This window comes from Paenibacillus sp. GCM10023252 (assembly GCF_042653305.1).
Classification (GTDB): domain Bacteria; phylum Bacillota; class Bacilli; order Paenibacillales; family Paenibacillaceae; genus Pristimantibacillus.
The window spans coordinates 1-41,548 of sequence record NZ_JBHSHW010000019.1; the positions used below are offsets into that span (position 1 = coordinate 1).

Genomic DNA, 41,548 nt, shown 5'->3' on the forward strand with positions numbered 1-41,548 from the left:
ATGAAATCCTGCGAATGAGTGAGCATTCGTGAGAAAGCCCCTTAAATACGAGGGACGGAACTGAGCGCTGCTATATACCAATTATGAAGTCATATCCTCTGGGAAAAGGCACAATAACGGCGCTGAGTTCCGCAAGACTTCATGATTGGCGTATTATCATTAACATAACGGCTTACAGTTCCGTCCCTGCTCTAGTTGGGCAAGGGATGAGCTGGTACGTGCTGCGCCGCCGATTGTCTCACTTGCTTCCACTCGCCTAGCTCTCTCTCGAGTAGGGTGATGAGCTGGTCTACTTGCTCTGAGATTGCATCGTAATTCGTTAAAGATAAATTAGATTGGGATGCCGCCGGCCCTTCATCCTGCAGAACAGATAGCAGATCGTAAAGCTTCTTCTCCAGCGGAGGCAGAGGGGAGCCCGATGGCTGGTATTGAATGTGTGCGACCTCTGTCATCACTGGAGCAGCTTCGGACGAAGGAGCTCTCTTCACAGGCGCTGCCTTCGGCTCTGCAGGCTTCGCTCTCTCCGCCTTGTTCATCTCGCGTGTCGACCAGGTCTCAATGAGCTGAGGCCCCGTCTTGTACAGCAGCTTGTCCTTCAGGCTGGCGGACATGTCCTTGTCCTTAAACAGCTTCGCAATCTTCTTCACATCGCTGACAGGAAGCTCATCCCGGGCGATGATGAGCGCGAGCGGATCGCGATGCTCGATAGGCAGATCCTTAATGGGCAAGAGCTGCTCCTCAGTCAATCTGTCCTTGCGAATCTCCGTTCCGCTGACGATCAGCTTCTTGACCGCTTGGCCGAACTTCAGCAGCTCGCACTTGTTCTTAATGTAAGATTCCGGCTTGCCGAGCTTGCTTGCGAGGAACTTCGTGGAGCTGGAGAACCTCGTATCATGAAGCAGCTTGTGGAACGCTTCGCCCTCTTCAATAGGGGAGAAGCCTTCCCTGGTCAGATTCTCCGCAATCTGCTCGAGGTAGATCTCTACTTCATCGGTAACGGTCGATACAATGCAAGGGATGGTAGCTAACTCCAGCATCGTACACGCCTTATACCGCCGGTTGCCGTAGATGATGCGGTACCGACCGTCCTCCATCTTACGGACCTTAATGGGAGAGAGCAGGCCAAGCTCGCCAATGCTTCGCATGAGCTCCTCGAGCGCTTCCTCGTTGAACTGGTATCTGGGCTGATCCTTGTCTTCGTCAATGAGATGTGTCTCAATGAGGGTGATGTCCATATGTATTAATCTCCTATCTTTTTGCCTGAATTACGTCCGTGCTCACCGCCGATAGGCATGTCCCTATTATAACGTACTCGCTCCGTTGTGGGAATTAGTAGGGGAAGTTCGCAACTATTCCAGTCTAGCTGCGTTACAGATATTGGGAGAGTGATGGATAATGAACAGCAAGGAACGATTCACGAATCGCGTGGACAGCTATGCCAAGTATCGGCCCAGCTATCCGGCTGACATGATTCAATACTTATATCGTACGGTAGGCCTTTGTGCAGCCAGCCTCATCGCAGATATTGGGGCAGGTACGGGGATATTCACCAAGCTGTTGCTTACGGAAGGCAGTCAGGTCATCGCGATCGAACCGAACGAAGCGATGAGGGAGGCGTCCATGCAGGAGCTTGTTGAATTCGACGGCTATCAGTCAATGGCAGGCTCGGCTGAGAACACGAATCTCCCTGACCAGTCCGTTGACTTCATCGTCTGTGCGCAAGCCTTCCATTGGTTCGATCGCCCTGCAGCGAAGGTAGAGTTTGCTCGAGTATTGAAGCCGGAAGGGAAGGCGGCTCTCATCTGGAACTCCCGAAGAACGAGCGGAACGCCATTTCTGGAGGAGTATGACCAGCTGCTGCGGACGTATGGAACAGACTATGCGAAGGTGAATCACCAAAATATTTCAGCGAATTCTCTTGCTCTTTTTTTCAAGGAGGGGTCTATGCGTGTGGCTGAATTCCATAATGAACAGAAGTTCGACTACGATGGTCTGTTAGGCCGAATGCTCTCGTCCTCATACGTTCCTCTGCCCGGCCATCCGAGCTACGAGCCGATGACGGAGGCGGCTATGGAACTGTTCGTTCGCTGCCAGCAGAATGGTCAGGTCACGATAGAGTACTTAACAGAAGTCTACTGGGGAGAGGTGTAGGAAGGCGCATGGCTCGATTAAGGAAGCTTGTGGTGCCGATAGGCCTTGTCCTGCTGGCTGCAGCCGTGTGGCTGGTGTACCAACTGGTGATTGTGCCAACTCAGTCTCAGCCGATTGTGAAGGCAGACAGCTGGGATGAAGTGAAGCAGTATCAGTACGAGATGACTCCTGGACTGGAGCGGGCAGAGAAGCTTAAGCTGACGCGGAATTATGACCATGTTATGCAGATTCCGGGGACGGATGACACGCTGGTGTTGCATGAGGTGTGGTATAGTTCTGAGCTTGTATACATCCTCTACTCAGTGGATGCGGAGTCTAGCTGGAGTGGCGGTGTGAAGCCTCTCCTTAGCAATGTTTCATTCCGAATTGCGAATGAACAAGCAGATAGCAGTCCCGGTATGTATACTCTGAACTGGCATCCTGGCGAAGGAATCTACTACAAGGGTAGATTATATGGCAGGTTAGCAACGAACCCCTTAATGGACAAGGATAATAAGATCTTATCTGAGGTCCCCAGCATAACGATTGAGAGGCTAATCATTCAACAAGGGAACGAGCAGCAGTCGTTGAAGGATGTTACATTCCGTCTTAACTATAGCGCTGCAGATGAACGAGTGGAGACATTTCCTGTAGATCAGTCCTATGAAGCTCTTGATCATACTATCCGCTTCGATAGATTAGAGATGGGTCCTAACCATCTCAAGCTATACCTGGATGCAGACTCACGCTTGGCCGGAGAGAAGTATTATGGAGCAACGGTGTCGTTGAGAACGAATGAGGGAGAGGTAAGAGAAGGTAACATGAACACGAATATCGACGATGGGGAGAAGTATATTCAATTCCAGCCGCTTAATAAGAGGCCGACTGAGATGAGCTTAGAAGTAAAGTCTCTGAGGTATGTTAATCCTGCTCATCTATTAAAATTTGCCGTTGAAGGCCAATACCAATATAACCAAGTTGTCAAAAAATCAGGAGAAAATTACAATATAAACACGGATAAAAAGCTTGCAACAGTTGGTCAAACGGATGCCTACCTTGAAGAGCTCTACTATGATGATAGAGGTGTGAGCTTCACGATTGAATACAAAACGAAGAAAATGAAAAGGCCATACATAAAACTGTATGCAGATAGTCCTAGTATCAAGCTTCGTGGGATGGAGGAGCAGAATGAACAGACTCTTCAACCACCAAATCTCGTGCAAGTAATAAACGATAAAGGAGAACAGGCTGAGTACGGTCAGGCTGGATCAGGACCGGGAGACCGATTCAGTGTGTTCATAGACATAGAATCAGTCAAAACCTCAAAAAGCCTAGATGTTACCGTCTCCAACCTCATTACCGAGTTGGTAACGGATTGGAAGACAGACATTGCTATACCACCGGGGGACTAAAAAACCATACCAAATGAGAGGAGAACGATTACGATGAAGAAGAGGAAAGCAATACGGTATGTACAAGCCTTAAGTCTGGCTGCCATTCTATCAACAACAGCGATTGTTCCAGGCACGACGACACCAGAGGCGGGGGCTGCCGCGAGTGTAGTGCCGAGCAGCAAGGAAATTAAAATAACTTACAATGGCTATGCGTTCATTCCCGAAACGGCACCATTCAATGTGAACGGTACCGTATACTTGCCGGTGCGAGATGTGTCCGTGCTGTTAGGAGCAAGGGTTACTTGGAATAATCAGCTTAGAAGGGTGACTATCCAATATCCTGAGAAGCTCATCACGCTCGTTCCTGGAGCGACAGAAGCGACCATGAACGGCAAGAAGTCGAAGCTAACTGCTCCTGTCCTGATTAAGCAAGGCAGGACCTACATACCGCTTCGCTTCCTATCGGAAGCGTTAGGTGCCAACATCGCGTGGAACGGCACGACAAGAACAGTGAGCATTACACAGACGAATCTATATGCAACAAGCGAGAGTGCTGCCTATCCAACCCTGTGGTTAAGCCGAACATCTGGAGCGTTGTATACGGTGAATGACGCAGTTCAGATTCCAGTTAAATTCGGTAATCTGACGGCGAAGCAGCAAGGGAATATTGAACTGAAGGCTGATCAACTGGATTCTGGTGGAATGGTTGTAACGATTACGGACAACTATGGTGAACCGAGTATTCACAACACGGTGTATACTCTTTTCGTTAGCAATAGCAGAATCGTTAAGCAGGCGAAGGCGCAATATTTTCAGAGGTACGAACAGGGTCTCACTTCCTACCTCGGGCAGCCGCTGCTGAATGATGGCAAGACGCTGCTCCTGCTGGACGACAAGGGTATGACTCAGAAGGAATACGACTTAACTAAGCTTGGCGGTTACGATGAGAATTATGCCGTGCTCGGAATGGGTGAATGGTATATGGTTATCCGGCCTAACCAGACAGGGCTGCTGACACTCATTGATCTGGAGAGCAACGAGGCGATTCCGCTTCACAAGGAGTTCCTATCGGAGCTGGAGCAGGACTATTCCGAGACGAATGAGGTGCCGTACAAGGGCGACAACTTCACCTTCCGAGGAGAGACGCCGGACGGCAAGCTGAAGTTCGAATATCGCAGCATGCTGAATAGCAAGACCTATGACTACCTGTACACCCGTTGATGAAAAAAAATAATGTCAACCCCGCGATGTGGTACAATGGTTAACATTAACTCAATCCATGATAGGGAGCAAGAGTCGTAATGAGTACTGCCATTCGATTACGGGGACATCATCTGCTATGTCTGCTAGGCTTCAGAGGAATGGGCTATTCCGAGGCATTCTGCAACAATATGTCCGTTATCTATGAGAGATTAAGAGAGTCACCAGAGACGCTGATAGAGATTGTCGTCGGTCCCGATGATCTATGCCGCTTCTATCCCGCAGATAAGCCCAACCACTGTGAAGGTGGGGTCATGGAGCAAGATCAAGAGGTGCTTGCTAAGCTTGGCCTACAGCCAGGGTATATCGGGGCGTGGTCCAATGTGACAAGCCAGGTTGCAATGCAAGTGTTGCCAAGTGATATTAGTCACTTATGTGCAGGCTGCCCGTGGGAGTCCTATGGGGTATGTCAAGAGGGAGTGGGGCTGGTTGCGGAGGGCAAGCCGCTGCCGCCGCTGAAGCCCGCGAAGAAATAAGACACTTAGTAGAGGGGTTGCTGTATGCTGAGAGATTATGAGAGTGTGGAGGATGTGCTAGCTCAGCCTTCCTTCATAACCAATGAGGTGCCGTATAATCTGCTTCATCTAATCGCCCGTTCGGACGAAGCTGTCAGAGTCAGCTCCCCTCGCAGTGAACTGCTGTTAGCGCAGACAGCGGGCAATCATGCTTGGCTATGGATGTCGGATGAGATTAGTCAAGATGAACGTGCTGTACGGCTGCAACAGCTTGCAGATCATATCAAGTATATGGATCTGCCTGGAGTGACTGGAGCGCCGTCCGTTGCAGAGCCGTTCGCTGCTGCTTATGCGAGGATGAAGGGACTAGATTATAAGGTGCATATGCGCATGGAAGCCTATCATTGTCCTCGGGTTATGAAGCTGGAAGAAGCCGCAGATGGGGAGCTTAAGGAAGCTGAACCGAGTGATATCCCGCTCATTGCAGAGTTTCTATCGGGATTCGCTCGGGACGCACTAGGGCTGGAATCCGAGCCGTCTGCCGAGCTGCAGCATGCTGAGCAAGCCGTAGCCAGGGGCGGACTCAATCTGTGGATGTCTGGTGGCAATGTCGTCTCTATGGCGAACTTGGCACACCGTTCTCCGAGACATGGACGAATCAACATGGTCTACACACCGCCGGCTCTTCGCAAGCAGGGGCATGCCAGCGCCTTAGTCGCTTCATTGTGCGAAGAACTGCTCAGCGAAGGATTGACTCCGATGTTATATGCGGATTCCAGCAATCCGGTATCGAATAAGGTGTATCAGGAGATTGGATTCATCGCTGCGGGGAATATTGTGAATCTGAAGTTCCAACCTTAACGACACCCAAGTAATAGCTGCCTGAACTATCAGGAGAGGATAGAAGCACGACAAGTTCATCCGTGGACGGGCTCCACTGATAATCGATAATGGGAAGATAATCTGATGTGGCTAGCTTAGCTTCACCTCCGTCCTGATGGCTAACGACAAGGCGGGTACCCGTGACAGCAGTATCCGAACTGAAGCCGAACACGCCGAGCAGGTAGGCGAGACGGTCCCCTGTCGGTGAGAAGCTGGGGTGATTGACAGAGTATGCTCCTCCCGGTGAGCCCTCCTCATAATAAGGTGCAGAAGAGGATGTGCCATATTCAGGATTCATCGAGGAGTGTGCATCAAGGTCAACCGGCCACGGCTGTGTGGTGAGCAGATCCCCCTTCGTATCATACGACCGGAAGCTGCCATTCTCTGTAATAAGCAGCCTCTGAGCAGCTCCATTATAAGTCGCATAAGCAGCAGATGTACCATACGTTGTATCCAGCAGCTGTATCTCCTTCGGTTCTTCCAAGTGAACAAGCTTGTAACCCACCGCGTCATCGAAGCCGTTCCTGGCTAGCAGGGACTGGCCAGGCACAAGCCATTCGATCCGTCCCCAGAACCCCCTGTGCAAGGGGAGAACCTTCATCTGTCGACTGCCAAGATCGTACCTCGCGAGCTCATATTCCGGACCGGCTCCGTCTCCAAGCTGCTTGCCTGTCGCATGGAGGAAGAGGAAGCCGGAGCTGTCAGGCATCCATAGAACTTGAGTATCCTCAGGGCCTTCTGTCCACGAGAACTCTTCCCCTTCCTTATTCACTCCTCTAATTCCTTGTCTTGAATCATCCCAGTAAGCCACCCAATTCCCATCCGGACTGCTCGCCCGAGCAGTCTGTTCAGCTTGTTGCTGCAATTGCCGGGAAGCCTTCTTCATCTTGAGATTGTAGCTAACCTGTTGATCGTGAGCGCTGCCCGCATTTCTTACGACATACACTAATTCATCATCTGATACCATGCGGAAGGTGTTCACATGACCCCCTTCATCAATAGGGAGCTGAACATACTGGTGCAAATTAACCTCAAGCAAACGCTCAAAGTTCGTTTGCCCTTGACCAAGCTCTATCGCTGCATGTCCTTTGTCTACAGCTTGCGGAGCAGTCACGGGTTCATTAGTCGCTTCGGAGCATGCCGAGATCATTGCTGTCAACATTGCACATACGATTATCTTCCCCATGTATCTCTTCATAGCTAATCATCGCCTCTCGCCGTCTAATTAACATATTTATACAGATTAGACGCAAGGGCAAATGCATAAGTTGCGCACTTACAAATGAATAGTACAAGAGTTATACTAAGTGAGAATGTCATCGATGGTGGCTATTCACAATAGGAACACCGATAGATAATCCTTGAGCAGGTTATTCTATAGGTATCAATCTTACGGAGAGAAGGAGAACAGAGTTATGGACTCATTCAAGCAATTCATTAAGGCATCCAGATTCTATGTCATTCCCGTTATGCTCATCCCTGTCGCATTAGGCGCATTAGCCGTCTGGGTATGGGACGACACCTTGCACCCGTGGCTGTTCATCATCTCACTGGTCGGTGCGGGGCTTGCTCACTTATTCTCCAATATGATTAACGACTTGTGGGATTATTATAACGGAACGGATACAGCCGCTCAGCATACGGAAGGAGCCATCTCAACGAACTCAGGCTTCTTAACCGAAGGGACATGGAGCATACGTTCGTTCGCCATCATCACATGGGTGCTGTTCGGTCTTGCGATGCTATGCGGCATTATACTTGCTGTGTACAGCGGATGGCTAGTGCTCGCCTTCGGGGCGCTCGGTGCTCTGATTGCTTACTTCTATGTGGCACCGCCCATTCAATTCGGTTACCGCGGCAAGGGCTACAGCGAAGTCGCCATCTTGCTGTCATTCGGAATCCTTCCCGTAACAGGCGCCTACTACGTGCAGACATCGCAGTATGATACGCGTGCCTTGCTGCTGTCGCTGCCGATTGGACTGTTGACGACTCTGATCCTGTTCAATCATCACTTCCTACACTGGAGAGCCGACGAGCAGGCTGGCAAAAAAACGCTCGTCGTCGTCTGGGGCGAAGGCCGAGCGCTTAAGTTCTCTAAGGTGCTGCTGCTGCTCGCTGTTCTGTCCCTAGGCCTGTGTGTCATCTTGGATGCTCTTCCGGTCTATTCCTTGTTCGCTCTACTCGCCCTAATTCCATTGTTCAACGTATACAACAAGTTAGATAAGGTGAATCCGGCTCCTGCCTATATCCCTCTAATGGGTGCATCTGTTGGAGCGACTACACGGTTCGGCTTGATTCTGATCCTATGCTTGATTCTTCAAGGAATCCTCTAGAGAGCAGTAACTCGGGAATGGTCGCAAATCAAGATTGAAATCAACGAATAATGGCATAGGTTACAAGCCCTTAATAGGTTGAAGCCACCCTCATTATAATCTACAATAATAAAGGTTGTTCAAAGATCGGTATGACAATAGTCCTAATACAACACAATTAGAAGTAGAGAGTGGAGGGTTTGCAGCGATGAGCAGCGATGATAATAGGCAGTTATCGCCATGGCAAAGCTATTATGGTCCTAACCTCGGTTATGTTCAGGAGCAATATGAACGGTATGTGAACGATGCGCATTCCGTCGATGCGACGTTCCGGGAGCTGTTCTCCCGATACGGAGAGCCTCCGGCCTCTGAACAAGCGGATATTCAGAATCAATCAGCTGAGAGAGCAGCAGGGTCGGTACCTCAGTCTAATGATCCTTCTATGTTCCGCAAAGTAGTTGCAGCACATAAGCTTATGCTTAATATAAGACGTTACGGCCATCTAGCGGCCAACATTGATCCGCTCGGCATTAGCCGCTCAGCGGATACTCGTCTGCTTGAACCAGAGACGTTCAATCTGACGAAGGAAGACTTATCGGCCATGCCAGCTTCTCTCATCTGGGATTATGCACCGGATGATGTAGCGACAGGCTGGGACGCCATTCAACGTCTGCGTGAGATCTATACAAGATCGGCTGCTTATGAATTCGCTCATATTCACGAAGAGAGCGAGCGGGACTGGCTGAACCAGCAGGCAGAGTCAGGCTCCTTCCCTGCACCGCTATCCGCACGGGAGCGGGCTGCCCTGCTTGACCGACTGATTCAAGTTGAGAACTTCGAGACGTTCCTGCACCGCACATTCGTTGGACAGAAGCGATTCTCCATTGAAGGCGTAGACATGCTCGTGCCTGTCGTGGACGAGATCGTACGCGCGGTGGCGCATGACGGCGCCAGCCACATTCTGATGGGTATGGCACACAGGGGACGTCTTAACGTGCTGACTCACGTACTTGGCAAGCCGTATGAGAAGATCTTCTCCGAATTCCATCACTCTCCGAACAAGGAGCTCGTTCCATCTGAAGGCTCCGTTGGGATTAACTATGGCTACACTGGTGATGTGAAGTATCACCTTGGTGCAGATCGTGCTGTGAAGAATGGTGAGACCGTTCAAGCCCGCTTGATGCTCGCCAACAATCCGAGTCACTTGGAATATGTGAATCCCGTTGTCGAAGGCTTCGCAAGAGCGGCTCAAGAAGACCGCAGCAAGCCGGGTGCTCCTGAGCAGGACCCGAGCAAGGCTGTAGCGATTATCGTTCACGGTGATGCTGCCTTCCCAGGTGAAGGCATTGTGGCAGAGACACTCAACCTCGGCAAGCTGAGAGGCTACAATAACGGCGGGACCATCCATATTATTGCGAATAACCGTCTAGGCTTCACGACGGATAGCATAGACTCACGCTCAACACACTACGCAAGTGATCTTGCGAAGGGTTTCGAGATTCCTATCATTCACGTCAATGCCGACGATCCTGAAGCCTGCCTGGCTGCCGTGCGTCTAGCTTGCGAATACCGCAATCGGTACAAGAAGGACTTCGTCATCGACTTGATCGGGTATCGCAGATTCGGCCACAACGAGATGGATGACCCGGATGCGACACAGCCGCTCGTCTACAGCAAGGTTCGTACTCACCCTACGGTGAGCAATATCTATGCTGATCAGCTGCTTAGTGAAGGCGCAGTGACTGCTGAGATTGTAGATCGATTGAAGCAAGAGTCATTGAACCGTCTGCAAGAAGCTTATGACAAGATGAAGAGCAATGACAATCACAGCTCGGTTGACCGTTCGGTTAAGACTGGCGTCATCCGTCGCTATCAGGATATTGAGACCTCTGTGCCAATGGATAAGCTTCGTGAGATGAATCAGCATCTGCTGGCTAGACCTGACACCTTCACTGCCTACTCGAAGCTGAATCGCATTCTGCAGCGCAGAGCGACAGGCCTTGACGAAGGGGAGAAGGTCGATTGGGCCATGGCCGAATCACTTGCCTTCGCAAGCATTCTGGCAGACGGCACGCCGATCCGCTTGAGCGGTCAGGATTCAGAGCGCGGAACGTTCGCCCATCGCCACGTCGTATTGAATGACTTCAAGACTGGCGAGAAGTTCTCTCCGATGCATACGCTGCCGCACGCGAAGGCTTCATTTGCCGTACACAACAGTCCGCTCTCAGAGAGCGCGGTACTTGGCTTCGAATACGGGTATAACGTATTCGCCCCTGAGACGCTAGTCATTTGGGAAGCCCAGTATGGCGACTTCGCTAACGTGGCTCAGGTTATTTTCGACCAGTTCATCTCTGCCGGACGTGCGAAGTGGTCTCAGAAGTCAAGCCTCGTCATGATGCTTCCGCACGGTTATGAAGGGCAAGGACCAGAGCATTCCAGTGCTCGCCTAGAGCGCTTCCTGCAGCTTGCGGCCGAGGAGAACTGGACCGTGGCGAATCTGTCATCCTCCAGTCAATACTTCCACCTGCTGAGAAGACAGGCAGCCGTAACCGGTAAGGATGATGCCCGACCGCTGGTGCTCATGGCGCCGAAGAGCTTGATTCGGAATGCTCGTGCTGCTTCCCCTGGCATAGAGCTGACGCAAGGGAACTTCCGTCCGCTGCTGGATTATGCCCGTACAGGAGAGCGTCCTGAGCAGATTAAGCGTCTTATTCTGTGCAGCGGCAAGGTGTCCGTTGACCTGGAGGAAGCACTTGAGGCTGAAGGGGCAAGGGATACGTCTTGGCTGCACGTTGCGAAGGTAGAACAGCTCTACCCGCTCCCTCAAGAGGAGATACAGGCGGTGCTGAGCCGTTACAAGAACCTGGAAGAGATTGTATGGGTGCAAGAAGAGCCGCAGAACATGGGTGCATGGACTTATATGGATTCAAGACTGCGTGCCATTGCTCCGAAGAAGGTAGAAGTTCGTTACATTGGCCGTCCTGAACGTTCCTCCACAGCGAGCGGACATCAAGAGGTACACAGCTTCGAGCAGCAGCGGATTATCTCGCTTGCGACAGACCCGCAATCCCTGAAGGCAGTCAAAGTTAAGGAGGTCGAGACGAATGTCAGACATTAAAGTACCCGATCTGGGTGAATCTATAACAGAAGCTACCATTACGACTTGGCATGTGAAGGTAGGAGATACCGTCTCTCAAGGCGATGTCCTGCTGGAGCTGGAGACGGATAAGGTTAACGTAGAGATTAGCGCGGAAGAGAGCGGCGTCATTGGCAGCATTGCCAAGGGAGACGGCGACACCGTGAATGTAGGCGAAGTCATTGGTTCCATCGGTGCTGCTTCCGCAGCACCGGCTGCTCCTGCTCCTGCTGCACAAGCAGGTGCCACTGCTCCGGCAGCGGTGGAAGCTGCTGCACCTGCAGCAGTTGCCGTAGCTGCACCGCCAGCAGCGGTTGCTGCATCCGCATCGGCGGAGCAGTCTTCCGTCATTGCGACACCAGCGGCACGTAAGCTGGCTCGTGAGCAAGGGATAGATCTTGCGCAGGTTCAGAAGGACAGCATCGGCCGCGTGAACAAGCAAGGCATTGAAGCTCATGCTGGACAAGCTGTTCCTGCACCAGCTCCGGCGGCTCAAGCTGCGACACCGGCTGCACCTCCTGCCAAGCCGGCAGCGGTGTTCACGAAGCCTGTCGATCGGAAGAAGATGTCTCGCCGCCGTGCGACGATTGCTAATCGCTTGGTGGAAGCACAGAGAACAGCTGCGATGCTGACGACGTTCAACGAAGTCGACATGACCGCTATCCTGGATGTCCGCAAGCGCCGCAAGGATGCCTTCAAGGACAAGCATGAGGTAGGCCTTGGATTCATGTCCTTCTTCACGAAGGCAGTCATTGGCGCGCTGAAGGCATTCCCGCTCCTTAACGCTGAGATTGACGGAGAAGATATTGTCGTGAAGAAGTTCTACGACATCGGTATCGCTGTATCAGCTAAGGAAGGTCTAGTCGTTCCAGTCGTGCGTGATGCGGATCGCCTGAGCTTCGCTGAGATTGAGAAGCAGATTGTCGATCTAGCAGGCAAGGCGCGTGCGAACACGCTTGCCATCTCTGATCTGCAAGGCGGCAGCTTCACAATAACGAATGGCGGCGTGTTCGGCTCCTTGCTGTCCACTCCGATCATTAATGCACCGCAAGTCGGTATTCTCGGCATGCACAAGATTCAGTGGCGTCCGATTGCCATCGATCAAGAGAAGATGGAGAATCGTCCGATGATGTACATCGCCCTGTCTTATGATCACCGAATCGTAGACGGCTCTGAGGCCGTTCGCTTCCTTGTGACGGTGAAGGAGCTTCTCGAAGATCCGGAATCCCTGTTGCTTGAAGGCTAACCTTCATTGTTAATCCTACCTATATTAAGAGGCGGTTCCTTATCACAGCTGTGATGGGAACCACCTCTTTATGCTCATATGAACAGGCTAGCTTGAGGACTTCATCCGGCGATAATCTGAAGGGGACATTCCCTGAGTGTCGCGGAATATTCGGGCGAATGTCTTGTAGGAGCCGTATCCGACCTCCATCGCGATCTCCGTGACACTCATCTCGGTAGATACTAAGAGAGAGCAGGCATGCCTCGTTCGAAGATCATGCAGGAAGTGAACGAAGGTCTGTCCGGTCGTCTGCTTAATGAGCTCGCTTAATCGGGATTGACTAAGGTTGAAGCGGCCGGCTAAGGAAGTAAGTGTAATATCCTCTTGATAGTTGCGATGGATATGGTAGATAATCGGCCAATTGGAGCCGGCCTTATCCGTCGTAGTATGGTCTATGGCGAGGGGCGTGTTGTCGGGATTGTCGCTTCTCTCTCTGCGCCTATACCGATCGAAGCGGATAATGACCTCCTTAAGCTTAGCCTGCAGCAGGGTCTGTCTCCAAGGAGAATCCTCTACATACTCGGTATAGAGCTCGTCCATCAGGCGGCGCATCATCTTCTGGTCCTCCTGCTTGAACTCGGTATGAGCAGTCAACTGGTCCAGATCCGTGAGCAGCCCGCGCAAGCCGCCGCCTAGTCCCGTCTCCGCAAGCAGTTGAATGGCGAACATGCAGTTATACAGAACGAGCTTGTCGCTGGGGTCACTGATCAGTTCATGCACCTGGTAAGGAAGCACGAAGGTGAAGGTGCCGGTCACCATCTTGTGCCTAACCCCATTAATCACTTCCCAGCCGTTGCCTGCAATCACATAGGACAGCTCCAGGAAGTCATGCCGATGGGCCGGGTAGCCTCGTTCGATCGTGTTTTTACTTATATGGAAGGGGAAGGAGGATTGCATATTCGGGTAGGACTTCAAGTATAGAGGGATCTGTGTCATGCAGGTTGATTCCTTCCGAAGAACTGAGATATTTTCCGAAGAAGCGGGCAAGCTTTTGTCTTCCTCTCATTTTATCATATAGGAGGAAGATTCGGTTGGGGAAAGCGAGAGGATAATAGATGGGACTACAAGATAAGATTAGAATTGGTGTAATTGGCGCAGGTAATATTGGTAACGTTCACATTGAGCAATTCAAGCAGCTGTCGGCCTTGTGCGAGATTACGACGGTGACAGATACATTCCTGCCGCTGGCCCAGCTCCGAGCAGAAGAGCACGGTATCCCTCATGTGGCGGCGAGTGCTGAAGAGCTAATTGCCTCAGACGAGGTAGATGCGGTCATCATTGGGGTTCCTAACCAGTTCCACGCACCTCTCTCCATCCTTGCGCTGCAATCCGGCAAGCATGTACTGCTGGAGAAGCCGATGGCCATCCATTCTGATGCTGCTAGAGAGATTGTACTAGCTAGCCAGCAGTCTGACCGAATATTAATGGTATCGCACCAGATGCGATTCGAAGCGATTCCGATGGAGATTAAGCAGCAGGTGGAGCAAGGGGAGCTAGGACGCATCTACACAGCGAAGACTGGCTGGTTCCGCCGTAAGGGCATTCCAGGCTGGGGCACTTGGTTCACACAGATGAATCAATCCGGCGGGGGGCCGCTAATTGATATCGGTGTGCATATGCTGGATCTAGCCTTATACCTCATGGGCAATCCGAAGCCGGTATCCGTGTACGGTTCCACCTATTCGGAGTTCGGTCCAAGGCGCAAGGGAATTGGCAACTGGGGCCGCCCGGATTGGAGCGGTGTCTATGATGTCGAGGATCTGGCAACAGCACTGATCAAGATGGAAGACGGAAGCACGCTGTCGCTTGAAGTGAGCTGGGCGGTTCATATGGATACCGATAACACGCCATTCATCCATCTGATGGGTACGGAAGGCGGAGCGAGCTACCGAGGCGCGGAAGGCAAGCTGCTGACGGAGAAGTTCAATCGTCCATTCGAGACGAATCTGCACAAGCCGGAAGGGGATGAGGGAGAGCGTCAGCGTCTCAGCCGTCACTTCCTGGCATGCATCCGCGAAGGCAAGCAGCCAATCTCGGATGCACTCAGCGGGTTCACGAACAATCTGGTGCTGGATGCCATCTATGAATCGTCCAGAACCGGTAATGAAGTGAAGCTGAATTGGAATCTGGAAGAGCAGGCTTCGGACAATAAGGGGGCTGAGCAATATGCTTAGAGGCTTATCAAGAGCAGGTCTTGGCGATGTCGGAACGGATGAGCGGTTCATCGAGCTGGCAGGGCAATATGGCTTCGAGTCGGTTGATCTGGATGTGTTAGCCTTCGTTCGGGACTATGGAGCAGAGCGGGCGAACGCTATTCTGAAGGACAACCTAATTACCGTGGGTGCCTTCGGCTTGCCTGTTGAATGGCGATCGACCGAGGAGAAGTTCCAGGAAGGGCTTGCTGTACTCGTGGAGAGCGCTGCGGCTGCGGCTGCTGTCGGCTGCCAAGCATGCTGTACGTATATCCTGCCTTCAACAGATGAGAGCTCCGCACACTTCATGGCAGTAGCAACGAAGCGGATGCGCGTCATTGCTAGAATTCTGGGCGCATACGGCATCAAGCTCGGGCTGGAGTTCGTAGGTCCGCATCACCTTCGCACGGCATGGAACAATCCGTTCATCTGGACCGTTCAGGAGACGCTGGACTGGATCGACGCGATTGGCGAGCCGAACGTAGGGCTGCTGTATGATGCTTATCATTGGTACACGAATGAGCTGACGGTGGAAGATATTCTGTCGCTGCGTGCGGAGCAGATCGTTCATGTCCATCTCAATGATGCGAAGGATGTGCCCGTTCAGGATGTGCTCGATAATGATCGCCTCTACCCGGGTGAAGGAGTAATCGACCTGGCAGGATTCCTTGAAGCGCTGCGTACGATTGGCTACGCGGGCCCTGTCTCGCAAGAGATTCTAAGCAAGTCGGCTCCGGAGCAATCGGCGGAAGAGCTGTTCGAGCGTTCTAAGGCTGGCTATGACAAGGTTTTCGGAGCGGCAGAGACTGTTAGTGTGAGGTAGTATTATAAAACGAAACGAGACCAGCAGTGTAATCTGCGGTCTCGTTTTTGTTATATAAATAGAAAATATTAGGATGACTTCGCTGCTGCTCTGGACCTTGAACCAGTCGGAGTCGAGAAGAAGCTCACCTTGTTCTTGCCGGTTGTCTTCGACATATACATCGCTTGATCCGCCTGCTTAATCATCTCCTGCACGTCCGAGCTGTCCTTCGATGTACTGACACCAACGCTGATGGTAACCATCGTCTCGTCCTCTACACGCTTGCGAATGGATTCTGCTACCCGATCTGGCTTGACGCGGTCTGTTGCGATGCAGGCAAGCAGCTCTTCTCCTCCATAGCGGCCGGCAGCGCCGATCCCGGTTGACTCTTCCTTAATAATCTCCGATACCTGCTTCAGCACGCCGTCTGCCTTGTGGTGGCCATGCGTATCGTTCAGCTTCTTGAAGTTGTCAATGTCGCAGAAGATGACGGCCATCCCCTTGCCCCGGCTCATCAGCTGGTCCGCCTTCACACTGAAGTGCCTGCGATTATACAATCCGGTCAACCCATCTGTAATGGACGATTGGTGGGTGCTGACGAGCCGCTCGATCACCCAGTCAAACAACAATAGGAAGAGAAGCGTATAATAGACGATAGGGAGCAAGTGGCTGAGCAGCAGCAGCCAGGCAACTGAACCGTGGAACACATAGCCGTCTGCGAGTCTTGCAAGCTCATAGATGAAGTAGACGATTAGACTTCCGTAATACTTGCTGTTCATCTCTGCGCCCTTCGTATCGAGCAGCACCAGGAATGTAACGACTAGCGCATAGAAGTCGAGGGCAAGGAAGTTAAGCGAGCCCCCTTCAACCATCCTGTCCATCCTGGCGGGATCGGCAATGACCTGACCCGCAGCAATGAGCAGGGCAAGCGAGATCATGATGACGAATGGAATGACTCTAAGCTGGGCGGAACGATAAGTGTACAATTTCATAAATACAAAGTTTATAATAATGAATGAGACAATCTGCAGCATCGTCGCGCTTAGATGCAGCCAAGGCGACAATGACCAGCCGGGATAGGTAAGTACGACCAGCAGGGAGTATTCCACGATCATGAATGGAATAGCAGCGATGAGCAGATGATAGGGGGCTCTCTTGCGATAGCCCTTATGCAGCCGAACCGACATGAACATCATAAGCACGAGGATAATGATGACGCAGGCCGAAGAGAACAGCTGGCCGGAAGTGCCGGACAGCCACTGAATAATTGTCATGGAATTACCACCGTTATCTAATAGAGTTAGTAAGGATAGGTTAGTTGTTACAAAAGCTTTGCAGAAACATATGTTCTACTATATCATGATAAAAGCCAGACGAAAAGAAGCAGGTTACACGAAGGGGGCAGCTCGAATGAATATTTTACAAGCATTGTTTTTCCCGCCGGAGCAGCCAGGCGGGGTGTCCTCCATGATTCCATACATCCAGGACCGATTCAAGAAGGTCGGCTGGCAGATGGAGCTATTCTCCTTACCGAAGCGAGTTCGGGGCAAAGGCCAAGAAGAGGTCGTATTCGATACATTTGATATCACCCCTTATATAGGCAATCCAATTGTTGATAAATACCTGCAAACGTACCGCGATTATGTGTGGTGGACCCGAATGAGGCTTAAGAATCCGTCGTACGACCTGATTCATGCTCATCATCCGATAGCGGCGCTGGTGATGAAGCAGCTATACCCGGACACTCCGCTCGCCGTTACGATTCACTCCAGCTATGAGAGGGAGCTCATGCTGAACGGCCGAATTACAGAGGGAAGTATAGAGCACAAGTTCCTTACTTCTATATACGGAGAGTTGGAGCAAAAAGCTGATAGATTGCTAACGGTATCTGAATCCTTCCGTCAATATATGGCGCCATATCTAAAGCACCCTGATGAGGTGAAGGTTATTCCGAACGGCTTCGATGAGAAGCGGTTCAAGCCAAGCGCCCACGAGAATGCGGTACCTCAGCTCATAACCGTATGCCGGCTCGTACCTGCTAAGGGGCTAGATATTCTGCTGCACGCCTGTGCGGAGCTGAAGCGGCGAGGCCATCCATTCGTGCTTCATATTATCGGGGACGGGCCGATTCGCAAGGAACTCGAAGAGCTGGCTGTCGAATTGAACTTATATGATGATATTATTTTTTACGGCTATATGCTTCATCCTGAGGAATTCATGCCCTTCTTCGATATCTTCGTCCTTCCGTCGAGAGCGGAGGCGTTCGGCTCCGTATTCGCTGAGGCAGCGCTGTGCTGGCTCGCCCTCGTCGGGACGAATGTCGGCGGGATTGCGGAGCAGATTCAGGATGGGGTGAACGGACTGCTCGTTCCTCCTGAGGATCCGATTGCCCTCTCTGACGCGCTGGAGAAGGTCGTTACCGACCCGACATACCGCTACCAGCTGGCTCGATCAGGGTGGGACAAGGCGAAGAAGGTGTACTCACTTACCCGCGTCATCTCTGAGCTTAAGAAGGTCTATCAGTCGCTGAAGGAAGTGGAAGGCTGATGGCGGTCCCCTTCCGGTTCATTCATGCGGCAGACCTGCATCTGCACAGTCCCTTCAGAGGGCTGTCTCAGATGCCTGAAGGGATTCAAGACCGTCTGAGGCAGTCTACCTTCGGGGCGCTTCGGAGTCTGACCGACACCGCGATCCGGGAGAAGGTTGACTTCATGGTCATCGCCGGCGATCTGTTCGATGAGGCGGACCGTTCGCTTAAGGCGCAGCTGGCGCTCGTCCGAGAGTGGGAGAAGCTGAGTGAGCATGGCATACAAGTGTTCGTTATTCACGGTAACCATGATCCTCTGAGCGGTGCAAGAGCGAGTCTGAGACTGCCGAGCAATGTCACGATATTCGGGTCGGATCGAATGACCTATGAGCCGGCTTACCGCAGAGACGGTGAGCTGGCTGCTTTTGTATATGGGATGTCCTACGGGACTCGTCATGTGACTGATAATCTAGCGGCAGGGTATGTGAAGGCGGCAGGAGCTCCATTCCACATCGCTATGCTGCACGGCAATGTGAACGGTGATGCAGAGCATGATCCTTATGCGCCTTGCTCCTTGACTGAACTCATCTCCAAGGGATATGACTACTGGGCACTGGGTCATATCCACAAGAGAGCGGTTCTACATACATATCCTCATGTTGTGTACCCAGGCAATACACAAGGCCGGCATTCCCGCGAGCAAGGTGCGAAGGGATGCTATGTGAATGAGGTTCGTGAGACGGGTGAGCTCGTCATGACGTTCTGTGAGCTGCATGAGGTGTTATGGTCGGATATCGAAGTCCCGATTGGGGGATTGCATACCGAGCATGAACTGGCCAATCGTCTGCAGGAGGTGCTGCTGCAGGAGCTGGACAAGGCGGGCGAGTCAACGGTCATGCTAAGGTTCGTGCTCACTGGCACGGGCAGGCTGCATCATGAGCTAATGAGCGCGGTGACCGTGAGTGTGCTGCTCGAGCAGCTGCAGGAGTTGTGCTTGGAACAGCCTGAAGCCGGATGGGTGTATCACTTGGAAGCTGCGACTGCACCTGAGTACTCTCGGCAACTGCTGGAGGAGGAAGACAGCTTCATCGGTGAGATGCTTCGCTTGGCAGCACGTATGGAAGCGGATGAAGGACGGCTCCGTGCGCTGACAGACGAAGCTGTCGCGCCTCTGACTGGACATGCGAGGCTTGGCCGTCTGCTGCGCAGCAAGTGGGATAAGCATCCGCAGGAGCGGCTAAGGAAGGCAAGCGAGCTCGCCATTCACCTGCTTGCAGTAGAAGCGAATGCAGGTAAGATTGAGACTTAGAGATGGAGAGAGATAGCTGGAGTGGCAGAAGCAAGTAGAGGCAATCAAAGGCAGGCAGAGGTAAGCAGAGGCAAGTCGAGGTAAGCAAGGCAGGCAGAGGTAAGCAGAGGCAAGTCGAGACGAGGTAAGCAAGCAAAGCAAGGTAAGCAAGCAAGTAAGCAAGCAAAGCTTCTTCTGCTTGCAGAGGAAGCTTGGAAGGAAGAAGAGGCCTTCGGGCTGGAGAGCGATACGTGAGAATTGGGCGGTGAAGGCAGATGAGGCTCATAGAGGCCCAAGTGGATGGATTCGGTAAGCTGAACAAGATGCGTTGTAACCTGGATGCGCCGCTTGTCGTGCTGTATGGTCCGAATGAAGCAGGGAAGAGCACGATGTTCTCCTTCGTGCGAACGATGCTGTTCGGGTTCGCCAGGAGGAATCAGCTCGCAGAGCGACAGGAGCCTATACATGGCGGCAATCATGGCGGAGTGCTCTTATTCCGTGGACAGGACGGGAGCCGTTACCGGCTGGAGCGTTATGCTGCTGCCAGCGGGAAGCTGCTCATTCGGACGCTGGACAGCGTAGAAGATACAGGATTCACGCTTAGTCAGACGGATTGGGAGCGAAGATTCCTCGGCGGCATATCAGAGAGAGTGTACCGCCAGCTGTTCGCCATAACACTGACGGAACTGCAGGAGATTGGAGCGATTACAGGAGAGGAGCTCGGCAAGCAGCTGTATAACGCCGGATGGGAAGGCGGACAAGCGATTGCGGAGGCTCAGAAGAAGCTTAGTCAAGAGATGGATGTGCTGTTCAAGCCACGTGGCAGCAATCAATCGATGAATCAGCTGCTGAAGCAGCTGGAGGAGACGGATCAAGCACTGCGCAGGCAGATTAGTGGAATTGACGTGTATAACCAGCTTCAGTCACAGCTGCAAGCGCTGGATGCCCGAATAGGCGAGCTTGAGATTGAGGTGCCGCGTCTGCAGCAACAGTCGGCTGAGCTCGTCAAGGCAGGACGTATACGTGACTTGTGGCTTAAGCAGCTGGAGCTGGCGCAGAGGAGAGAGACTCTCGCATACTCGGATGGGGTGTCGATGGAAGGACGAAGCTCTTGGTCGACACTGTTCGAGGAGCGTCAGCGCAGACGCGAGAGGCTGGAGGAGCTGGGTCGAGAGCTTCAGCTGCTTCAGCAGAAGCGGTCCGGAATGATGCTGAATGATGCCTTGCTGGAGAGTGCCGATGAAGTGGAGAGCTTGATGCTGTCCGCGGAGAGTATGAGACAGCTGGAGCAGGACAGCCGAGATATGAACAGCGACCGGATTCGGGAGATTGAGGCGGTCGGACGATTGCTTCAGCTAATCTCGGATGATTGGAGCGAGGACCAGCTTCGGGCGTTCCGCGCAGGAGTTGCGGATCGTGAGTATGTCCGCGAGGCGAGGCAAGCGGCCATGGAAGCTGCGAAGGCAGAGGAGCGAATAGCGGCAGAGCTGCGTGCCCTCTCTGCGCAGGAGCAGGAAGCGGTCTATGCCCTGCAGGGCTTGACTGCGCATGGCGAACATGCGTCTGTTCGCCAGATGGGGTTCGTGCCTCAGACTCGTGAGGCACTGAAGAGCGCGTGGAACGCGTTCGACGCGGCGCTCCGCGAGTGGGAGCTCGAGCGGGTGCGAGCGGAGCCTGAAGCGGGGGGGAGCCGCGGAAGGGTCGCGCGCGGCGGAGCGGCGCCGCTGTGGGCGGCAGCCGCAGCGGCGGGCGGAGCCGCGCTCGCGCTGGGCGCGGCCTCGCGCGGCGGAGCTGGCGGGGGGAGCCCGGTCTTGGGCGCCGGCGCAGCGGTCATTACCGCGGCTGCGCTGGCGCTGGGGGTGCTGGCCGCTGCGAGAGCGAGGGCGAAGCCGCATGGCAGCGATCGCTCTCGCAGAGCTGGCGGTGGAGGCGGGTTGACCGCTGCCGCAGGCACGCTGTCCGCTGCTGCTGGCGGCAGTGCCAGGCTGCGCGAGAGGGGGCAGCGTGTAGAGCGAGCGCTGCATGCTCTCGTTCGAGAGCCTGGAGAAGCAGCAGCAGCTCTGCTTAGCATGCCGAGTGGAGCTGCTGAGCTTGATGAGCACTCACGAGCTGCAGCCCAAGTTCGCAGCGAGCTGCAAGCTGCCGTCGAAGGGCAGCTGGAGGAGCTGCTGCGCAGGGAGAATGACAGCGCGTCTCGCGAGCAGCTATCCCGCAGCCTTGCCCGCATTCGGGAGCAGCTGGCTGAACGCAGGGAGTTCTATGCAGCCGCCCAGCACAGCCGTGAAGCAGCCGCGCAGCAATGGCGGAGCTGGCTTGCTGCAAGAGAGCTGCCGGAGCAGCTGTCTCCGGATGCTGCCCTCGAGGTGTTCGACCTCGCGGAGCAGGCGCTCCAGCATCTCCAGCGCGCCGACCGGCTTGCCGCGAGGAAGCGCGCCGCCGACATACAGCTTACTGCGTTCCGCGAGCAAGCTGCAGCCCTATGCACAGCCAGCGCCGAGGCCGGCCGCCAGCTGGCTGCAGACCCCGCGCTTGCGCTTCGCCTGCTGCAAGCGGAGACGAGGAGCCAGGCCGCGCTGCAGGCCGAGGCTCACCGAATCGATGAACGGCTTGCCGAGCTGCGGCTGGCCGTTCAAGATCAAGATCTCCGCCTGACAGCCGTTCAGGCGGAGATGGCGGAGCTCATCCGCGAGGCGGGACTCGCTTCCGAGCCCGAGTTCATCGCCGCGCTGGCAGATCGCGCGGCTCTCCACGAGCTTGATCAACACTATGCGAAGCTGTCGCTTGAGATGTTCGCGGGAATGCCGGAGGAGCGAAGAGGCCGACTGCTCGAACTGCTTGAAGCGCATGACGGGGAAGAGCTGGAGCGGCTCAGCCGTGACACGATGCAGGAGCTGCAAGTGTACGAAGGAGAGCTGATAAGTCAGCTGGATAAGCGGGGACGGACCCGCCAATCATTGGATCACTTGCTCCAGGAGGAGGAGCAGCGAAGACTTCAGGAGCAGCGTGAGATGCTAATGACGAAGCTGGACAAGCAAGCGGATCGCTATGCCCTGCTCTCTACGACGGCTGCGCTCCTTGCTGCGACCAAGCGAATCTACGAGGAGGAACGCCAGCCTGCGGTTCTTCGCGAGGCTTCCCGCTACATTCAGATTTTCACACAAGGGAACTATGTGCGTGTAGCTGCTACACCGGGTGAATCCACGATTCAGCTCGAGAATGCCCAAGGTCGAATGGTAGACCACTTCATGCTTAGCAGGGGGACAGCCGAGCAAGTGTACCTAGCCATGCGGCTTGCACTAGCTCATGAAGCTTCTCCGGATGTATCGCTGCCAATGCTGATGGACGATCTCTTCGTCAACTTCGATCAGGATCGATTGGATGCCGCTTCGTCAGTGTTAGCCGAGCTGTCCGCTCATCGCCAAGTGATTGTGCTGACTTGCCATACTCATGTCCGGGATACGATCTTAGCACGGAATCCGAACGCCATCACACACACGTTGAGTTAACCCATATACCATAGCACCACAATGTGATGCTGCAGCAACAATAGGGAGATGGCTCCAGACACCTCCAACTACTTAAATCGCATCTGTAAGGGTCCTGAGGACCCTTGCAGACTCCAGCAACTACCTAACCCCCTCCTGCAAGGGTCCTCACAACCCTTACACACACCTCCAACTAGCTAAATCCCTTCTGCAAGGCTCCTCAAGACCCTTACAGACACCTCCAACCACCTAACTTCACTCTATAAGGGTCCATCACGACCCTTACACACACCTCCAACTAGCTAAATCCCGTCTACAAGGGTCTCACGCCCCTTACAGACGGAGTTGGTTGATAGCCGTAGCACCACAATGCGATGCTGCAGTAGCAAGATGTGGTTAGTTGAGAGCTATAGCATCACAATGCGATGCTGCAGCAGCAAGATGGGGTTAGTTGATAGCTATAGCATCACAATGCGATGCTGCAGCAGCAAGATGGGGTTAGTGGAGAGCTATAGCATCACAATGCGATGCTGCAGCAGCAAGATGGGGTTAGTTCAGAGCTATAGCATCACAATGCGATGCTGCAGCAGCAAGATGGGGTTAGTTGAGAGCTATAGCATCACAATGTGATGCTGCAGCAGCAAGACGGGGTTAGTTGAGAGCTATAGCATCACAATGCGATGCTCCAGCAGCAAGATGGGGTTAGTGGAGAGCTATAGCATCACAATGCGATGCTGCAGTAGCAAGATGGGGTTAGTTGAGAGCTATAGCATCACAATGTGATGCTGCAGGAACTAGATGCTGCAGCAACTAGATGGGGTTGGTTAGTGAGCTAACTGTATAATGCTGCCTTCCTAAGCCATCTTATAAGGATGAACTTTATAAGGATGAACTTAGATTGAAGGAGGCATTGTGTATGGAGGAGAGACACTGGGTGGTGGAAGCAAGGCAAGGGGTCGCACTGCGACTTAATAAGGGTGAGGTTGTGAGGATTACAGATCTAGATGGGCAGCAGGTGGCAGACTTCGTCGCCTACATGGCACATGATCTGTTCGAGCGTCTTGACCCTGCGGTCACGATGGATGTCATCCGCAAGACCCAGCCTGAGCCTGATGACTTGCTCTACTCTACGGCTTATAGGCCGATGCTTCGGCTGATTAAGGATCAAGTAGGCAGGCATGACTTCACGAATGCGGCTTGCCGCTCTGAGATGTACGAGCTGCTCTATGGCCGGAGCAACCATCCAAGCTGCTATGAGACGCTGAACCGTGAGCTGAAGGCGTTCGGGATCGAGCCTCCGAATCAGCATTATCCGCTGGGAATATTCATGAATGTGAAGGCAGATGAAGCTGGCAAGATAACAGTGGAAGTGCCGTTGTCGAAGGCTGGCGATTACGTCGAGCTGCGGGCCGAACAGGATCTCATCATCGGCATATCTGCTTGTCCGTGCGAGGAGAGTGCATGCAATGGATACTGCTGTACCCGCATCGGAGTGGACATTGTGAGCGTATAGCACCCCTCTCAAGCTATTCCCTCCAACTCCGCGCTCCCAGCTCTACCCTCGCATGACCCGCTTACGGGCCATCAGGATGAACCAGCCGAAGCTGATGAGGCTGAACAGCGGGTAGGGGTGGAGAGCGCCCTCCCAACCCTACCCTTGCATGACCCGCTTGCAGGCCATCAGGATGAACCAGCCTAGGCTGATGAGGCCGAACAGCGGGTAGAGGGTGGAGAGCAGCCTCCCAACCCTACCCTCGCATGACCCGCTTGCGGGCCATTAGGATGAACCATCCGAGGCTGATGAGGCCGAACATTGGGTAGAGAGTGGAGAGCAGCGTGCCGAAGCCGATCTGACTCGCCATATAGCAGATAGCCAGGATGACGAATGTAATGAGGCTTCTCGACCACTTCAGCCGCTCCTCCAGCTGGAGGGTGAGGCCATAGATGTCAGCGATGAGAGTCGTGAAGATCTCTGCGAAGATGAGAATAATATAGATCCACTGCACACTGTTGCCTAGCTGCCTCGCAATCCCGCCCATCGGAATCGCATATTGCTGTACGCCGGGCATATGAACCGATAGCGCAATATGTCCGACGAGCAGCATGAATCCGATTCCGATGCCGCCAATCCATGCCCCAATCTTAATAGCCTTGCGGTCCCGAATCGAAGCACCCAGCGGCACGAGGACAGCTTGGGCCATAGACAGATTGAACGCGGCGTACAGGAAGGGTGCGGTCCATGCTTCCCAAGGGGAGTAGTCGGTCGGCATAGTGAGGAAGCGGTCTGCTTCCGGCGTTGAGAACGTATCGGCCATAATGAACACGGTGAATAGGAGCATGAGCGGGACGACGATGGAGTTGACAGCGAGGATGGAGCTCATCCCTTTGCGAAGCAGCAGGAAGCAGGCGGCAACGGTAATGAGCAGCCCGGTCTGATAGGAGATATTCCAATTCTCATAGAAGATCGCGCCGGCTCCTGCCAGCATGACGGCGGTCACACCCATCAGAATAATAAGCATGAAGTGGCTCACCCACCGCCCGTATCGATCACCGAACAGCACCTTGTTCAAGTCCTCATAGGACTTCGCGCGAATGTCGCTGGCGATGAGCATCATTTTCGAACCGAGCCAGATGAACAAGCCCGTCGACAGCATTATCGTCCCTACACCCCAGTACCCATACCTTGTGAAAAACTGCAAAATCTCCTGTCCCGTAGCAAACCCCGCTCCGACAATCGTACCCATATAAGTAGCGGCCACCTGCAGCACCGTTAAGCTTCTTCTCCACATTGGCTTGTCCTCCGTTCATCCTCGTACTACCAACCTATGCCCAGGTGCAGACAAGCATGACTTTATTTCCATATGGGTTGCACAGCGCTCCTAACCTATGGTACGTTAACCAAAAGGATTCAGGTGGAGGGGACATCGAACAATGGATAGTCTAAAACAACGCATATTACAGGAAGGCTCAGTGCTGTCTAGCGACGTGCTGAAGCTGGATGCACTGATCAATCACCAGGTCGATCCTCTGCTGACGATGGAGATGGGCAAGGAGTTCGCGAAGCGTTACGCAGAGCAAGAGATTACGAAGGTCATTACTGTGGAATCGTCCGGTATTCCGGCTGCCTTCGCTACCGCTTCGGTGCTGGGCGTTCCGCTTGTTTTTGCAAGGCGCAAGAAGACGTTAATAGCTGACCCGGACGCTTACTGCGAGCGAGTACCGTCCTTCACCAAGGGCATTGTGACTGATATTATGGTGTCGAAGCAGTTTCTAACGAAGCAGGATCGGGTATTGTTCATTGATGATATTATTGCTAACGGAGATGCTGCGCGCGGCCTCATCAAGATCATAGAGCGCTCTGGCGCTCACTTGGCAGGTCTCGGCATTGTGGTAGAGAAGTCGTTCCAGGCGGGAGCCAGGACGCTTCGGGAGCAAGGCATTCGAGTGGAATCACTCGTGAGAATCTCTTCTCTGGACGATGGGATTATCTCCTTCGAGGACTAGATTCCAGCACTTTGCTACTGTTCCAGAGCGAATATATGACTTATACTAGGCTTAAGCGAAGAAGGGGAGGTACAACAATTATGGGGAACATGTCTGCTGAATTTATGAACACGAAGCTGCAGGATGCCAAAGTTCACTTCGAGCGTGCGCTCGATTGCAAGCATACGGAATTCGATGATCTCTATCCTTATATGATTGAACACCCGCAATTCTTCTGGTACAAACGATATGTCGCGTGGTCTGAGCTGCTTACGATCGTGAAGCTGTGCGAAGAGCTGGAGATGAGCTGGAAGGAACAATTCACAGAGCGGCAAGTCGACTATATTGGCAAGCGTGTTATGTCTTCACGTGTGCTGGATGACTGGTACGAGACGAATGACAGCAAGGAACATGTAAGCTAACTCGAATCATAGAGGACCTCAGGGTGGATGCAGCAGCTCCTCATTGAGGTCCTCTCTGTACTTCAGTTACATGGCAGGGTACATAGGATGCGGAAGAAGGTAAGGGAATGATACAGGACGAGCAGCTCGAGCATTACCGCCAGAGCGGCGAGCGAGTACGCATCGTGAGAGATGCGATAGAGCTTAATGATGTGATGGGAATCGTCGTGGCATGGGATGAGAAGCATGTCGCGATACGGCGTATGAACAAGCGAGTGGTGAAGGTCAGCCGAGCGCATCATATGGAAGCGGCGACTGACCCGCGAGGAAGTTATATCGAATAGCGACGAGGAGTGGGTACGTCATGAAATGTCCAATCTGTGAAGAAGTCCGCATGCGCGAAGTAGAGAAGGATGGCGTGCTCATCGATGTCTGTCCGGATTGCAAGGGAGTATGGCTCGACCGGGGAGAGCTGGACAAGCTCATGAAGGGTGTACATGAGATGCAAGGCGAGCTTCAGCGACTGGAGCAGCAGCTGGGAAGCATCCCAGCCAGTGGAGCGCCGGGAACGGCCGCACCTGCCGCACCTGCCTATCCGCCAGCACAGCCAGCGCCTGGTTATGGTACACCCGCTCCTGGATACGGCAATCAGACACCCGGGTACGGACAGCCTCCGGCTCCGCAGCCGGGAGGTTACGGTGCAGGACAGCAAGGCTACGGCACTGGATCTGGATCAACGCAAGGGTATGGCTCTGCGCCAGCTCCCGGCTACGGGAATAGCGGACAAGGCGGTTACGGCTATGGTCAAGGCCAGTACGGGCACGGCAAGCATGGCTATCCTTATAAGAAGAAGAAGACCGTACTCGATGTGTTCGGCGATCTTTTCGACTAGGGATAGGGGATAAGATAAGATAGGATAGGAGAGTAGAACGTGGAGCGTCTCATTCAGAAGATTAAGCAAGAAGGCACTGTCCTGAGCGACGGAGTATTGAAGGTGGATACGTTCCTGAATCATCAGATTGATCCCCAGTTGATGTGGGACATTGGCACGACGCTGAAGTCTCTCTTCGCTGAGAGCGGGGTGACCAAGGTGCTCACCATTGAGTCATCCGGTATTGCACCGGGCGTCATGGCAGCGATGCAGCTTGGGGTGCCGCTCCTGTTCGCTCGCAAGCGCAAGTCGCTTACGATGCGGGATGATCTGTACACGGAGCGGGTCTATTCCTTCACGAAGCAGGAGGAGAGTGAGGTTACAGTGTCGCGCAAGTTCCTGAGTGAACAGGATCGCGTGCTCATCGTTGACGACTTCCTCGCGAACGGCGAGGCAGCGCTTGGCATGGCTAGAATTGTCGAGCAAGCAGGCGCTTCCGTCGTCGGCATTGCCATTGTGATCGAGAAGTCTTTCCAGCCGGGCAGAGATAAGCTGCTCGAGCTTGGTTACCGGGTGGAATCACTTGCCCGGATCGCGTCCTTGCAGGACGGACAAGTAACATTCATAGAGGACTAAGAGAGAGCTCTTACGTGCAGCAGCACGTGGGAGACTCTCTTTATTTTTTGGCCTCTTCGTGGATAAATTACCTCCTCTCCACACACAATGACAACATGTGGAGGTGTAACAACTTATGACAACGATTAGACGAGTCAACCGTACAAGGAGTCGTTACCGGATTATTCGCATCATCTGGCAGAGCGCCCTGCGCCAGCCCCTCTCAGCACTCTGGGGCAGCTGCGTGGAGGGCCGTCGCTTGGAGGCCCGCCGCAGCTGCACGGTCCGCTCCATCTGGCGAAGCGCCAGCCAATGCCGGCTCCATACACTGCTCTTAGCAGTCATGCTTGTTGGCCTCTCGGCCCCGCAAGCGCAAGCTGAGCCGGCATCTAAGCTGCCATCAACCTTGGCATCCACGCAGGCGGCTAATCCAGGAGGAGCATACGCGGCCCCAGTTCCTGCCCCTGCCCCCAAGGGCGGCATATACAAGGCCCCCGAGCATGCCAAGCAATCTCTCCATCAAGTCGCTATCGTCATCGATGACTTCGGCAACGGAATGATGGGGACGGAGGAGATGCTGAAGCTTCCCGTTCGCTTCACAGCGGCGGTCATGCCCTTCATGCCGACGACGAAGCAGGATGCAGAGGCAGCCTACAAGCTGGGCAATGATGTCATCATCCATATGCCGATGGAGCCTAACCGCGGGCTGAAGCGTTGGCTCGGTCCCGGCGCCTTGACCTCGGATCTAAGCGATAGCGAGATTCGCAAGCGGGTAGAGGACGCCATTAAGGACGTCCCGCACGCCATCGGCATGAACAATCACATGGGCTCTAAGATTACAGCTGACGAGAGAATCATGCGTATCGTCCTGACCGTCTGCAGGGAGCATGGCCTGTTCTTCCTGGACAGCCGGACGACGTACAAGACCGTCGTACCGAAGGTAGCGAAGGAGCTGGATGTCCCGCTGCTCTCGAATGATGTATTCCTCGATGATGTATACACAGCCGAGCATATATCCGGTCAGATCGGCATGCTGCGCAAGTGTATCGAGCAGGATGACAGCTGTATCGTTATCGGGCATGTAGGGCCCCCTGGACGGATAACCGCGTCTGTGCTGCAGCAGTCCATTCCACAGCTTAGATCCAGCGCTGAATTCGTTAAGACATCGAGCTTAGTCAATTACTTAATGAGCGAGCAGCTTATAATGCCTCACCCCTGAGGCGATGGCCGAGGCAATGACAGTCTGTTGATGTACGTTCGTCAGCATGGCCCGATCCTCGGCATTCGAGATGAACCCCATCTCGACGATGACGGCCGGCTGCTTCACCCGGTTCAGCAGATAGAACGGCTTGCCTCTCCTAGGGAGGTAGGCCTTGTTCTGCTGCACATTCAGCGCATCCTGAATGCAGTAGGCAAGCAGGGCGCTCTCGCCATTGTCCTGATGGAGGACAAGCGGTCCGCGCACGGCAGGGCTCCTAGACCAGTTCACATGCAGGCTGAGGAGCATCTCAGTATGAATCTCTCCCGTAAGCTCCGTACGCTGTGACAGGTCACGCTGATGACGTGAACGCGAGTTATGCCACCCATTGTCGTCGCTGAGCGCATAATCGCCCGTCCGGTTAAGGACGGCGTTCACTCCCTGACTGCGAAGCAGCAGATAGAGCTTGCGTGCGATGGCTAGATTAATATGTTTCTCCAGGACATCCTCATGGAACGCTCCGCCGTCAATTCCGCCATGGCCGGCATCAATGAGCACAGAGACAGATGGTGTTGTCCAATGATGCGCAGGATAAGCTTCATCCGGAATGAAGGCGCGGGTCTGCGGTGTGGCGGAGACAGTCTTCGCAGAGGGAGCAGCCGGCAAGGGCATGCTGCCTAGCAGCAAGGATGCGGTCAGCCCCGTCGTAACCGCATATCTAATCATCCACTTCTTAGACATTCATCTCTCTCCTCTAACCGTCGGGTTCGTTAATCTAGAGTTCCTTGTTCATAGCGTGGCTCAACAGAGGAAATGTCATACACGTATGACCATTGAAGCATGCGGGCAAGCTTAAGATAACAATCTTGATAAGGAGGCATACCGATATGGCCGTTGTTAAGAGCGATGAACTGATCAAGTATATGACGCAGAGAGTCGTCACCTACATCGAGACCCCGCGTGAAGAACGAGAAAAAACCAGAGCATCTGCAAAGGTCACAAGAGAACCTTGGCTGACACGCTGGTTCGGCTGGGGGCCGGTTGGCGTTATGATGTGGTGGAAGAAGCAGACAAGCCGTCAACGATAGAACGATCCTAGCCGAGCGAGCAGAGTAAGGGGGATATAACGCACATGGTCTTCCTCACCGCTGGATTGCAGCGCGGCATAGACAGTCCCTTCGTTCCACCCATGGTAGCCGATGACGGACCAGACGAATAAGGCAGTCCCCTCATAACGCTCGGCAGCGTACCTGATCTGTTCATCGCTGTCGAGCAGGGCAGGCAATGTGAAGCTTACTTCCGCTTGACCTCCTGCTTCACCTCCAGCACCACCTCCAGCACCTCGTCCAGCGGACCGACCTGAGCCTTCAGCATCCATAGACAGAGATAGAGGAGAGGCCGTGAGCCATGGCATCCTGTCGTACACATCGAAGGGCTCATTCGTCCGCATTGTTGTAAGCGCTGCTGTCAAGCTCCTCAATCCGTCCCCAAGGACGTTAGCTTCCGCGAGCCTCGTCTCCTTCCACAGCTCCTCACCGAGAGGGAGCCACTCCCCGCTCGCTGCATCCGCATACTCGAAGGAATCCGAGTCCGTCTTCACCTTCCATACCGCCAGCAGCGGATGGACATATTCCCGAACCGCGGAGAGCGGCGCCCGCTCCAGCTCGAGACGCTCTATGGCTCCTCTCAGCACAATCGCATCGTAGAGAGGGTGGCTGCCGAGGCCATATTCACCAAGAGACAATCCACCATCATCCAATGCTTGCACGACGAGATACCCGACCGTCACCTTCTTCTGCTTCACCAGGACGAGCCAGCTATGTGTGCCTGGTCCGAGCGGGGACGTCTCATAGCCTGCACCGCGCCAAGCGTGGAACGCATCGTTCTTCGACAGCTGACCGATCCATCGTTCTACATGCTGCTGCAGGAGGCTTGTCTTAGGGGGAGCTGCTCCTACAGCTGCAACCGCCATGTTAGCAGAGGTTGCAGAGACAGCCGTGAGGCCAGAGCCGCTTACGAGCAGGGTAAGGAGCAGGAGGATAGAGAGGGGGAGCCGGATGCGCATCGTAATCGTCCTTCCTTCTTGAGACCGAATTAGAGTTACCCCTATTGTAGAGGACAAGCCCGCCGAAGGCTGTTGCTTGCTGTCGGGAGCTCGATGGGGAATGTGTGCCTTTTTTTGGCCCATTAGGGCATAATCCGTCAGCTTCTAGCCTAATCAATACCTGCCAGGTGAAAAATCCCGCAATTAATGGTGGAAGCCGTCACCCTTGGCTCATACTGCCACTTAATCTCTGCCAATCTCTGCGTATATTGCTCCTGAATCGGTTCTCGATTCTCCTCCAGGGCGGATGCAAGCAGCGGCTCGAAGTACCCTTCGACACGCTCCAGCTCTTCCTGAAGGCGGGCGGCTGCGTCGGCGGCCCAGCTGTAATCGTACGTCTTCAGCTTCTTCTCCAGCAGTCCTTCCATAATAGCCAGCGCCTTGCTATAGGAGATGCCATTCTTCGTCAGATGAACGTTCGCAGGCAGTCTAGGCGTGAGCTTCAGCCCGAGCAGCTGCTCGTGGAACCCTTCCACGCAGTGTCCGGTAGCCAGCGAGACGCCGAAGCTGTGAATCTCCTCGCGCTTGCGGTCACAGGCGAACTCCACCTTCATATTGACACCGAGCCATGCGGTATAGGGAACCGAGCTGAGAGGACTAGCTGCCCGGCGATCCGGCTCTTGGAACAAGTACACATAGCTGCCGCCTTCTCTCGAGGAGTCGAACAGCTGCTCCAGCTTGCGTGAGCCGAAGTGCAGATCCTCTCGCGGAATGCGACGGACGGTGTTCAGCGAACCATGGACATACCCCAGGCTTCGGCCGATGATGGACTGTGCAGCTGCTTCCTGAGCATCAGCTGGGGGCTCCTCCTTCGCCGGCTCTTCCATCGCGGCATCATACTTATCCTTGTCGATGACTAGCAGATACGACATCGTCTCCGGCTCAGCTCCTGTGCGATCCACGAAGCTCCAATAGTAGGGACGGTTCGTCAGCTGCCGATCCGCCTGCGGAGACAGCTTCACCGTGAAGTGCGCAGGCGACTTCTCTACGATCGTGCACCCAGTCGCTTCGAGGTAGCGATGCACGAACTTATGAATCAGCTTCTCGTTCACGGACGCACCTCCACCGTCTGGCCCAGGTTGTTCAAGGTTGAGCGGAACGGCGCGTCAGCCGCAGGCTCCAGAGGGAGCTCGCTCTTCACTTCCTCACGAATGCGGTTCAGGGAAGAGCCGAGATGGTCAATCCCATGACGAAGCTCCGAGTTCGATTCTGACTCCAGCAGCATCCGCGCCAGACGCTGCTCCAGCGTTCCATCCCCTTGCTCGAACCGCTCGAGGATGTTGTCCAGCTCCCCGATGACCAGCTCGAACAGATTAATCTTCTCATGCAGCAGCGAGACGATGTGCTCCTCTATCGTTCCCAGCGTGCATAGATTATAGATTCGCACATCCTCGGTCTGTCCGAGCCGGTGTACGCGGCCAATTCGCTGCTCCACGCGCATCGGATTCCACGGCAGGTCGAAGTTGATCATATGGTGGCAGAATTGAAGGTTAATGCCCTCGCCGCCAGCCTCTGTCGCTATGAGCACCTGAGCGCGCCCACGGAACAGATCCATCATCCAATCCTTCTTGCCCCGATTCATCCCGCCCCGATACGGCACCGCTATCATATTATTCGTGCGGAAGAAGTTCAGCAGATATTCCTGAGTGGCCCGATACTCGGTGAAAATAATAACCTTATCATCCATCCCCTTGACAAGCTCCATCGCCTTCTCAGCCTTCGTGTTGGACTTGATCCCCCGGATGTATTCGACCAGCTCCCAGATCTTCGGCCGCATCGGCGAATCCTCCGGCGTCTTCTTGAACATATTCACGAGCGTGAGGAACACTGCGTCCCGTGACGAGCACACCTCCCGCTGGAGCGTGACGAGGGAGAGCGCGCTCGACAGGTCGCCGCCGCTCTCGTCATACCGCTCCTTCACGAACCGGGTGACGGCGTCGTACAGCGCCTTCTCATCCTCGGAGAGGATGAGCGGAATGTTCTTCACGAACCGCTTCGTGAAGTGGATGCCGCCATCTCCGCGGCGGTTGCGGATCATGACGCCGGACAGCGCTTCATGCAGCTGATCCTCGTTCTTCGGCTGTCGCTTGTCCACGACGAAGTTGGCCGCGAAGTCGCTCTGGCCGCCAAGCTGGCCCGGCTTCAGCAGCGTGATGAGGTTGAACAGCTCATCGAGATTGTTCTGAATCGGCGTCGCGGTGAGGAGGAGGCAGTACTTCTTGCGAAGCTGAAGGACGAATTGGTAGTTGGTCGTCTTCTTGTTCTTCAGCTTATGCGCCTCGTCAATGATGATCAGGTCATAATCCATGTTCAGCAGCAGCTCCCGATGCGGGTCGCGCTTGGCCGTATCCATCGAGGCAACAACGACATCGTACTGCCAGGTATGCTCCTTCTTCTGCGCGACGGCGGCAATCCCGAACTTCTGATTCAACTCGCGGACCCATTGCAGCACGAGAGAAGCGGGAACGAGGATGAGCGCCTTGCGCACGAGCCCGCGGACCATGTACTCCTTCAGCACGAGCCCGGCTTCAATCGTCTTGCCAAGCCCTACCTCATCCGCGAGGATGGCACGTCCGCCCATCTCATGGACAACCTTGCGGGCCGTAGAGATCTGATGCTCCATCGGCTCGAAGGATGGGAGGCTGCGCATGCAGAGCAGCTGATCGAAGCTCTCAATCCGCTTCGCTTGCTCCGCTTCAACCGCGAGCTGATATAACGTCCAGTCATCCCATGGACCGTTCTTGGCGGCACGGCTCTGCAGCTCCTCGAACCAGGCATGGTCGAACTGCAGATCAACGAGCGGATGCAGCTTGCGTCCCGCCGCACCTGGTTGTCCAGCGCTTGCAGGGGAATTCATAGATGAAGACATGTGTCGTTGCAGCTCCTCTCTCACAGCCCAGTTAGATAGGAGTAGTATTGCCTTTTCATAAGCTTTTATAAGAAAGGGTTAAAAAAAGAGGTAGGACAAGCAAGAGAGAGATAGAAGAGGAGTAAGCAGGCAGAATCGACAAATTCCCCGAAATCCATAGATGTGGCCCCATATGTAGTATAGTATAATGAGAAACGCACACAATATATTGTACCAATATCATACAATAGATGAAGCAACTAACGACATATGGATAGCGGTGCATCGGAGAGGGAGGTTGTCACGAAGTTGGAGACGACACGGGGAAGCAAGCTTGAAGGGTTAAGCGAGAAAATATTTTTGGACCGGTATGCTTGGAAGAATGCCGATTCAGGAGAGACGAAGGTAGGAGACGTCGTCCTGGTCTTAACGAAGGATGACCCGAAGTTCCCGGCTAAGGAAGTCGGCGAAGTAATCGAGCGGAGCGGCAGTGAAGTAACGGTGCGGCTGCGCAGTGGAGATACGGTCAAGTCATCGGTTGAGAAGCTAACCTTAACGATTGAGAAAACACCGGAAGAAATGTGGGACCGCCTAGCTGGCGCGATGGCTTCTGTCGAGGATACCGAAGAGAAGCAGAAAACGTGGAGCGAGCGGTTCCGTTATATTTTAGAAGACTGGAAGCTTGTGCCTGGCGGTAGAATTGCAGCAGGAGCGGGAGCGAGCGAAGAGTTAACGCTGTTCAACTGCTACGTCATTCCGTCACCGAAGGACAGCCGCGGCGGCATCATGGAGACGCTGTCCGAGATGACAGAGATTATGGCGCGCGGCGGCGGCGTAGGCATTAACCTGTCGTCCCTTCGTCCTCGTCGTTCAATCGTAGCCGGCGTCAATGGTTCATCCAGCGGTGCCGTATCCTGGGGCGGACTGTTCAGCTATACGACTGGACTGATTGAGCAGGGAGGTTCCCGCCGCGGAGCGCTCATGCTTATGATTAACGACTGGCATCCGGACGTAATGGACTTCATCACCGTCAAGCAGACGATGGGCCAAGTGACGAATGCAAACTTGTCGGTCTGCGTTAGCAATGACTTCATGCACGCGGTGAAGGAGGATCTGGACTGGGAGCTCGTGTTCCCGGATACGAAGGATCCGTCGTATGACGAGCAGTGGAATGGGGATCTTGAAGCCTGGCGTCAGCTTGGCAAGAAGGTCATTCCTTACAAGACCGTCCGCGCGCGCGACGTATGGCATACGATTATGGAGTCGGCTTGGAAGTCCGCTGAGCCTGGCGTTGTGTTCATGGAATACTATAATCAGATGTCCAACTCGTGGTACTTCAACCCAATTATCTGTACGAACCCTTGCGGCGAGCAAGGACTGCCAGGCTGGGGCGTCTGCAACCTGTCTGCGATGAACCTGTCCAAGTTCTATGATGAAGAGACGGGCGATGTCGCGTGGGATGAGCTGTCTAAGGTTACCCGCTGGTCGACGCGCTTCCTCGACAATGTCATCGACAAGACGCCGTACCACTTCCCTGAGAATGAAGCGAACCAGAAGCTCGAGCGCCGCGTCGGTCTGGGTACGATGGGACTGGCAGAGCTGATGATTAAGCTTAAGATTCGCTACGGAAGCCCGGAATCACTCGTATTCCTGGATAAGATATACGGCTTCATCGCCCGCGAATCGTATATGGCTTCGACTGAGATTGCTGCTGAGAAAGGTTCGTTCCAGGCCTTCGATGCCGAGAAGTTCCTGCAGAGCGGCTTCATGAAGAATATGGTCGCTGAGTTCCCTGAAGTGGGAGAAGCGGTACAGAAGCGTGGGATGCGTAACGTCACGGTCATTACCCAAGCGCCGACAGGCAGTACGGGCACGATGGTGGGCACATCCACTGGCATAGAGCCTTACTTCGCCTTCGAATACTTCCGTCAGAGCCGTCTCGGCTTCGACAAGCAGTATGTGCCGATCGCGCAGGAGTGGACGGATGCGCATCCGGGGCAGGAGCTGCCGGATTACTTCGTTACTTCGATGAGCCTCTCGGCCGAAGATCATATCCGTGTTCAGGCGGCAATTCAGCGCTGGGTAGACAGCTCGATCTCGAAGACAGCGAACTGCCCGAGCGACTTCACCGTCGAGGATACGAAGCGCCTCTACGAGCTTGCCTTCGAGCTGGGCTGTAAGGGCGTCACGATCTACCGCGACGGCAGCCGCGATGTGCAGGTGCTGTCTACTTCCTCGAAGAAGGAAGAGGACGGGGCTGCAGCTTCGGCTGCTGCCGCAGCTGATGGACCGCAAGCCGCGAGTGATGCGGATGCTGGGCTGGTGGGAGCAAGTGCTAGTGCTGCGGATGCTGGACTCGTGGAAGCGAGTGCTGGCGCGGGAGGTGCTGGACTAGCGGGAGCGAGCGTTGCTGGTGCAGGCGGCCACAGTGCTGCAGGCGGCAACACTGCGGCAGGTTCAGCGGCTCTGACTGCGGCGAGCGCGGATGCCGGTGCAATTGGCGGGCTGAATGCCACGTTGAACGCGGCGGTTACACCGGCTGCAGAGCAGGTGTTCGATAAGGAATACAAGCGTCGTCCGCAAGTGCTGCGAGGCGCCACTTACAAGGTGAATACGCCGTTCGGCATGGCTTATATTACGATTAACGATCTCGACGGCATTCCGAGCGAGATCTTCCTGAACGTAGGCAAGGCCGGCTCCGACGTATTCGCCATGGCGGAAGCGCTGGGCCGCGTATGCTCCTTGTTCCTTCGCTACGGCGATCATGGCAACAAGGTGAAGCTGCTGATCAAGCATCTCAAGGGCATCGGCGGCACCGGCGCCATCGGCTTCGGCGCCAACCGCGTCGAGTCGATCGCGGACGCGGTCGCGAAGTCGCTCGAGATCCACATGGACAGCGTCAGCGAGCAGGCCGCTGCCTCTTCGGCACCGCTACCTGCGAGTGCAGCGCCGGCTGCTCTGACTGCGCCAGCAGCTGCCGCGGCTCCAGCCTCGGCTGGGTACAAGAGCGGCGAGGTTAGCTCGCGCGATCTCTGCCCATCCTGCGGCTCCGCTTCGCTGCTGAACGTCGAAGGCTGCAAGCAGTGCAGCAACTGCGGCTACAGCAAGTGCAACTAACTTTATAGCAATTGGTTTCACCGATAGCATCGGGAGACTCGGCTGTCCTTCACGGGACGGCTGGGTCTCCCGTTTTTTATTCGGCAGCATCCATATTCTGGCCTAGAACCCTGTGCGATTTGGCCTTCCTTCCAAGAACATACTCGTATTTTATTTGGAATTAGCACGGACACAGAGAGTGTTCGGACGATTTTTTCACAGTATCCAGTAATTAGAAGAGAATGCTATAATGGGAAGGAGTAAGCATATGGAAATATCTATAAACAAGCGATCCTCGGACACATTGGGAGTCAAGTTAATTAAGTTCAACACAGAGGACTTAGACAAGATTCGTGCAATTCCAGGAAGGAAGTGGGAACAGTCTGAATTAGTGTGGAGCGTGCCCTACACGATGCAGATTGTTGAGCATCTACTCGTCACATTCGCTGGCCGCAGAGTTCAGTGGGATGAGGTGTTAACCAGTGAATGTTACTTGCTTGTTGGCAGGGATATAGGAATTAATTCAGGTAGAGAAGCTAGAGCAGGTAATGCTGGTAATACAGCAAGTGCAGCAAGTGCAGCAAGTGCAGCAAGTGCAGCAAGTGCAGCAAGTGCAGCAAGTACAGCAAGTACATCAGGTGTCATTCGTCCAACGAACTCATTCCAAACTTCAAATGTATCAGCTTCAAGTGGGTCAAATGGCTCAAATGAATCAACCCCAAAGAGTCCAACCAATTCTAGCAGGGCATCTAGATCAAACAGTAGTGATGGTCCTTCAGTCAGCGAATCTAATCTAGTTGGGCCTAGCTTAGAAATTATCCCTAATGGAATGCCTTGGGATATTGTCCACAAGAAGAGACTGAGAGAACAACTGCAACTAAGAGGATACAGTCAGAAGACGATTAAGGTGTATACCGGCCAAGTTGTGAGATTCATAGGTTATACGAATAAGCTGCTTCCTACTCAGTCACATCGGTCACATCAGTCACCTCAAGCTCAACGGCTTCACAACCAGCTTCAGACCTATTCACTCCATCTGCTCGAACAGAAGCGCTCGCACTCGTATGTCAATCAAGCCATAAGCGCTATCAAGTTCTATCTAGAGAAGGTGCTGCTCTACCGTGATTCTACCCCTTACATAAGACCTAAGAAGGAGAATAAGCTGCCGGATATTTTGTCACTGAGCGAAGTCATGCGACTGCTCAAGGCATTAACTAATCCGAAGCACAGAGCCATCCTATATCTAACTTATTCGTCTGGTCTAAGAGTGGGGGAGGTAGTACGGTTGCGGCCAGAGGATTGCGACCACGAGCGCAAGACCTTACGAATTCGACAAGGCAAGGGCAGGAAGGACCGGTTGACGGTCTTGTCAGAAGCAGCATGGGAGGTGGTGCAAGTGTATGTAGCGAAGGAGAAGCTGGACCGATGGTTATTCCCAGGCCAATACGAAGGGACTCACTTAACTGAGCGATCGGTTCAGAAGGTGTTCGAGCAAGCGCTGACCGCGTCCGGCATCAAGAAGAAGGTCAGCATCCATTCGCTGCGCCATTCCTTCGCTACTCACTTGCTAGAGGGCGGCATCGACCTCCGCTACATCCAAGAGCTCCTCGGCCACCAGAGCAGCCGTACGACCGAGCGCTACACCCATGTGAGCGTCAAGGATGTCCGGCGCATCAAGAGCCCTCTGGACCAGATGGGGGAGTGAGGGATGGGGCGGCAGGTGCAGAAACTCCCCTCATTAATTACGAATTTAAGCACCACCTACAGAAACACCCCTTATTCTAAGCTTTTCTGTATACGTAAATAAGTTGTTATCTGAAACTCCTGAAGTAACACAATGGAGAGACGCCCATCCGAAATCGTCCAGGATAATAGTGGACGGTTGCGGAACGCAAGATCTGATTCATGAGGCAGTGGAAAGGCCTCATGACGGTTTTCTCCCCTCCCCCTAAACACCAAAAAAGAATAAACACTGCGACAAAACATGTCTAAGAAATTGAATAGATGAAATAGTTAGTTGGAGAATGGTGCGACTTCGGCAGAACGTTACGCCAGCCATTAGAATAAGGAGACAAGTTGGAGTCGCCGTAGAATAAATAAATGAAATAAAAAGATTGGAATTGAAAAAATGAACCACATAGTTAGTTGGAGCGTCCAGTTACTTCGGCAGAACGTTACGGCAACCGGTAGAATAAAGAGTCGTTTTCGAGTCGCCGTAATTAAAGAATGACTGAATAAAAGGAATCTAAAAGAAGCGAAAGAAATTAAGTCAAAAGAAGGGGGGGGGAGAAACCTAATAAGATCTTGCTTGGGCATATCAAAACGGAGCATCAGATAACACAGTATTCACGCATCGGGGCATTCGCCCCTCGGTCCGGATCCGATGAAGAAGAGCCGCGGGTAACACAGCCCGGACACACCTGCAAGGCTAAGTGGCGGAGCCACCCGGCAAACTGGTCGCTTCGCTTGACCAGAACTGCAGCTTAAGCCTTTCGGCGTCGTGAATACAAGAACGTTATGTGCAATTTGACCCGAAGATACAGCGAGTAAAAGAATAGGTTATGCGTACTACGAGAGCCATCTTAAATCAGGAAGAACATGAAGTATTTCAGGTTCGAGGGATCTAGGGACAGCGTGGTCGGCAATTAAAGAGAGACATAAGGACATAGATGGATATATTTTGGAAGCGTTAGGTGCCTGAAAGTAGAAGAGATGAAGAGAGTATTTTGGAAGCGTTAGGTGCCTGAAAGTAGAAGAGATGAAGAGAGTATTTTGGAAGCGTTAGGTACCTGAAAGTAGAAGAGATGAAGAGAGTATTTTGGAAGCGTTAGGTGCCTGAAAGCAGTAGAGATGAAGAGAACATTTTAGGAAGCGTTAGGTGCCTGAAAGTAGAAGTGATGAAGAGAGTATTTAGGAAGCGGTAGGTGCCTGAAAGTAGAAGGGATGAAGAGAATATTTTAGGAAGCGGTAGGTGCCTGAATGTTGTAAGAATAGGTTAGTTTAGCAAGGGAGATTATTCGGGGAAGCAGAGATTGTCGGTGTCTAGGAACCGCGAGATTAGGCATTGTAGCGGAAGCATGAGGGATTATCGAAGAAGTGTTCATGGAAGCAGATGGCGAGCGAGACTTGGTGGTTGTGAGGTGCGATGAACGTGAGCGGACTTTTCTCAAGAGGGGTTCGAGCTCGGAAGCAGATGAAGCGAAAGGCAACATGAGGCGAAAGGTCAAACTACACATAACACTGTACTCACGCATCGGGGCATTCGCCCCTCGGTCCGGATCCGAAGAAGAAGAGCCGCGGGTAACTCAGTCCGGACACACCTGCAAGGCTAAGTGGCGGAGCCACCCGGCAACCTGGTCGCTTCGCTTGACCAGAAGGGCAGCTTAAGCCTTTCGGCGTCGTGAATACAAGAACGTTATGTGTAATTTGACCCGAAGATACAGCGAGTTAAAGATTAGGTTATGCGTACAACGTGAGCCATCTTAAATCAGGAAGAACATGAAGTATTTCAGGTTCGAGGGATCTAGGGACAGCGTGGTCGGCAATTAAAGAGAGACATAAGGACATAGATGGATATATTTTGGAAGCGTTAGGTGCCTGAAAGTAGAAGAGATGAAGAGAGTATTTTGGAAGCGTTAGGTGCCTGAAAGTAGAAGAGATGAAGAGAGTATTTTGGAAGCGTTAGGTACCTGAAAGTAGAAGAGATGAAGAGAGTAATTTGGAAGCGTTAGGTGCCTGAAAGCAGTAGAGATGAAGAGAACATTTTAGGAAGCGTTAGGTGCCT

32 protein-coding genes and 1 pseudogene are annotated in these 41,548 nt (G+C 53.6%); 23 read left to right on the forward strand and 10 right to left on the reverse strand.

The window, feature by feature from the left end; translation table 11 throughout:
* Positions 1–191: 191 nt before the first annotated feature.
* The gene (locus ACFO9Q_RS10675; protein ID WP_379181658.1) at positions 192–1,235 is read right to left on the reverse strand and encodes a ParB/RepB/Spo0J family partition protein; all 1,044 of its coding nucleotides are present in this window, start codon (positions 1,233–1,235) and stop codon (positions 192–194) included.
* 160 nt (positions 1,236–1,395) lie between these two features.
* On the opposite strand from ACFO9Q_RS10675, the gene ACFO9Q_RS10680 reads away from it, so the two are divergent.
* From ACFO9Q_RS10680 to ACFO9Q_RS10700, 5 genes are all read left to right on the forward strand, one after another.
* A complete protein-coding gene (locus ACFO9Q_RS10680; protein ID WP_379181660.1) occupies positions 1,396–2,151 on the forward strand; it encodes a class I SAM-dependent methyltransferase in 756 nt (251 codons plus the stop codon).
* Positions 2,152–2,159: 8 nt separating this feature from the next.
* A complete protein-coding gene (locus tag ACFO9Q_RS10685) occupies positions 2,160–3,542 on the forward strand; it encodes a hypothetical protein (protein WP_379181662.1) in 1,383 nt (460 codons plus the stop codon).
* Between the two features lie 33 nt (positions 3,543–3,575).
* The gene (locus ACFO9Q_RS10690) at positions 3,576–4,745 is read left to right on the forward strand and encodes a copper amine oxidase N-terminal domain-containing protein (RefSeq protein ID WP_379181664.1); all 1,170 of its coding nucleotides are present in this window, start codon (positions 3,576–3,578) and stop codon (positions 4,743–4,745) included.
* Positions 4,746–4,825: 80 nt separating this feature from the next.
* Positions 4,826–5,260 carry a DUF1284 domain-containing protein gene (locus tag ACFO9Q_RS10695; protein ID WP_379181666.1) on the forward strand — a complete coding sequence of 145 codons (435 nt, stop codon included), beginning with the start codon at positions 4,826–4,828 and terminating at the stop codon, positions 5,258–5,260.
* A gap of 24 nt (positions 5,261–5,284) precedes the next feature.
* The gene (locus tag ACFO9Q_RS10700; RefSeq protein WP_379181668.1) at positions 5,285–6,100 is read left to right on the forward strand and encodes a GNAT family N-acetyltransferase; all 816 of its coding nucleotides are present in this window, start codon (positions 5,285–5,287) and stop codon (positions 6,098–6,100) included.
* Here the strand turns inward: ACFO9Q_RS10700 and ACFO9Q_RS10705 are convergent.
* On the reverse strand, positions 6,057–7,319 hold the full coding sequence (locus tag ACFO9Q_RS10705; RefSeq protein WP_379181670.1) for a hypothetical protein: 1,263 nt from the start codon (positions 7,317–7,319) through the stop codon (positions 6,057–6,059). The genes ACFO9Q_RS10700 and ACFO9Q_RS10705 overlap by 44 nt on opposite strands.
* A gap of 217 nt (positions 7,320–7,536) precedes the next feature.
* Here ACFO9Q_RS10705 and ACFO9Q_RS10710 point away from each other — a divergent pair, with 217 nt between their 5' ends.
* From ACFO9Q_RS10710 to odhB, 3 genes are all read left to right on the forward strand, one after another.
* A complete protein-coding gene (locus ACFO9Q_RS10710) occupies positions 7,537–8,454 on the forward strand; it encodes a prenyltransferase (protein WP_379181672.1) in 918 nt (305 codons plus the stop codon).
* A gap of 187 nt (positions 8,455–8,641) precedes the next feature.
* Positions 8,642–11,551, forward strand: coding sequence for a 2-oxoglutarate dehydrogenase E1 component (locus ACFO9Q_RS10715; RefSeq protein WP_379181674.1), 2,910 nt, complete (start codon positions 8,642–8,644; stop codon positions 11,549–11,551).
* On the forward strand, positions 11,538–12,815 hold the full coding sequence (odhB, locus tag ACFO9Q_RS10720; RefSeq protein ID WP_379181676.1) for a 2-oxoglutarate dehydrogenase complex dihydrolipoyllysine-residue succinyltransferase: 1,278 nt from the start codon (positions 11,538–11,540) through the stop codon (positions 12,813–12,815). Before ACFO9Q_RS10715 ends, odhB begins: the two co-directional genes overlap by 14 nt.
* A gap of 87 nt (positions 12,816–12,902) precedes the next feature.
* Here the strand turns inward: odhB and ACFO9Q_RS10725 are convergent, their stop codons facing one another.
* Positions 12,903–13,790, reverse strand: coding sequence for a helix-turn-helix domain-containing protein (locus ACFO9Q_RS10725; protein ID WP_379181678.1), 888 nt, complete (start codon positions 13,788–13,790; stop codon positions 12,903–12,905).
* 119 nt (positions 13,791–13,909) lie between these two features.
* Here ACFO9Q_RS10725 and ACFO9Q_RS10730 point away from each other — a divergent pair, with 119 nt between their 5' ends.
* Together ACFO9Q_RS10730 and ACFO9Q_RS10735 are read left to right on the forward strand one after the other, a co-directional pair.
* Entirely contained in the window at positions 13,910–15,028 is a 1,119-nt protein-coding gene (locus ACFO9Q_RS10730) for a Gfo/Idh/MocA family protein (RefSeq protein WP_379181680.1), read from the forward strand.
* Positions 15,021–15,869, forward strand: coding sequence for a sugar phosphate isomerase/epimerase family protein (locus ACFO9Q_RS10735; protein WP_379181682.1), 849 nt, complete (start codon positions 15,021–15,023; stop codon positions 15,867–15,869). Before ACFO9Q_RS10730 ends, ACFO9Q_RS10735 begins: the two co-directional genes overlap by 8 nt.
* 68 nt (positions 15,870–15,937) lie before the next feature.
* On the opposite strand, the gene ACFO9Q_RS10740 is transcribed toward ACFO9Q_RS10735, so the two are convergent.
* The gene (locus ACFO9Q_RS10740) at positions 15,938–17,122 is read right to left on the reverse strand and encodes a GGDEF domain-containing protein (RefSeq protein ID WP_379181685.1); all 1,185 of its coding nucleotides are present in this window, start codon (positions 17,120–17,122) and stop codon (positions 15,938–15,940) included.
* A 136-nt stretch (positions 17,123–17,258) separates the two neighbouring features.
* Here ACFO9Q_RS10740 and ACFO9Q_RS10745 point away from each other — a divergent pair, with 136 nt between their 5' ends.
* From ACFO9Q_RS10745 to ACFO9Q_RS10760, 4 genes are all read left to right on the forward strand, one after another.
* Positions 17,259–18,395 carry a glycosyltransferase family 4 protein gene (locus ACFO9Q_RS10745; RefSeq protein WP_379181687.1) on the forward strand — a complete coding sequence of 379 codons (1,137 nt, stop codon included), beginning with the start codon at positions 17,259–17,261 and terminating at the stop codon, positions 18,393–18,395.
* Positions 18,395–19,684 carry a metallophosphoesterase family protein gene (locus tag ACFO9Q_RS10750; protein ID WP_379181689.1) on the forward strand — a complete coding sequence of 430 codons (1,290 nt, stop codon included), beginning with the start codon at positions 18,395–18,397 and terminating at the stop codon, positions 19,682–19,684. Before ACFO9Q_RS10745 ends, ACFO9Q_RS10750 begins: the two co-directional genes overlap by 1 nt.
* Positions 19,685–19,938: 254 nt before the next feature.
* The gene (locus tag ACFO9Q_RS10755; protein WP_379181691.1) at positions 19,939–23,169 is read left to right on the forward strand and encodes an AAA family ATPase; all 3,231 of its coding nucleotides are present in this window, start codon (positions 19,939–19,941) and stop codon (positions 23,167–23,169) included.
* 895 nt (positions 23,170–24,064) lie between these two features.
* Positions 24,065–24,661, forward strand: coding sequence for a DUF1989 domain-containing protein (locus tag ACFO9Q_RS10760; RefSeq protein ID WP_379181693.1), 597 nt, complete (start codon positions 24,065–24,067; stop codon positions 24,659–24,661).
* Positions 24,662–24,896: 235 nt separating this feature from the next.
* On the opposite strand, the gene ACFO9Q_RS10765 is transcribed toward ACFO9Q_RS10760, so the two are convergent.
* Positions 24,897–25,937, reverse strand: coding sequence for a hypothetical protein (locus tag ACFO9Q_RS10765; RefSeq protein ID WP_379181695.1), 1,041 nt, complete (start codon positions 25,935–25,937; stop codon positions 24,897–24,899).
* Between the two features lie 142 nt (positions 25,938–26,079).
* Here ACFO9Q_RS10765 and ACFO9Q_RS10770 point away from each other — a divergent pair, with 142 nt between their 5' ends.
* The 6 genes and pseudogenes from ACFO9Q_RS10770 to ACFO9Q_RS10795 all read left to right on the forward strand — a co-directional run bounded on the left by ACFO9Q_RS10770 (position 26,080) and on the right by ACFO9Q_RS10795 (position 29,737).
* Positions 26,080–26,652 (forward strand): xanthine phosphoribosyltransferase, encoded by a 573-nt coding sequence (locus tag ACFO9Q_RS10770; RefSeq protein ID WP_379181697.1) that lies wholly within the window; start codon positions 26,080–26,082, stop codon positions 26,650–26,652.
* Between the two features lie 80 nt (positions 26,653–26,732).
* On the forward strand, positions 26,733–27,053 hold the full coding sequence (locus tag ACFO9Q_RS10775; protein WP_379181699.1) for a hypothetical protein: 321 nt from the start codon (positions 26,733–26,735) through the stop codon (positions 27,051–27,053).
* A gap of 107 nt (positions 27,054–27,160) precedes the next feature.
* Positions 27,161–27,376, forward strand: coding sequence for a hypothetical protein (locus ACFO9Q_RS10780; protein ID WP_379181701.1), 216 nt, complete (start codon positions 27,161–27,163; stop codon positions 27,374–27,376).
* Positions 27,377–27,396: 20 nt separating this feature from the next.
* Positions 27,397–27,540 (forward strand): annotated as a pseudogene (locus ACFO9Q_RS10785) (zf-TFIIB domain-containing protein); the annotation flags it as partial.
* 423 nt (positions 27,541–27,963) lie between these two features.
* Positions 27,964–28,539, forward strand: a complete 576-nt coding sequence (locus ACFO9Q_RS10790; protein ID WP_379181703.1) for a xanthine phosphoribosyltransferase — start codon at positions 27,964–27,966, stop codon at positions 28,537–28,539.
* 322 nt (positions 28,540–28,861) lie between these two features.
* Positions 28,862–29,737: a divergent polysaccharide deacetylase family protein gene (locus ACFO9Q_RS10795; RefSeq protein ID WP_379181721.1), complete on the forward strand. Its 876-nt coding sequence runs from the start codon at positions 28,862–28,864 to the stop codon at positions 29,735–29,737.
* Here ACFO9Q_RS10795 and ACFO9Q_RS10800 read toward each other — a convergent pair.
* Positions 29,702–30,457 (reverse strand): N-acetylmuramoyl-L-alanine amidase family protein, encoded by a 756-nt coding sequence (locus ACFO9Q_RS10800; protein ID WP_379181705.1) that lies wholly within the window; start codon positions 30,455–30,457, stop codon positions 29,702–29,704. The genes ACFO9Q_RS10795 and ACFO9Q_RS10800 overlap by 36 nt on opposite strands.
* A 146-nt stretch (positions 30,458–30,603) precedes the next feature.
* Between ACFO9Q_RS10800 and ACFO9Q_RS10805 the strand changes: the two genes are divergently transcribed.
* The gene (locus ACFO9Q_RS10805; protein WP_379181707.1) at positions 30,604–30,804 is read left to right on the forward strand and encodes a YqzE family protein; all 201 of its coding nucleotides are present in this window, start codon (positions 30,604–30,606) and stop codon (positions 30,802–30,804) included.
* Here ACFO9Q_RS10805 and ACFO9Q_RS10810 read toward each other — a convergent pair.
* From ACFO9Q_RS10810 to ACFO9Q_RS10820, 3 genes are all read right to left on the reverse strand, one after another.
* Complete coding sequence (locus ACFO9Q_RS10810) at positions 30,795–31,781, reverse strand: hypothetical protein (RefSeq protein ID WP_379181709.1); 987 nt, start codon at positions 31,779–31,781, stop codon at positions 30,795–30,797. The genes ACFO9Q_RS10805 and ACFO9Q_RS10810 overlap by 10 nt on opposite strands.
* A 149-nt stretch (positions 31,782–31,930) precedes the next feature.
* On the reverse strand, positions 31,931–32,872 hold the full coding sequence (locus tag ACFO9Q_RS10815; protein WP_379181711.1) for a YqhG family protein: 942 nt from the start codon (positions 32,870–32,872) through the stop codon (positions 31,931–31,933).
* Positions 32,869–34,689 carry a DEAD/DEAH box helicase gene (locus ACFO9Q_RS10820; RefSeq protein ID WP_379181713.1) on the reverse strand — a complete coding sequence of 607 codons (1,821 nt, stop codon included), beginning with the start codon at positions 34,687–34,689 and terminating at the stop codon, positions 32,869–32,871. Before ACFO9Q_RS10820 ends, ACFO9Q_RS10815 begins: the two co-directional genes overlap by 4 nt.
* A 249-nt stretch (positions 34,690–34,938) precedes the next feature.
* On the opposite strand from ACFO9Q_RS10820, the gene ACFO9Q_RS10825 reads away from it, so the two are divergent.
* Positions 34,939–37,785, forward strand: a complete 2,847-nt coding sequence (locus ACFO9Q_RS10825; RefSeq protein ID WP_379181715.1) for an adenosylcobalamin-dependent ribonucleoside-diphosphate reductase — start codon at positions 34,939–34,941, stop codon at positions 37,783–37,785.
* 468 nt (positions 37,786–38,253) lie between these two features.
* On the opposite strand, the gene ACFO9Q_RS10830 is transcribed toward ACFO9Q_RS10825, so the two are convergent.
* The gene (locus ACFO9Q_RS10830) at positions 38,254–38,409 is read right to left on the reverse strand and encodes a hypothetical protein (RefSeq protein WP_379181717.1); all 156 of its coding nucleotides are present in this window, start codon (positions 38,407–38,409) and stop codon (positions 38,254–38,256) included.
* A gap of 184 nt (positions 38,410–38,593) precedes the next feature.
* On the opposite strand from ACFO9Q_RS10830, the gene ACFO9Q_RS10835 reads away from it, so the two are divergent.
* Positions 38,594–39,469: a tyrosine-type recombinase/integrase gene (locus tag ACFO9Q_RS10835; protein WP_379181719.1), complete on the forward strand. Its 876-nt coding sequence runs from the start codon at positions 38,594–38,596 to the stop codon at positions 39,467–39,469.
* Positions 39,470–41,548: the final 2,079 nt, after the last annotated feature.

Excerpts from the sequence above, each read along its gene's own strand:
- ACFO9Q_RS10725 (WP_379181678.1), bottom strand. The coding sequence starts at position 13,790 with ATGACACAGATCCCTCTATACTTGAAGTCCTACCCGAATATGCAATCC.
- ACFO9Q_RS10820 (WP_379181713.1), bottom strand. The coding sequence starts at position 34,689 with ATGTCTTCATCTATGAATTCCCCTGCAAGCGCTGGACAACCAGGTGCG.
- ACFO9Q_RS10710 (WP_379181672.1), top strand. The coding sequence starts at position 7,537 with ATGGACTCATTCAAGCAATTCATTAAGGCATCCAGATTCTATGTCATT.
- ACFO9Q_RS10705 (WP_379181670.1), bottom strand. The coding sequence starts at position 7,319 with ATGAAGAGATACATGGGGAAGATAATCGTATGTGCAATGTTGACAGCA.
- ACFO9Q_RS10780 (WP_379181701.1), top strand. The coding sequence starts at position 27,161 with ATGATACAGGACGAGCAGCTCGAGCATTACCGCCAGAGCGGCGAGCGA.
- ACFO9Q_RS10760 (WP_379181693.1), top strand. The coding sequence starts at position 24,065 with ATGGAGGAGAGACACTGGGTGGTGGAAGCAAGGCAAGGGGTCGCACTG.
- ACFO9Q_RS10765 (WP_379181695.1), bottom strand. The coding sequence starts at position 25,937 with ATGTGGAGAAGAAGCTTAACGGTGCTGCAGGTGGCCGCTACTTATATG.
- ACFO9Q_RS10755 (WP_379181691.1), top strand. The coding sequence starts at position 19,939 with ATGAGGCTCATAGAGGCCCAAGTGGATGGATTCGGTAAGCTGAACAAG.
- ACFO9Q_RS10695 (WP_379181666.1), top strand. The coding sequence starts at position 4,826 with ATGAGTACTGCCATTCGATTACGGGGACATCATCTGCTATGTCTGCTA.
- ACFO9Q_RS10805 (WP_379181707.1), top strand. The coding sequence starts at position 30,604 with ATGGCCGTTGTTAAGAGCGATGAACTGATCAAGTATATGACGCAGAGA.
- ACFO9Q_RS10700 (WP_379181668.1), top strand. The coding sequence starts at position 5,285 with ATGCTGAGAGATTATGAGAGTGTGGAGGATGTGCTAGCTCAGCCTTCC.
- ACFO9Q_RS10675 (WP_379181658.1), bottom strand. The coding sequence starts at position 1,235 with ATGGACATCACCCTCATTGAGACACATCTCATTGACGAAGACAAGGAT.
- ACFO9Q_RS10680 (WP_379181660.1), top strand. The coding sequence starts at position 1,396 with ATGAACAGCAAGGAACGATTCACGAATCGCGTGGACAGCTATGCCAAG.
- ACFO9Q_RS10795 (WP_379181721.1), top strand. The coding sequence starts at position 28,862 with ATGCTTGTTGGCCTCTCGGCCCCGCAAGCGCAAGCTGAGCCGGCATCT.
- ACFO9Q_RS10685 (WP_379181662.1), top strand. The coding sequence starts at position 2,160 with ATGGCTCGATTAAGGAAGCTTGTGGTGCCGATAGGCCTTGTCCTGCTG.
- ACFO9Q_RS10825 (WP_379181715.1), top strand. The coding sequence starts at position 34,939 with ATGGATAGCGGTGCATCGGAGAGGGAGGTTGTCACGAAGTTGGAGACG.
- ACFO9Q_RS10750 (WP_379181689.1), top strand. The coding sequence starts at position 18,395 with ATGGCGGTCCCCTTCCGGTTCATTCATGCGGCAGACCTGCATCTGCAC.
- ACFO9Q_RS10775 (WP_379181699.1), top strand. The coding sequence starts at position 26,733 with ATGGGGAACATGTCTGCTGAATTTATGAACACGAAGCTGCAGGATGCC.
- odhB (WP_379181676.1), top strand. The coding sequence starts at position 11,538 with ATGTCAGACATTAAAGTACCCGATCTGGGTGAATCTATAACAGAAGCT.
- ACFO9Q_RS10810 (WP_379181709.1), bottom strand. The coding sequence starts at position 31,781 with ATGCGCATCCGGCTCCCCCTCTCTATCCTCCTGCTCCTTACCCTGCTC.
- ACFO9Q_RS10835 (WP_379181719.1), top strand. The coding sequence starts at position 38,594 with ATGCCTTGGGATATTGTCCACAAGAAGAGACTGAGAGAACAACTGCAA.
- ACFO9Q_RS10770 (WP_379181697.1), top strand. The coding sequence starts at position 26,080 with ATGGATAGTCTAAAACAACGCATATTACAGGAAGGCTCAGTGCTGTCT.
- ACFO9Q_RS10830 (WP_379181717.1), bottom strand. The coding sequence starts at position 38,409 with ATGACACCTGATGTACTTGCTGTACTTGCTGCACTTGCTGCACTTGCT.
- ACFO9Q_RS10690 (WP_379181664.1), top strand. The coding sequence starts at position 3,576 with ATGAAGAAGAGGAAAGCAATACGGTATGTACAAGCCTTAAGTCTGGCT.
- ACFO9Q_RS10735 (WP_379181682.1), top strand. The coding sequence starts at position 15,021 with ATGCTTAGAGGCTTATCAAGAGCAGGTCTTGGCGATGTCGGAACGGAT.
- ACFO9Q_RS10730 (WP_379181680.1), top strand. The coding sequence starts at position 13,910 with ATGGGACTACAAGATAAGATTAGAATTGGTGTAATTGGCGCAGGTAAT.
- ACFO9Q_RS10745 (WP_379181687.1), top strand. The coding sequence starts at position 17,259 with ATGAATATTTTACAAGCATTGTTTTTCCCGCCGGAGCAGCCAGGCGGG.
- ACFO9Q_RS10800 (WP_379181705.1), bottom strand. The coding sequence starts at position 30,457 with ATGTCTAAGAAGTGGATGATTAGATATGCGGTTACGACGGGGCTGACC.
- ACFO9Q_RS10740 (WP_379181685.1), bottom strand. The coding sequence starts at position 17,122 with ATGACAATTATTCAGTGGCTGTCCGGCACTTCCGGCCAGCTGTTCTCT.
- ACFO9Q_RS10715 (WP_379181674.1), top strand. The coding sequence starts at position 8,642 with ATGAGCAGCGATGATAATAGGCAGTTATCGCCATGGCAAAGCTATTAT.